The 57,671-nt window shown below is 52.9% G+C and carries 47 protein-coding genes; 17 read left to right on the top strand and 30 right to left on the bottom strand.

The genetic code is table 11. The annotated features are described in order from the left end of the window. Window positions 1–55: 55 nt before the first annotated feature. Entirely contained in the window at window positions 56–1,906 is a 1,851-nt protein-coding gene (locus GJ1_RS07190; RefSeq protein ID WP_066230472.1) for a bifunctional homocysteine S-methyltransferase/methylenetetrahydrofolate reductase, read from the top strand. Then, on the top strand, window positions 1,899–5,309 hold the full coding sequence (gene metH / locus GJ1_RS07185; RefSeq protein ID WP_066230467.1) for a methionine synthase: 3,411 nt from the start codon (window positions 1,899–1,901) through the stop codon (window positions 5,307–5,309). Before GJ1_RS07190 ends, metH begins: the two co-directional genes overlap by 8 nt. Before the next feature lie 345 nt (window positions 5,310–5,654). Here the strand turns inward: metH and GJ1_RS19430 are convergent, their stop codons facing one another. Next, a complete protein-coding gene (locus tag GJ1_RS19430) occupies window positions 5,655–5,960 on the bottom strand; it encodes a CPBP family glutamic-type intramembrane protease (RefSeq protein ID WP_373278035.1) in 306 nt (101 codons plus the stop codon). 182 nt (window positions 5,961–6,142) lie between these two features. Further along, window positions 6,143–7,252, bottom strand: a complete 1,110-nt coding sequence (locus GJ1_RS19475) for an IS256 family transposase (protein WP_444542603.1) — start codon at window positions 7,250–7,252, stop codon at window positions 6,143–6,145. Window positions 7,253–7,473: 221 nt separating this feature from the next. Here GJ1_RS19475 and GJ1_RS07175 point away from each other — a divergent pair, with 221 nt between their 5' ends. Beyond that, window positions 7,474–8,337 (top strand): SDR family oxidoreductase, encoded by an 864-nt coding sequence (locus tag GJ1_RS07175; RefSeq protein WP_066230464.1) that lies wholly within the window; start codon window positions 7,474–7,476, stop codon window positions 8,335–8,337. A gap of 192 nt (window positions 8,338–8,529) precedes the next feature. Here the strand turns inward: GJ1_RS07175 and GJ1_RS07170 are convergent, their stop codons facing one another. The 9 genes from GJ1_RS07170 to GJ1_RS07130 all read right to left on the bottom strand — a co-directional run bounded on the left by GJ1_RS07170 (window position 8,530) and on the right by GJ1_RS07130 (window position 20,269). Then, window positions 8,530–9,840: a dihydrolipoamide acetyltransferase family protein gene (locus tag GJ1_RS07170; RefSeq protein ID WP_066230461.1), complete on the bottom strand. Its 1,311-nt coding sequence runs from the start codon at window positions 9,838–9,840 to the stop codon at window positions 8,530–8,532. Between the two features lie 29 nt (window positions 9,841–9,869). Then, on the bottom strand, window positions 9,870–10,889 hold the full coding sequence (locus GJ1_RS07165) for an alpha-ketoacid dehydrogenase subunit beta (protein WP_066230459.1): 1,020 nt from the start codon (window positions 10,887–10,889) through the stop codon (window positions 9,870–9,872). 27 nt (window positions 10,890–10,916) lie between these two features. Beyond that, window positions 10,917–11,903: a thiamine pyrophosphate-dependent dehydrogenase E1 component subunit alpha gene (locus tag GJ1_RS07160; protein ID WP_066230457.1), complete on the bottom strand. Its 987-nt coding sequence runs from the start codon at window positions 11,901–11,903 to the stop codon at window positions 10,917–10,919. A gap of 204 nt (window positions 11,904–12,107) precedes the next feature. Continuing rightward, window positions 12,108–14,039 (bottom strand): sigma-54-dependent Fis family transcriptional regulator, encoded by a 1,932-nt coding sequence (locus tag GJ1_RS07155; RefSeq protein ID WP_066230489.1) that lies wholly within the window; start codon window positions 14,037–14,039, stop codon window positions 12,108–12,110. Between the two features lie 115 nt (window positions 14,040–14,154). Then, entirely contained in the window at window positions 14,155–15,195 is a 1,041-nt protein-coding gene (locus tag GJ1_RS07150) for a LacI family DNA-binding transcriptional regulator (protein ID WP_157068364.1), read from the bottom strand. Continuing rightward, complete coding sequence (locus GJ1_RS07145) at window positions 15,196–16,731, bottom strand: alpha-amylase family glycosyl hydrolase (protein WP_066230451.1); 1,536 nt, start codon at window positions 16,729–16,731, stop codon at window positions 15,196–15,198. Between the two features lie 72 nt (window positions 16,732–16,803). Next, window positions 16,804–17,646, bottom strand: a complete 843-nt coding sequence (locus GJ1_RS07140) for a sugar ABC transporter permease (RefSeq protein WP_066230446.1) — start codon at window positions 17,644–17,646, stop codon at window positions 16,804–16,806. After that, on the bottom strand, window positions 17,646–18,926 hold the full coding sequence (locus GJ1_RS07135) for a carbohydrate ABC transporter permease (protein ID WP_066230443.1): 1,281 nt from the start codon (window positions 18,924–18,926) through the stop codon (window positions 17,646–17,648). Before GJ1_RS07135 ends, GJ1_RS07140 begins: the two co-directional genes overlap by 1 nt. 68 nt (window positions 18,927–18,994) lie before the next feature. Continuing rightward, on the bottom strand, window positions 18,995–20,269 hold the full coding sequence (locus GJ1_RS07130) for a sugar ABC transporter substrate-binding protein (RefSeq protein ID WP_066230440.1): 1,275 nt from the start codon (window positions 20,267–20,269) through the stop codon (window positions 18,995–18,997). Window positions 20,270–20,516: 247 nt separating this feature from the next. Between GJ1_RS07130 and GJ1_RS07125 the strand changes: the two genes are divergently transcribed. Next, entirely contained in the window at window positions 20,517–22,283 is a 1,767-nt protein-coding gene (locus GJ1_RS07125) for a cyclomaltodextrinase (RefSeq protein ID WP_066230437.1), read from the top strand. Between the two features lie 116 nt (window positions 22,284–22,399). Here GJ1_RS07125 and GJ1_RS07120 read toward each other — a convergent pair whose 3' ends face one another. Continuing rightward, on the bottom strand, window positions 22,400–23,260 hold the full coding sequence (locus tag GJ1_RS07120) for a helix-turn-helix transcriptional regulator (protein ID WP_066230434.1): 861 nt from the start codon (window positions 23,258–23,260) through the stop codon (window positions 22,400–22,402). Window positions 23,261–23,388: 128 nt separating this feature from the next. On the opposite strand from GJ1_RS07120, the gene GJ1_RS07115 reads away from it, so the two are divergent. Next, window positions 23,389–24,735, top strand: coding sequence for an MATE family efflux transporter (locus GJ1_RS07115; protein WP_066230432.1), 1,347 nt, complete (start codon window positions 23,389–23,391; stop codon window positions 24,733–24,735). Window positions 24,736–24,776: 41 nt separating this feature from the next. Here GJ1_RS07115 and asnB read toward each other — a convergent pair whose 3' ends face one another. After that, a complete protein-coding gene (gene asnB / locus GJ1_RS07110; RefSeq protein ID WP_066230430.1) occupies window positions 24,777–26,624 on the bottom strand; it encodes an asparagine synthase (glutamine-hydrolyzing) in 1,848 nt (615 codons plus the stop codon). Window positions 26,625–26,844: 220 nt separating this feature from the next. Between asnB and GJ1_RS07105 the strand changes: the two genes are divergently transcribed. Beyond that, a complete protein-coding gene (locus GJ1_RS07105; protein WP_066230426.1) occupies window positions 26,845–27,390 on the top strand; it encodes a DUF2777 domain-containing protein in 546 nt (181 codons plus the stop codon). A 124-nt stretch (window positions 27,391–27,514) separates the two neighbouring features. Here the strand turns inward: GJ1_RS07105 and GJ1_RS07100 are convergent, their stop codons facing one another. From GJ1_RS07100 to GJ1_RS07090, 3 genes are all read right to left on the bottom strand, one after another. Continuing rightward, window positions 27,515–30,355, bottom strand: a complete 2,841-nt coding sequence (locus GJ1_RS07100; RefSeq protein WP_066230423.1) for an EAL domain-containing protein — start codon at window positions 30,353–30,355, stop codon at window positions 27,515–27,517. Window positions 30,356–30,480: 125 nt separating this feature from the next. After that, complete coding sequence (locus GJ1_RS07095; protein ID WP_066230413.1) at window positions 30,481–30,834, bottom strand: YisL family protein; 354 nt, start codon at window positions 30,832–30,834, stop codon at window positions 30,481–30,483. A gap of 139 nt (window positions 30,835–30,973) precedes the next feature. Next, a complete protein-coding gene (locus tag GJ1_RS07090; RefSeq protein ID WP_066230410.1) occupies window positions 30,974–31,876 on the bottom strand; it encodes a fumarylacetoacetate hydrolase family protein in 903 nt (300 codons plus the stop codon). 311 nt (window positions 31,877–32,187) lie between these two features. Between GJ1_RS07090 and GJ1_RS07080 the strand changes: the two genes are divergently transcribed. Then, window positions 32,188–32,358 carry an aspartyl-phosphate phosphatase Spo0E family protein gene (locus GJ1_RS07080; RefSeq protein ID WP_066230405.1) on the top strand — a complete coding sequence of 57 codons (171 nt, stop codon included), beginning with the start codon at window positions 32,188–32,190 and terminating at the stop codon, window positions 32,356–32,358. A 13-nt stretch (window positions 32,359–32,371) separates the two neighbouring features. On the opposite strand, the gene GJ1_RS07075 is transcribed toward GJ1_RS07080, so the two are convergent. From GJ1_RS07075 to GJ1_RS07065, 3 genes are all read right to left on the bottom strand, one after another. Continuing rightward, on the bottom strand, window positions 32,372–33,538 hold the full coding sequence (locus GJ1_RS07075; RefSeq protein WP_066230402.1) for a DUF418 domain-containing protein: 1,167 nt from the start codon (window positions 33,536–33,538) through the stop codon (window positions 32,372–32,374). 145 nt (window positions 33,539–33,683) lie between these two features. Continuing rightward, window positions 33,684–35,279: a fatty acid--CoA ligase gene (locus GJ1_RS07070; RefSeq protein ID WP_066230399.1), complete on the bottom strand. Its 1,596-nt coding sequence runs from the start codon at window positions 35,277–35,279 to the stop codon at window positions 33,684–33,686. 198 nt (window positions 35,280–35,477) lie between these two features. Continuing rightward, window positions 35,478–35,702: a spore germination protein gene (locus GJ1_RS07065; protein WP_066230487.1), complete on the bottom strand. Its 225-nt coding sequence runs from the start codon at window positions 35,700–35,702 to the stop codon at window positions 35,478–35,480. Between the two features lie 148 nt (window positions 35,703–35,850). Between GJ1_RS07065 and GJ1_RS17735 the strand changes: the two genes are divergently transcribed. From GJ1_RS17735 to GJ1_RS07035, 7 genes are all read left to right on the top strand, one after another. Beyond that, window positions 35,851–36,075, top strand: coding sequence for a spore germination protein (locus GJ1_RS17735; protein WP_083509967.1), 225 nt, complete (start codon window positions 35,851–35,853; stop codon window positions 36,073–36,075). 207 nt (window positions 36,076–36,282) lie between these two features. Then, window positions 36,283–36,504 (top strand): spore germination protein, encoded by a 222-nt coding sequence (locus GJ1_RS07060; RefSeq protein ID WP_066230396.1) that lies wholly within the window; start codon window positions 36,283–36,285, stop codon window positions 36,502–36,504. Window positions 36,505–36,519: 15 nt separating this feature from the next. Continuing rightward, the gene (locus GJ1_RS07055) at window positions 36,520–36,744 is read left to right on the top strand and encodes a spore germination protein GerPB (protein ID WP_066230392.1); all 225 of its coding nucleotides are present in this window, start codon (window positions 36,520–36,522) and stop codon (window positions 36,742–36,744) included. 83 nt (window positions 36,745–36,827) lie between these two features. After that, window positions 36,828–37,430 carry a spore germination protein GerPC gene (locus GJ1_RS07050; RefSeq protein ID WP_066230389.1) on the top strand — a complete coding sequence of 201 codons (603 nt, stop codon included), beginning with the start codon at window positions 36,828–36,830 and terminating at the stop codon, window positions 37,428–37,430. After that, on the top strand, window positions 37,427–37,618 hold the full coding sequence (locus GJ1_RS07045) for a spore germination protein GerPD (protein ID WP_066230386.1): 192 nt from the start codon (window positions 37,427–37,429) through the stop codon (window positions 37,616–37,618). The genes GJ1_RS07050 and GJ1_RS07045 overlap by 4 nt, the downstream gene beginning before the upstream one ends. After that, the gene (locus GJ1_RS07040; protein WP_066230383.1) at window positions 37,615–38,013 is read left to right on the top strand and encodes a spore germination protein GerPE; all 399 of its coding nucleotides are present in this window, start codon (window positions 37,615–37,617) and stop codon (window positions 38,011–38,013) included. The genes GJ1_RS07045 and GJ1_RS07040 overlap by 4 nt, the downstream gene beginning before the upstream one ends. Then, the gene (locus GJ1_RS07035) at window positions 38,013–38,234 is read left to right on the top strand and encodes a spore germination protein (protein ID WP_066230380.1); all 222 of its coding nucleotides are present in this window, start codon (window positions 38,013–38,015) and stop codon (window positions 38,232–38,234) included. The genes GJ1_RS07040 and GJ1_RS07035 overlap by 1 nt, the downstream gene beginning before the upstream one ends. A gap of 164 nt (window positions 38,235–38,398) precedes the next feature. Here GJ1_RS07035 and GJ1_RS07030 read toward each other — a convergent pair whose 3' ends face one another. The 9 genes from GJ1_RS07030 to aceA all read right to left on the bottom strand — a co-directional run bounded on the left by GJ1_RS07030 (window position 38,399) and on the right by aceA (window position 54,443). Next, window positions 38,399–41,743: an AAA family ATPase gene (locus tag GJ1_RS07030; protein ID WP_066230375.1), complete on the bottom strand. Its 3,345-nt coding sequence runs from the start codon at window positions 41,741–41,743 to the stop codon at window positions 38,399–38,401. Then, complete coding sequence (locus tag GJ1_RS07025) at window positions 41,740–42,918, bottom strand: exonuclease SbcCD subunit D (RefSeq protein ID WP_066230373.1); 1,179 nt, start codon at window positions 42,916–42,918, stop codon at window positions 41,740–41,742. The genes GJ1_RS07030 and GJ1_RS07025 overlap by 4 nt, the downstream gene beginning before the upstream one ends. A gap of 17 nt (window positions 42,919–42,935) precedes the next feature. Then, window positions 42,936–46,664, bottom strand: coding sequence for a helicase-exonuclease AddAB subunit AddA (gene addA, locus GJ1_RS07020; protein WP_066230485.1), 3,729 nt, complete (start codon window positions 46,662–46,664; stop codon window positions 42,936–42,938). Next, on the bottom strand, window positions 46,664–50,167 hold the full coding sequence (addB, locus tag GJ1_RS07015; protein ID WP_281176920.1) for a helicase-exonuclease AddAB subunit AddB: 3,504 nt from the start codon (window positions 50,165–50,167) through the stop codon (window positions 46,664–46,666). The genes addA and addB overlap by 1 nt, the downstream gene beginning before the upstream one ends. A gap of 276 nt (window positions 50,168–50,443) precedes the next feature. Continuing rightward, window positions 50,444–50,989, bottom strand: a complete 546-nt coding sequence (gene lepB / locus GJ1_RS07010) for a signal peptidase I (RefSeq protein ID WP_066230368.1) — start codon at window positions 50,987–50,989, stop codon at window positions 50,444–50,446. Continuing rightward, complete coding sequence (locus tag GJ1_RS07005) at window positions 50,986–51,609, bottom strand: TVP38/TMEM64 family protein (protein ID WP_066230363.1); 624 nt, start codon at window positions 51,607–51,609, stop codon at window positions 50,986–50,988. The genes lepB and GJ1_RS07005 overlap by 4 nt, the downstream gene beginning before the upstream one ends. Window positions 51,610–51,846: 237 nt before the next feature. Continuing rightward, window positions 51,847–52,380: a competence protein ComK gene (locus GJ1_RS07000; RefSeq protein ID WP_066230360.1), complete on the bottom strand. Its 534-nt coding sequence runs from the start codon at window positions 52,378–52,380 to the stop codon at window positions 51,847–51,849. Window positions 52,381–52,859: 479 nt separating this feature from the next. Beyond that, window positions 52,860–53,054: a hypothetical protein gene (locus GJ1_RS06995; RefSeq protein ID WP_066230357.1), complete on the bottom strand. Its 195-nt coding sequence runs from the start codon at window positions 53,052–53,054 to the stop codon at window positions 52,860–52,862. A 102-nt stretch (window positions 53,055–53,156) separates the two neighbouring features. Continuing rightward, a complete protein-coding gene (gene aceA, locus GJ1_RS06990; protein ID WP_066230354.1) occupies window positions 53,157–54,443 on the bottom strand; it encodes an isocitrate lyase in 1,287 nt (428 codons plus the stop codon). 195 nt (window positions 54,444–54,638) lie between these two features. On the opposite strand from aceA, the gene GJ1_RS06985 reads away from it, so the two are divergent. The 3 genes from GJ1_RS06985 (at window position 54,639) to GJ1_RS06980 (ending at window position 56,410) form a co-directional block, all read left to right on the top strand. Beyond that, the gene (locus GJ1_RS06985; protein WP_066230351.1) at window positions 54,639–55,229 is read left to right on the top strand and encodes an SCO family protein; all 591 of its coding nucleotides are present in this window, start codon (window positions 54,639–54,641) and stop codon (window positions 55,227–55,229) included. Between the two features lie 112 nt (window positions 55,230–55,341). Further along, window positions 55,342–55,596: a hypothetical protein gene (locus GJ1_RS19030; protein WP_245629358.1), complete on the top strand. Its 255-nt coding sequence runs from the start codon at window positions 55,342–55,344 to the stop codon at window positions 55,594–55,596. After that, window positions 55,493–56,410 (top strand): RNA-guided endonuclease InsQ/TnpB family protein, encoded by a 918-nt coding sequence (locus tag GJ1_RS06980; RefSeq protein WP_245629357.1) that lies wholly within the window; start codon window positions 55,493–55,495, stop codon window positions 56,408–56,410. Before GJ1_RS19030 ends, GJ1_RS06980 begins: the two co-directional genes overlap by 104 nt. Window positions 56,411–56,587: 177 nt before the next feature. On the opposite strand, the gene GJ1_RS06975 is transcribed toward GJ1_RS06980, so the two are convergent. Beyond that, window positions 56,588–56,893, bottom strand: coding sequence for an AzlD domain-containing protein (locus GJ1_RS06975; protein ID WP_066230348.1), 306 nt, complete (start codon window positions 56,891–56,893; stop codon window positions 56,588–56,590). Continuing rightward, on the bottom strand, window positions 56,886–57,602 hold the full coding sequence (locus GJ1_RS06970) for an AzlC family ABC transporter permease (protein ID WP_066230482.1): 717 nt from the start codon (window positions 57,600–57,602) through the stop codon (window positions 56,886–56,888). The genes GJ1_RS06975 and GJ1_RS06970 overlap by 8 nt, the downstream gene beginning before the upstream one ends. Window positions 57,603–57,671 lie beyond the last annotated feature (69 nt).

Genomic DNA, 57,671 nt, shown 5'->3' with positions numbered 1-57,671 from the left:
GTCTTCTTCTTAGAAGGCTTTTTTCTTTTACTACGGAGAAACGGGGGAATGGAACGTGGGATTGCTGGATGAGTTGAAAGAACGCATTCTCATCGCTGACGGAGCGATGGGGACGCTTCTATATTCGCACGGCATTGACCGTTGTTTTGAAGAATTGAATCTATCCAATCCAGATGAAATCGTTCATATTCACGAGGCGTATATCGCCGCGGGCGCCGATGTCATTCAGACGAATACATACGGCGCCAACTATGTGAAACTCGCCCGCTACGGCCTTGAAGATGAGGTGCCCGCGATCAACCGCGCCGCTGTTAGGCTGGCGAAACAAGCGGCGAACGGACGGGCATACGTGCTCGGGACGATCGGAGGGCTGCGCACGTTAAACAAAAGCGTCGTCACGCTCGAAGAAGTGAAGCGGACGTTTCGCGAGCAGCTGTTTGTCCTGCTGGCTGAAGGGGTCGACGGCGTGCTGCTCGAGACGTATTACGATTTGGAAGAGTTGGAGACAGTGCTTGCCATCGCCCGCAAAGAGACCGACTTGCCGATTATCGCTCACGTCTCGCTTCATGAAGTCGGCGTCTTGCAAGATGGCACGCCGCTCGCGGACGCCCTTGCCCGCCTAGAGGCGCTCGGGGCCGATGTCGTCGGACTGAACTGTCGTCTCGGTCCGTATCATATGCTTCGGTCGCTCGAGGAAGTGCCGCTGCCAAAGCAGGCGTTTTTGTCGGCGTATCCGAACGCCAGCCTTCCGGATTACCGCGACGGCCGGCTTGTCTATGAGACGAACGCTGAATATTTCGAGGAAACGGCCAAAGCGTTCCGCGACCAAGGGGTGCGCTTGATCGGCGGGTGCTGCGGCACGACGCCGAAACATATTGAAGCGATGGCAAAAGCGCTCTCCGACCGAACGCCGGTGACGGAAAAAACGGTGAAACGGCGCGCCATCTCTGTATCTGTTTCCGCTGACATCCCGTCAGCGGCCACGCCGCTTCCCGAGCTCGCCCGCACGCGCCGCTCGGTCATTGTGGAGCTGGATCCGCCGAAAAAATTGGGGATTGACAAGTTTCTTGCCGGGGCGAAAGCGCTCCATGACGCCGGCATCGATGCGCTGACGTTGGCCGACAACTCGCTCGCCACGCCGCGCATCAGCAACGCCGCTGTCGCCACGATCATCAAGGAGCGGCTCGGCGTCCGCCCGCTTGTGCATATTACATGCCGCGATCGCAATTTGATCGGCTTGCAGTCGCATTTGATGGGCTTGCATACGCTCGGCATCACCGACGTGCTCGCCATTACCGGCGATCCGTCGAAAATCGGCGACTTCCCAGGGGCGACGTCGGTGTATGATTTATCATCGTTCGATTTGATCCGCTTGATCCGCCAGTTTAACGAAGGGCTGTCGTACTCGGGCAAACCGCTTGGGCAAAAAACGAACTTCTCGATCGGCGCTGCGTTCAACCCGAACGTCCGCCATTTGGACAAAGCGGTCGAGCGGATGGAGAAAAAAATTCAGTGCGGCGCTCACTACTTCTTGACCCAACCAGTTTACTCGGAAGAAAAAATCGTACAAATGTACGAGGCGACGAAACACCTTGACACGCCGATTTACATCGGCATTATGCCGCTTGTGAGCGCGCGCAACGCCGAGTTTTTGCATCATGAAGTGCCGGGGATCACCCTTTCCGATGAGATTCGCGCCCGCATGGCCGCCTGCGGCGGCGACCCGGTGCAAGCAGCGCGCGAAGGGATCGCCATCGCCAAATCGCTCATTGACGCTGCGTTCGATTTGTTTAACGGCATTTATTTGATCACGCCGTTTTTGCGCTATGACATGACGGTCGAGCTTGTCCGCTACATTCACGAAAAAGAAGCGGCCGCGAAAGAAAGGAAGGTTGTTCATGGCTAAGGTCACCTTAGAACAGCAGCTGCAGAAAAAAATTCTTGTCATCGACGGCGCCATGGGCACGATGATCCAAAGCGCGAATTTATCGGCCGCCGACTTTGGCGGCGAGGCGTATGAAGGGTGCAACGAATATTTGACATTGACCGCGCCGCATGTCATCCGCGGCATCCATGAAGCGTATTTGGGAGCGGGCGCCGATATCATCGAAACGAACACGTTCGGGGCGACACGCATCGTGCTGGATGAATACGGCCTGGGTCATTTAGCGCTTGAGTTGAACATCGAAGCGGCCAAGCTCGCCAAGCAAGCAGCGGAATCGTTTTCGACGCCGGACTGGCCGCGCTTTGTCGCCGGTTCGATGGGCCCGACGACGAAAACGTTGTCGGTTACAGGCGGGGCGACGTTTGATGAGCTTGTCGCCGCCTACGAAGAACAGGCGCGTGGGCTGTTGTTGGGCGGCGTCGACCTTCTTCTGCTCGAGACGTGCCAAGATACACTCAATGTCAAAGCCGGTTTTCTCGGCATTTCGAAGGCGTTTGAGGCGGTCGGCCGCCGCGTGCCGCTCATGATTTCCGGCACGATCGAACCGATGGGCACGACGCTTGCCGGGCAGGCGATCGATGCGTTTTTCATCTCGGTGCGCCATATGAAGCCGATCGCCGTCGGCTTAAACTGCGCGACCGGCCCGGAGTTTATGACCGACCATTTGCGCACGCTCGCCTCGCTTGCGGATACGGCGGTCAGCTGTTACCCGAACGCCGGTCTGCCGGATGAGGAAGGCCGCTACCATGAAACGCCGGACATGCTGGCGGAGAAAATCCGCCGCTTTGCCGAAAAGGGATGGATCAACATCGTCGGCGGGTGCTGCGGCACGACGCCCGACCATATTCGCGCCATTGCCGAAGCGGTGCGTGATCTTCCACCGCGGGCAATCCCGTCTTCGTTTGATGTGCACGCCGTCTCGGGCATCGATGCGCTCATTTATGATGAAACGATGCGCCCGCTCTTTGTCGGCGAGCGGACAAACGTCATCGGTTCGCGCAAATTCAAGCGCCTCATCGCCGAAGGCAAGTACGAAGAAGCGGCGGAAATCGCCCGCGCCCAAGTGAAAAACGGCGCCCATGTCATCGACATTTGCTTGGCCGACCCGGACCGCGACGAACTCTATGACATGGAACAGTTCGTCCGCGAAGTCGTGAAAAAAGTGAAAGTGCCGCTCGTCATCGACTCGACCGACGAGCGCGTCATTGAACGCGCCCTCACCTACTCGCAAGGGAAAGCGATCATCAATTCGATCAACTTAGAAGACGGTGAGGAGCGGTTTGCGAAAGTCGTTCCTCTCTTGCACAAATACGGCGCCGCCGTCGTCGTCGGCACGATCGATGAACAAGGGATGGCCGTCACCGCGGAGCGGAAACTTGAGATCGCCTTGCGTTCGTATGACTTGCTGGTGAACCGCTACGGCGTCCCAGCGCGCGACATCATTTTCGACCCGCTCGTCTTCCCGGTCGGCACTGGCGATGAGCAATACATCGGCGCGGCGAAAGAAACGATCGAAGGCATCCGCCTCATTAAAGAGCAGCTGCCCGAGTGCTTGACGATGCTCGGCATCAGCAACGTCTCGTTCGGCTTGCCGCCGGCCGGACGCGAGGTGCTCAACTCCGTCTTTTTATACTATTGCACGCAAGCCGGGCTCGATTACGCCATCGTCAACACCGAGAAACTGGAGCGTTTTGCCTCGATTCCGGAAGAGGAAGTGCGAATGGCTGAGGCGCTTCTTTTTGACACAAACGACGAAACATTAAACGCCTTTATCGAATTTTACCGAAGCAAAATCACCGCCGCCAAACCGGCGCAGACGAACTTGAGCTTGGAAGAGCGGCTCGCCCGCTACGTCATTGAAGGGTCGAAAGACGGGCTCATTCCCGATTTGGAGAAGGCGCTTGAGATCTACTCCGATCCGCTGTCCATCATCAACGGCCCGCTTATGGCCGGAATGGATGAAGTCGGGCGGCTGTTCAACAACAACCAGCTCATCGTCGCCGAAGTGCTGCAAAGCGCGGAAGTGATGAAAGCGGCCGTCGCCTTTTTAGAGCCGTATATGGAAAAGAAAGAAGGAAGCACAAAAGGAAAAGTCATTCTCGCCACCGTCAAAGGCGATGTCCATGACATCGGCAAAAACTTGGTCGACATTATTTTAAGCAACAACGGCTACGAGGTGATCGACCTCGGCATTAAAGTCGCCCCGCAACAACTCATTGAAGCGGTGCGCGAACATCAACCGGACATCATCGGGCTGTCGGGCTTGCTCGTCAAATCGGCCCAGCAGATGGTCGTCACCGCCCAAGATTTGCGCCAAGCGGGCATCTCAACCCCGATTTTAGTCGGCGGCGCCGCCTTGACGCGCAAGTTTACGGAAAACAAAATTGCGCCCGAGTACGACGGCATCGTCCTGTATGCGAAAGACGCCATGGACGGGCTTGCGCTCGCCAACCAAATCCAGCAAGGAGAGATTGACTACAAGAAAAAAGAAGCGGCAGAAACCGACCCGACGGGAACCACTGCTGTCACCATAGCGGCCAAATCGAACGTCTCGACCGATGTGCCGGTCTACGTCCCGGCGGACCTCGACCGCCACGTGCTGCGAAATGTGCCGCTTGACCACATTCTGCCGTACGTCAACTGGCAAATGGTGCTCGGACACCACCTCGGCTTGAAAGGAAAGGTGAAACGGCTGCTTGAGGAGAAAGACGAAAAAGCGTTGGCGTTAAAAGCGGTCGTCGACGAACTCCTCGCCGAAGCGAAAGAGCATCACTGGATTCAGCCCGCCGGCGTCTACCGCTTCTTCCCGGCGCAAAGCGACGGCAACCGGGTATACATTTACGATCCGTCCGACCGGCAAACAGCGCTTGAAACGTTTGACTTTCCGCGTCAGCCAAGGCCGCCGTACCTTTGCCTTGCCGATTACTTGAAATCAAAAGAAAGCGGCGAAATGGATTACGTTGGCTTGTTCGCCGTCACCGCCGGGCATGGCGTCCGCGAACTCGCCCAGCGGTGGAAAGACGAAGGCGAATTTTTGAAAAGCCACGCCATCCAAGCATTGGCGCTTGAAATCGCCGAAGGGTTCGCCGAACGAATCCATCAAATTATGCGCGACCGCTGGGGCTTCCCGGACGATCCGGACTTCACGATGGAAGAGCGCTTCGCCGCCAAATACCAAGGCCAGCGCTACTCGTTCGGCTACCCAGCCTGTCCGAACTTGGAAGATCAAGAGAAACTGTTCCGCCTGCTTCATCCAGAAGACATCGGCATCCGCCTCACCGATGGCTATATGATGGAGCCGGAAGCATCCGTCTCCGCTATTGTCTTTGCTCACCCGGAAGCGCGGTATTTCAATGTGTTATAAGCAGGAAACGAGCTGGCCGAATAGGCCGGCTCGTTTGTCGTTTTTCGTTGAATGCTCCACCCGAACGATATACCTCACATTTCGCACCCTCTCGACAAAAATCGGGAGGATTTTTTCATGTTCCTGTCGAATGAATCCTTGAAATACACGGAAAGCAAGGGAGTTGCCACATGATGAGCGTTCAAATCCGTGCCATTTATGAAAGTTCCTATTTGAACTCATATTTCGCGACCTTTGCATAATATACAAAAAACAACCCGAAAATTCGCATAAAAATAATTTTTTATACAAAAAATTGTAAAATAACTAATTTTTATTCGATAAAATCGGGCTTGTTTTGAATTTTTATTCAGGATGCGAAATGTGAGATTTAAGCAATATTTCCTTATTATTTTCGGAACCATTTTTTGTAATCCACGACCAAAACATTAATGCTATTAAAGCATAAAATTGTACCAAATTGGCAATATTTTCAGTATACGGAATTATTTCTTTTGGATAAAAGAGTGGGTCATGATAATCAATCAAACCATGAATAAAAATAGACACATATAGGTTACTTGTTCTAAGATAAGCAAGTACAAAAAATATACCAAGTATAAAAGTTTGAATCAAATAAGGTACCGTCAAGAATTTTGTGTAATGAAAGATAGATAGGGTATCTCTGAATGGATTTGGAATAGATAAGAGTCGGTTTCCTCCGCACAGGAGACAGAATATTCTGTCTCCTGTGCGGAAAGGGAGAATCCCCTTACTTTGTTATTTACAGTATTTGGTTAATTGTAACGTTCTTCAAACATTCGCTGGAGGGCTTCCTGCGCTTCGGCAAATCCTCACAACTTTCGCTCTGCCCATTTCTCATTAAAATCTTGAATGGTCAAATACACGATTTTTTCCGCGGCTTCTAAACTATTCAAACTGTTCATCGGCTTTAGACGTTTCCGAATCTCCTTGATTGTTCGTTCAATCGCATTCGTCGTGTAAATCACACTTCGAATACTGTTCGGATCGTCCATAAATGTGAGGAGAACATCCAACTCATTGGCCCAAGATTGGACTTCTCTCGGATGCTTGCTTGACCATTTCGATTCAAATTGTTGAAACATCTCCAATGCCGTTTTTTTATTCGGAGATCGATAAATGAGTTTCAAATCTTCCGCCATTTCGAATTGGTCTTTTTTCCGAACACGATTTAGGGTGCTGCGGACTTTGTGAACGATGCAACGCTGTACGTCCGCTTTCGGATAAACCGCCCGAAAGGCTTCCTCCAGCCCCGGAAGACCATCAAATACGCCCAGAAGCACTTCCTTGACGCCTCTTTGGTAAAGGTTCTGAAGGATTTCCCGCCATCCATAGGCGCTTTCTTGCCCTCCTACAAAGAAATCAAGAATTTCGCGATACCCTTCTTCGTTCACCCCTAACACCCATAAATGGCTTCTTTCTCTGCCGTATCGCGGCGAAGTTTCACGTACAAACCGTCTAAATATAAGACCGAATAACGCTTGTGTAGTGGACGGCTGCGCCATTTTTCGATATCTTCCTTTACGACGTCGGTAATACGGCTGATCGTCGCAGGAGAATAGGCTTTTCCTAGAATTCGTTCGATAAACTTGCCAATTTCCCGGGTGCTCATGCCGCTTTGATACATCCGAATGATAGCTTCCTCCAGCCATCCCGTGTGGCGTTGATAAGGAGCAAACAACTGCGTTTGAAATTCCCCGTTTCGGTCTCTTTGGGACCAAAAGCCCCTCAATCCGGCCATATTGCGTATCTAGATTTCGTTGATAGCAGCCGTTTCTCATATTGGATGTGTCTGCCTGTTCGATTTCGAGGAAATTTTTGATTTCTTCCCGCATAATCAGCTCTAATTTTTCTTTCACAAACTGACGAATGGCATTTTCCAGTTGATTTGCCCAGTCCATATTCGATATACTTTTAGACATAGGTAGGGTTCTCCTTTCTCTGGAATGTTTTTCGTTCAATCAGAGAATACCCTACCTTTTTCTTTTTGGGTAGAATAAATATTTTTTGTGTTCCCTATTTGGATTATGATTCCTGATCCTCATCACTCATTTTTATCATGAATCCCGATCCGACACATAATTCCCCTCCCTCGTCCCATACTAACAATGACAATGACAATGACAGCCAAGGAGGAGACATGATGGTTACAAAACAACAAGCAACGCTGCCGCCGCAGCACCAGACGCGCCAGCCGGGCCTGCAAACGGAAATGAACCCGCAGCCGGTCACCATCAAAGACACCTATAAAGGAAGCGGCAAGCTCGAAAACAGAGCCGCCATCATCAGCGGCGGCGACAGCGGCATCGGCCGGGCGGTCGCGGTCCATTTCGCCAAAGAAGGCGCCGATGTCGCGATTGTCTATCTCAACGAACACGAAGATGCCGAGGAAACGAAACGGCTCGTCGAGCAGGAAGGAAGACGATGTTTGACCATTGCGGGAGACATTGGGGACGAAGCGTTTTGTAAAGAGGCGGTGAAGCAGACGATGGAAGTGTTTGGCAAGCTCGACATCGTCGTCAACAACGCCGCCGAGCAGCACCCACAGCCGAATTTTCTCAACATTACCGCCGCGCAGCTGGAAAAAACGTTCCGCACGAACGTGTTCGGCTGCTTTTTCCTAACGAAAGCGGCGCTCCCGCACTTAAAAAACGGAAGCTCCATCATTAACACCGCCTCAATCACCGCTTATGAGGGAAATGAACAGTTGATCGACTACTCGGCGACAAAAGGCGCGATCGTGGCGTTCACCCGCTCGCTCGCCAAAGCGCTCGTCGGCCAAGGCATCCGCGTCAACGGCGTCGCCCCAGGCCCGATTTGGACGCCGCTCATCCCGTCGACGTTCCCAAGCGAGCAAGTCGCCGCATTTGGCGCCAACACGCCGATGAAACGGCCCGGCCAGCCGAGCGAAGTCGCTCCGTGCTACGTCTTTTTGGCGAGCGACGAATCGTCCTACATGACCGGGCAAATGCTTCATGTAAATGGCGGCAAGTTCATCAGCGTTTGACCACAGCGGCTGCCCGTTTCGATGCGGCCGCCGTTGCCAAGCCTTTTTGACAAAATCGCGTTACCTTTTCTTACAAAAATGTAGAATGATTGTTAAAAAATCGATATGATAAAGCTACGATGTTCCTCTACTTCTTTGCAAGGTGCCCCTCTTCTCTCAGTCCGTCCCACTACTGGGGCGGGCGGTTTTTTGTCACATAGCGAGCAGCCAATCCGGTTCAGACAAGTACGTTTGACATTCATTTAAGGCGTGTTGAGCCATCACGCCATCGATAAGACGGTGATCGTAAGTAAGGGACAGCGGCATCACAAAAGCAATCTCAATCGAATCATCGACGACCACCGGTTTTTTCTCAACTTTCCCGATTCCTAAAAGGCAAGACTGCGGATAATGAATAATCGGCGTGAACCACGAACCATTGGCCGAGCCGATATTCGAAATTGTGCATGTCCCCCCACTCATCTCCGCCGCTTGAATCGTTCCGGCTCTCGCCTTCGCCGTCAATGCTTCAATTTCTTTCGCAATTTGGAACAACGATTTTTGATCCGCATCACGAATCACCGGAACGAGCAATCCCCGGTCAGTATCAACCGCAATCCCAATGTGAATGGATTCGTGAATGACGATTTCTTCTCGTTCCTCATCAAGCGAGGCATTGAGCATCGGATACTTTTTCAACACCGCCGCCAGCGCTTTGACGGTATAAGCCAAATACGTCAATTTAATCCCTTGCTGCTCGGCTAATGGTTTGATCCGTTGGCGATGTTGAACAAGGCGAGTCGCATTTGCTTCGCCAAAATGGGTGACTTGCGGAATGGTCCGCGTTGACCGCGCCATCGCTTGGGCGATGACTTTACGGATGCCTGTCAGCGGCACTCGGCGCGCTGTTTCCTTGTTCTCCTGCTTTTCTAACATCTCCACACTGACAGCAACCTCATCTGTTGCTTTTTGCTGCCGAACCGACAACGCTGCTTCAATATCGCTTTTCAATATTCTTCCGTTCTTTCCGCTTGGAGTGATTTCCTCTAAAGACACGTTCTGCTCGCGGGCAAACTTTCGCACTGACGGGGCAGCCACAATGTGTTTTTGCGGCCCCCCTTGTTTTCCCGCGCTCGCCGCACGGCGAATATCGTCTTCCGTGATTTTGCCGTTCGCCCCCGTTGGTGTGACTGTACGCCAATCGACACCAAGCTCCTTGGCCAGTTTTTTTACGCGTGGGGTGATCTTGATCTCTGGCTGCGGATCTCCGCCGTCCGGAACAAACGTTTCGACGGCAATGACGGCCAGCACTTCACCGACCTTGGCCGTATCCCCTCGTTTCTTTTTGATCTCTTTTACTGTTCCCGACTCGGGAGCGTGAATTTCTGAAACGGCCTTTTCGGTTTGCACTTCCACTAGCGTGGCTCCTTTTTCCACCGCATCTCCTTCGGAAACGTGCCAAAACGTAATGAAACTCTCATCATGGGAATCAGATAGTTTGGGCAATGTCACTTCGACAACCATAAGCTGCCTCCCTTGGAACGAACTTTTCCTTATTCATTGACGAGTTGGATCGCCTCTTGGAAAATTTTATCGGCATTCGGCAATACAAATTGTTCAAGCGGACGGCTGTAAGGAATCGGCACATCCGGAACAGCAATCCGTTTCACCGGCGCCTCCAAATCGTACAAACAATGTTCAGCCGCAATCGCCGCGATTTCCGCCGTCATCCCGTACGACAGATAGTCTTCATCAACGACAAGCAAACGGTGTGTCTTTTTGACCGATTGAATAATCGTCTCTTTGTCCAACGGGACAAGAGAGCGCAAATCGATCACTTCCGCTTGAATGCCTTGTTGATCAAGTCTTTTGGCCGCTTCGAGCGCCTGATGCACCGTCATTTGAATGCCGACAATGGTGATATCCGTTCCCTCGCGCACGATGTTGGCTTTTCCGAGCGGCACAGTATACGCCTCTTCCGGTACATGCCCGATCGAAGCGTCAAGCTGATCCATCCAGCCGAGCCCTTGCAATGTTTTATGGAACATAAAGACAACCGGATTATCGTCGCGAATAGCGGAAATCATCATTCCTTTTAAATCATATGGCGTCGACGGAGCGACGACTTTCATCCCGGGAAGATGGGCAAAGGTGGCGTACAACGTTTGCGAGTGCTGGGCGGCATCGCTGTAACCGCCTCCCACCGCCGTCATCAATACCATTGGCAGTTTCACCCTGCCGCCGGACATGTACGGAATTTTCGCCATATGGTTGTAAATTTGGTCCATACAAACCCCAAAAAAGTCGACAAACATCAGCTCCACGATCGGCCGCATTCCTTCCGCAGCGGCGCCGATGGCAGCACCGATGAACGCGGTTTCAGAAATCGGGGTGTCGATCACCCGTTCCGGTCCGAACTTTTGGAACAATCCCTCTGTCGCTCCAAAAATCCCGCCGTATACTCCGACATCTTCTCCCATCACAAAGACGTTCGGATCTCTCTCCATCTCAAGGCGAATCGCTTCAGCCAGCGCCTTATTTCCCGTTAACAGCCGCTGTTTTGTTTGTTGCATATCGCAAAACTCCTTTCTCCTATGAAATTAGACAAACACATCTTCCAATGCCTCTTCCGGCTTCGGATAATCGCTTTCTCTCGCAAACGCGTACGCCTGATCGACCTCAGCTGTCGCTTTGTTTTCCAACTGTGCAATTGTCTCCTCTGTTACCCCCCATTCATTCAACAAATAGTTGCGAAGGCGAATAATGGGGTCTTTTTGGCGAAGCAACGTCACTTCATTTTTATCCCGGTATACTTCCGGATCGCCTTGGAAATGTCCTAAATAACGGTATGTTTCAATCTCAATAATCGACGGCCCTTGTCCAGTTCGTGCACGTTCAACCGCTTCTTTCGATACGTTGTACATATCAATTGGGTCGTTGTCTTTGACATAGTATCCTTTAATGCCATAGGCGGCTGCCCGTACATCATTGGAAGAAACGGCTGTGGACGCTGCTTTCGGCACGGAAATTCCATATTGATTGTTTTCAATAACAACAATTAATGGCAGTTTCCATAATGCCGCCATATTTAACGATTCATGAAACGCCCCTTGATTGGCGGCTCCTTCGCCGATAAACGCAACCGCCACCCAGTCCTTCCCCTTTTTCTTGGCCGCCAGCGCCGCGCCAAGGGCATGAGGAATCCCAGCCCCAACGATCCCGCCGCAGGAAAATTTGACGTCAGGATCAAACAAATGCATATGGCCGCCCTTTCCTTTTCCCAGTCCAGTGGCTTTTCCGAAAATCTCTGCGGTCATCCGGTTCAAATCAACCCCTTTGGCAATCGCATGGTGATGCGGACGGTGAGGGGCAGTCACCGTATCTTCCTTTTTCAAATGAACACACATCCCAGCCGCAGCTGGCTCCTGCCCAGTGGCCAAATGCATTTCCCCTGGCACCGGCCCTGCGCCGATATTAAACACAGGAGATTTCCCTTCGGCATACGCCTCCGCCATTTTGTCTTCGTAGCAGCGAATTTTGTACATCGTTTCGTACATCCAAAGAAGATGGTCCTTAGGAATGGCCAACTTCCTCTCCCCCTTTACTTGATTGGTATCGCTTTCATATTTTATATATCGCAAAAATCGTTCCAACGCTTGTTTCCTTTTCTACACCCCCCAAGTTATTTGTCCAAAGCCATCTTTTGTTTTGATCCACCCTAAACAAAAACAGCGACAAAGTGTTTCATTTTGTTTCACTTTGTCGCTACACTTTGATACAAAATGGGACAGTCAATAGCGAATATTCCATTTGTCCATTTGCCGGTAAAATGTGCTTCTCGATATGCCTAAGTAACGAGCCGCTTTGGAAATGTTGCCGTTGCACTGCTTTAACGCCTCGATGATGGATTGCTTTTTTATCTCATTCCGGGAGATGTCTACATCCTCTTTGATTTGGAGCGAGCGAGGGGGCTGAAAGATTTCTTCCGGCAAATCCGCCGCTGTCAACATGGGTTTGGTGCACTGATTCAGCACCCGCTCGATCATATTTTGCAACTCGCGAATATTTCCTGGCCAATCGTATTGCATAAGCGCCTCTAAGAAATCAGACCGTATCTCAGGAAACGGTTTATTTCGTTTGTAAGCCAGTTTTTCAATAAAATGACGGACGAGAAGCGGAATATCTTCTTTTCTTTCCCGAAGCGGCGGGAGAACAATCGGCATGACGTTCAATCGGAAAAACAGGTCCTCGCGAAAGCTGCCTTTTTGCACTTCCTGGCGAAGGTCTTTGTTGGTCGCTGCGATGATTCTTACATCAACAGGGATCACTTTGTGCCCGCCAATTCTCATCACTTCCTTTTCCTGAATGACGCGCAAAAGCAGCACTTGCATTTCCAAGGACATTTCGCCAATCTCATCCAAAAAAAGCGTTCCCCCATTGGCGAGTTCAAACTTTCCGGCGCTTCCCCCTTTTTTCGCTCCTGTGAATGCCCCGTCCACATATCCGAACAACTCACTGCCAAGAAGATCACGCGGTATGCCCCCACAGTTAATGGCAATAAACGGCTTGTTTTTCCGCTTGCTCTCATTATGAATCGCCTGAGCCACCATCTCTTTTCCTGTTCCGCTTTCCCCTAATATTAACACGTTGGAATCTGTCGCTGCGGCGAGCCTCGCTTCGTTCATTTTCTCAATGAAACACGGGTGTTGCCCGATCATATCGGCAAACGTGATTTTCGCTTGGTTTCCCGATAGGTGGTTGACAAACTGGCGTACCTTTTCAATTTCTTTTACAATGATCATCGATCCGATTCGTTCCTTTTTCTCGTAAATGGGAATCTTGTCCACTAATACATGATGCACTGTATTGGAAGGCTTGACGCTTAGATGCAGTTCTTGATTTTGCAAATGAAGCGGATGGTTTGAACAGATAGAAGAATCGCTGAAAATATTGTCGATCTTTTTCTCTTCTAGTTGCAGTTGCGGTATACGGAACAACTTTTTTAACTGGTTGTTCGCCTTTACGATCTTCCCATCGCGATCGATGATCAAAATGCCTTCTTTCATATTGTTCGTTGTCGCTTCCAAAAACCGTTGCATCATCACGTTTTTTTCAGCATTTTCATGCAGTTTTAGTTGGTACTCAATCGCTTTTACAGCCGATACAACCATTCCTAGTGTATGAGAGTGCACTTTTTCATAGGGTCCTGACATATTCAATACACCAATGATTCGACCGTCGGGATCATGGATGGGGGCAGCGGAACACGTCCACGACTGGCATATTTTCGTGTAATGTTCCTCGGCAAACACTTGAACAGGACGGTCAATGGCGATCGAAGTGCCGATGGCGTTGGTCCCCATCACTTGTTCACTCCAGTCCGCCCCCGCGATAAACCCGATTTCTTCCGCCCTTGCTAAGGGATCGCGATCGCCAATCGACAAAAGCAACTGTCCGTTTTCATTGCACAGGATCACCAAAAATCCAGATCCTTTGACAATCGAATACAACCCTTCCATCAACGGCAATGACCAATCGATCAAGGAGCGGTACTTTTCATTGTCGATTTCTTTAATCCACCCGTACGGTCGAAACGGATCAACCATCGCTTTTTTCGACCGAAGCCAAGAATCTCGAATCATGGGGGGCAGATCGGGATCGAGCTCGTTATGAAATACGAACTTTTCCCACATGGATTTCACCTGTTCGCGGGTCACGATCATCTTGTGTTCACCTCCGTGTTTGCTTTTTGTTTTCTTTTTTCTCCCCGACTTGTTGATTTCCTTTTTCAAATCAAAAAAAAGCAGCCGCGATGGCTGCTTTTTGTGAATGGCCCGTTTATCGTTTAGCACACGACCCACGCTCAACGAGTCGGTGCGGGATGATGATGCGTTTGATCGGTTCGTTTGGGTTTGTGATTTTTTCAATTAAACTTTTCGCCGCTTCATAGCCGAGCTGGAAAATACCGATGTCGACCGAGGTAAGCGGCGGGCGCGACATCTCCGCAAGCAGCGTGTTGTTGAAGCTGACAATCGACACGTCTTCCGGGACGCGAAGGCCGATTTCATCGAGCGTTTTGAGCATCCCGAGCGCCATGAGATCATCGGCGACAACGAGCCCAGTCGGCGGCTCAGGCAAAGAAAGAAGCTCCTTCATCGCCTCTTGGCCGCCTTCTTGCAGAAATTCTTCATAGACGACATATTCCGAGCGGTACGGCAGCCCGGCTTCATGCAACGAAGCAGCGTAACCGTTTTGGCGGTCGACGGTCACCAAATATTGCGGATTGCCGCCGACAAAAGCGATCCGTTCATGGCCGCGGGCGATCAAGTAGTTCGTCGCATCTTTTCCCGCCTGCACGTTGTCGTTGTCGACATGGGTCACTTGTTCTGCCTTTTGGTGCGGCTTGCCGATGACGACAAACGGAAAGTCATGCTTTTGCAAGTATTTCATGAGCTTATCGTTTTGCCGTGAATAAAGCAAAATGACCCCGTCGACGCGCCGTCCTTGCAGCATCTCCACGACCCGTTCGTAAATGTCACTTTCTTTTTCTCCTGTCGACATTTGCAAGGCGTACCGCTTTTCATGGGCCGCTTTGCTGATGCCGCGGATGACTTCAGGGAAAAACGGGTTTTGCAACGCTTGGTCGGCCGAGCTCGGCATGACGATGCCGATGACTTGCGTCGCCTGGCTCGCGAGGCTGCGGGCGATAAAGTTCGGATGATAGCCAAGCTCTTTCATCGCCTCGCGCACCCGCTGCTTCGTCTTCTCACTGATGCGCGGGCTGTCGGCGATCACCCGCGAGACGGTCGACGGCGCGACATTGGCCCTTTTCGCCACATCTTTAATCGTAACGGTCATAAGCTCCCTCCTTTCCTTCATTTATTCATGAATCCGTTTCGCCCGTTTTTTCACTAAGTACAAAAATAGGAGAAAGAGCGCGTAGACGGCGACAATCGCCGCGATAAAGGGGATGTTGATCCCGGTTTTTTCCCGCAGCTTGTACACTTCCGCCGTTTCGCGATCGAGCACAAGGTCGTAGCCGTCGTCATCGCCGCGCACTAAATCGTCCAATAAAAAGCCGCGCAGCTCTTTGTTTTTCGGCAACTGGTCATTGGTGAGATGGACATGCTGCGTTTCACTCGTGTTGTTAATGGCGATGACCGTTGTTTCATCTTCATATTGCCGTTTAAACACCGCCATGCCGTCTTTTTCATATAGCAACGTAAAATCGCCGCGCCGCAATGACGGCAGCTGTTGGCGAAGCGGGCCGATTTTCTTCAAATAATCGATGATGACCGGGTCGGCGCGGAAATCCATCAGACGGCGGTTGTCCGGATCTTGGCCGCCGTTCATGGCGATTTCCGTCCCGTAATACATGATCGGAATGCCCGGGGCGGTGAACAAATACGTCATAGCCAGTTTAATGCGTGAAATCGGGTTGTTGCGGTTGTCAATCGACAGCTTCGTAAAGCGGACGGTGTCATGGTTGTCCAAAAACGACCCGAGCAAATACGGTCGGTCGTAAAACGTTTTGTTGTATTCCCAGACGTCATACAGCGGGCGCAACGACGCATCGCGCCTAGCAAGCGACTGCTTCACCGCGCCATACAGCGGGTAATCGACAAAGCCGTCGATGCCGTACTTTCCATATTCAGCGATATAACGCGGATCATCGCTCCATACCTCACCGAGAAGGAAAAAGTCTTTTTTCACCGATTTGACTTCTCTCGCAAACTCCTGCCAAAACGATTTCGGCACGTGGCGCACCGTATCGAGCCGGTAGCCGTCAATGTCGGTCTCTTTGATCCACCATTTGGCAGCATCAATTAAATACTTTTTGACTTCTGGATTTTCTTGCGCCAAATCCGGGAGTCCGTACACCCAGCCGTTTTCAAGCTGCGTTGGGTCGTTCCAGTCGAAAATCTCTTTTTTCGGGTGGAACCAGTCTTTTTTCGCCGGGTCATGCAGCCACGGATGGTTGTAGCCGACATGGTTGGCGACAAAGTCCAAAATGACTTTCATATCGCGCTTATGCGCTTCTTTGACGAGTGTTTTCAAATCGCCCAGCGTGCCAAAGTGCGGATCGACTTGATAAAAATCTTCGATCCAATAACCATGGTAGCCGCCCGGCATGTTTTTAAAAATCGGCGTCAGCCAAATGGCGGTAAACCCCATCTCCTTGATGTAGTCGAGCTTCGCCGTCACTCCTTTTAAATCGCCGCCGAAATACCCTTTCGGATCGTTGACATTGACGTCCTTGTCGTTGGTCGGATCCATATTGTTAAACCGGTCGACCATAATGAAATAAATCGCTTCATCTTGCCACGTCCGTTCTTCTTTCCCCTCCGCCGCAGCCGGCGAAGCATAAAAAAGAAGGAACGGAAGGATGAGCAGCGCGCAAAGCCGGTTCCCCATTTCCTTCCCCTCCTTTGCCGTCTGTTTGTCCGTATGGAAACGGGTCAGCCCACTATTATATGATAGCGGTTCTTACCCTTTTGTGCCACCAGCAGTTAAGCCGGAAATTAAATACCGCTGCAAGAACAAAAAGACGATGGCGATCGGCGCGGCGATCAAAATCGAGCCGGCGGCAAATCGGGTGAAGTTGTTCGCAAACCGGTCGCTGATGAAGTTAAACAGCCCAACCGCCAGCGTAAATTTATCCGGATCGCGCAAGACGATCGACGGCAGCAAAAAATCGGTGAACGGCGCCATAAAGTTGAACAAGGCGACAACAGCCAAAATCGGCTTGGCTAAGGGCAGCATAATACGGAAAAAGACGCCGAAGTGCCCGGCCCCATCTATGCGCGCCGCCTCGTCCAGCTCGCGCGGAATCGTGTCAAAGTAGCCTTTGACAAGCCACGCGTTAAACGGAATTTGTCCGCCGACATAAATGAGGATGAGCCCCCAAAGCGAATCAAGCAGATGAAGCATGTTTAACAAAATATAGATCGCCACCATCGCCATGAGCGACGGAAACATTTGCAGGACTAAAAATAAATACAACCCTGTTTTTCTCCCGACAAACTTGTAGCGCGAAAACGCATAGGCGATGAGCGCCGTGAACAAGACCGACAGCACCGCGTTGGCTGCAGCGACAAACAAGCTGTTTTTATACCAAAGCAAATAGTCGCTCTGCGGGCTTGTAAACAGCCATTTATAATGCTCGAACGTCCACTTCTCGGGGATGAGCGATGCCGAATACAGGCTTGTTCCCGGATTGAGCGACATGCTGATTGTCCAAAGGAGCGGATAGGCGATGACGACAAACATGAAGGCGATAAACAAATAAATAAGCGCCACTTCCACACGCGATTTCCATTTGCGGTTCATCAAATGTTCCCCTCCTCTTTAAAGGAACGGGTGCGCCGGAACTGGTAGATGGCAAACCCGCTGACGATCAAGCCGATGATGAGCGAGATCGCCGCCGCCATATTGTAGTTGTTCGTCGTGAACGTCAAATCGTACACCCATGAAATTAAAATATCCGTCCCGCCGGCGTTTTGCCCGCGCACGGCCGGACCGCCGTCGTTAAACAAATAGATGATATTGAAGTTGTTGAAGTTGCCGGCATATTGCATGATCAACAGCGGTGCCGTCGCATACAGCACGTGCGGCAAGGTGATCGAGCGAAACTTTTGCCAGCGCGTCGCTCCGTCGATGTCGGCCGCTTCGTACCAATCGCGGGAAATGCTTTGCAAAACGCCAGTAAACAAGGCAAATACAAACGGGAAGCCAAGCCACGTCTGAATCAAAATGAGCGCCACTTTCGTCCAAAACGGGTCGGTCATCCACGGGATCGACAATCCAAACAAGCTTAACACTTCGCGGTTGATGGCACCGAATTTGTCGTTAAACATCGCCGCAAACACCAAAATTGTGACAAACGCGGGCACGGCCCACGGCAAAATCAACACCGTGCGGATGAACCGCTTAAACTTAATGCGCGGATCGTTGACAAGCAAAGCCAAAAACAGCCCAAGAGCGATTTGCATCGTCGTTGCAACAACTGTCCAAACGATCGTCCACGCGAGAACGCTGAAAAACGTGCTTTTCCAAATCGGAATCGACACTAAGTTCTTGAAATTTTCAAACCCGACCCAATTCAACAAATGCCGCGGCGGCGAGTGGTACAAGTTGTAGTCAGTGAACGCAAGCGACACCATAAACAGCAGCGGCAGCACAACGATAAACAACAGCATCACAAGGCCGGGAGTGACAAAGATGTACGGAAACCCCTTATCCCAAGCGTTGCGGCACGACTCCAAAAGCGATGGAAACGGCTCGCCGCGTTGCCGCCGTCGGGCGTCGTTGCGCGCATCGATGATGTTGGCGATATGCAAAGCGGCGGCAAAAGCGATGATGATGACGGAAACCAATCCTTGAATCAAGAGAAAAATCGAATGGTCGAGCATCGGGATTTCTCCCAGCGTCACAAGCCCCCAGAGCCCGATGTTTAAAAAATTGTAAAAGGTGATCAAAAAAGACGCTTCAATGACGATAAACAAAAGCCCTTTGATGTACCGGCGGTTGTACAATTGTCCAAGGCCGGCAAACAACAGCGACAGCGCCATCGCCACCGCCGGTCGATGGCGGACGTTTGCTTCCGGCATGCTAACTCCCCCTCTCGATAGATGACAATGGTGGATAGGGCTCGCCCTATCCACCGCGATCTCAATCGTTATTTCCCGGCGCCGCTGGCGGCAATTTTATCCTGAATCGTTTTGACCGCCTCGCTCAGCACCGCTTTCGGATTGTCGCCTTTGGCGATAAATTGCAGGGCGTTGCCCATCGGCTCCCACACTTGCGACATTTCCGGCACGTTCGGCATCGGCTCGCCGTATTGAATTTGTTCCGCAAAACCAGAAATCAGCGGATCATTTTTAATTTTGTCATTCGTCAACGCTTTTTCGTTCGCCGGCATTTCACCCGCTACTTCATAGTAATGGAGCGAATTTTCCTCGTTCGTCACAAATTTCATGAAATCGGTGGCCCATTCTTTGTTTTGCGAATACGCTGACAGCATCCACGCCTTCACGCCGACAAACGATTTCGGATGCTCGCCGTTGTCTAAGACCGGGAGCGGCGCGGTGGCCAGCTTGTCTCCCAACGCTTCCTTATACGACGCGATATTCCACGGACCGGTGATGGCGACGGCCACGTTTCCTTTCGTAAACAGTCCGTTCATAATATCGCCCGTGATTTCTTTCGGAATATAGCCGTTTTTAAACCACGATTGAACGAGTTCCGCCCCTTTGACCGCTCCATCGTTTGCCAAGCCGATATCGCTTGTATCATATTTGCCGTTTTCATTTTTAAACACATAGCCGCCGTAGCCAGCAAAGAACGGATAAACGAAATAGAAGTTCGCCGCTTCCATTAAAAAGCCGTATTGATCTTTCGCTGCATTCGTTTTTTCCTTGGCGATGTTCATCAAGTCATCCATCGTTTTCGGCGCTTCCGGCACTAAATTTTTATTGTAGAACACGCCGTACGTTTCGACGACCATCGGGACGCCGTACGTTTGACCGTCATAAGTTACTGCATTGACTGCTGTCGGGCTGTATTCGCCTTTCACATCGCCAAGGTCGACCGGGTCGGCCAATCCTTGCAGCACGATGTCGCCGATGCGGTCATGCGGCTGATAGAACACGTCCGGCCCTTTGCCAGCCGGGCCGTCAAGCGCCAGTTTCTTCGTCTGGTCGAGCATGCTGACGGTCACCATTTCGATTTTGATTCCGGTTTTTTCGGTGTACTTTTGAAAAATATCCTTCAGCGCTTGTTTTTGTTTTTCATCATCGTTCACCCACACGACGAGTTTCTCTGGTTTTTTGTCCTGTTCCGCCGTCTTTTGGTCGTTTCCTTTCGGCTGCTGGACATCGCGCTTGGGACCGCAGGCAGCCAGCACGCCAATCAACAACACGGCCATGAGAAATAAAGATAACGCTTTTCTCATAATCCCCCTCCTGTCATCATTACGGAATCTTAGCGGTACAATCATAAGGCAAACGTTTGCACAAATAAATTTTAATCCTTCCTATGAAAACGATTGCACCACTCATCTCCATTATAACGCCTATTTTTCATTTTACAAGCCTTTTTTTCTATTAAAATTTGACTTTTCTTTTCTCTTAACGTACTTTTTATTATAGCGAAGCATTAATGCAAACGATTGCTTCAGATAACAAAGGAGGAAAAAGCGAATGAGGAAAGAAGCCATCCACCACCGCTCAACCGACCATTTCGCTTATGCTTATGACAGCGAGACGCTCCATCTCCGGCTTCAAACAAAGAAAAATGATGTCGATCACGTCGAGCTGCTTTTTGGCGACCCGTACGAATGGCACGATGGCGCCTGGCAGTTTCAAACGATGCCGATGCGGAAAACAGGAAGCGACGGGCTGTTTGACTATTGGCTCGCCGAAGTCAAGCCGCCATATCGACGGCTGCGCTATGGGTTTGTGCTTCGAGCTGGGGACGAGAAACTGGTCTATACGGAAAAAGGATTTTACCATGAAGCTCCGAGCGACGACACCGCTTACTACTTTTGCTTCCCCTTTCTTCATCGGGTCGACCTATTCCAAGCGCCGGACTGGGTAAAAGACACAGTATGGTATCAAATTTTCCCCGAGCGGTTCGCCAACGGCAACCCGGCCATCAGTCCGAAAGGGGCGCGGCCGTGGGGAAGCGAGGACCCGACGCCGACGAGCTTTTTTGGCGGCGACTTGCAAGGAATCATCGATCACCTTGACTATTTGGCTGATCTCGGCATCACCGGCATTTACTTGACGCCGATTTTCCGCGCGCCGTCGAATCATAAATACGACACCGCTGATTATTTTGAAATCGACCCCCACTTTGGGGATAAAGAGACGTTGAAAACACTTGTTCAACGCTGCCATGAAAAAGGGATTCGCGTGATGCTCGATGCCGTGTTCAACCATTGCGGTTTTGAATTCGCCCCGTTTCAAGATGTATTGAAAAACGGCGAGGCCTCGAAATATAAGGACTGGTTTCATATTCGCGAGTTTCCGTTGCAAACCGAGCCGCGCCCGAATTACGACACGTTTGCGTTCGTGCCGCAAATGCCAAAGCTCAACACCTCCCACCCTGAGGTGAAGAACTATTTGCTTGATGTGGCGACATATTGGATTCGCGAGTTTGATATTGACGGATGGCGGCTTGATGTTGCCAATGAAATTGACCACGAGTTTTGGCGAGAATTCCGCCAGGCGGTGAAAGCGCTGAAGCCGGATGTGTACATCTTGGGCGAGATTTGGCATGACGCCATGCCATGGCTGCGCGGCGACCAGTTTGACGCCGTCATGAACTATCCGTTGGCGGACGCGGCGCTCCGCTTTTTCGCCAAAGAAAACATGAGCGCCCGCGAGTTTGCCGATCGATTGATGCATGTGCTTCATTCCTATCCAAAACAGGTCAACGAAGCGGCGTTTAACTTGCTTGGCAGCCACGATACACCAAGGCTGCTCACTGTTTGCGGCGGCGACGTCCGCAAAGCGAAATTGTTGTTTTTGTTCCAGCTCACTTTCACTGGTTCGCCGTGTATTTACTACGGCGATGAAATCGGCATGACGGGCGGAAACGATCCGGAATGCCGAAAATGCATGGTGTGGGATCCAGAGAAACAAAACAAAGAACTGTATGAACATGTCAAGCAACTGATCGCGCTTCGCAAGCGGCACCGGGCGCTTCGGCGCGGCGATGTCGCTTTTCTCGCCGCTGATGATGAGGCCAACCATCTCATTTACGAAAAAACTGACGGTGACGAAACGGTCATGGTCATCATCAACCGGAGCAACGAAGCAGCAGAAATCCCCATGCCGATCGATGCGCGGGGAAAATGGCTGGTCAACCTTCTGACAGGGGAGCGGTTCGCCGCAGAGGCGGAAACACTTTGCGTCTCCTTGCCGCCGTACGGGTTTGTGCTTTACGCGGTCGAAAGCTGGTAAGGCGACTGAGCGGGCGGTTACGGACAAACATATCGGCTGCCGGTGCAGCGGACAAGCTGCACCGGTTTGATCTTTTGCTGACCGTCCCCATCCTATACCAACGGCATAGAAGAAGGTCAATTACGCCGCGCCATGCGCCGATATTCGGTCGGCGTGATCCCTTCCATCTTTTTAAACAGGCGCGAAAAGTAGGCGCCATCGTCAATGCCGACCCGCTTGGCGACCGCCTCGATCGTCTCGTTCGTCTCCGCCAACCATTGCTTTGCCTTTGACAGCCGATAATGCGCCAAGTAGCGGCTAAATCCCATGCCGATCGTTTTTTGCATGCAACGGGTGATGTAGTCCGGGTGAAACCGGAGCTCCCGTGCGAGCATGTCCAGCGTAATGGGCTCGCTAAAATGTTTTTCAATATACGCAACGGCGGCGGCGCTGACCTGTTCCGATGCGCTCGGGACGGAAAGTTCCTGTTTTTGCAAGTGCCAAAGGAATTCGATGAACAAAAGCAGCTGCCGGAGCGGCTGATCGATATCCCGCCTAATGTTGTGTTCCGCAATTTGGCTAAGCAGCTGCTCAGCCCGCTCGCGCTGCTTTACTTCACCATATTGGCGAATGGAGAGCCGGTATTGGATCGGCTCGGTGTATGTCGCCTCCTTTTCTATCACTGTCTGCCGGCTGACGCTGCCATCGGAAACGACCGCAAAATCCGGCAACAGAAAATGAAGCCAAACCAGCTCTGTCTGTTCCGCGCATGGACGGTGCCCGTAATGTTCCCTCCCCGGGATCAACAACAAATAGTGTCCACTGCCAACCGCAAACTCGCGCCCGTTTTCCGTCATATACAAGCAGCCTCGTTTCACATAAAGCAAATCAAAGACGGAAAATGTTCGTCGGAAATGCTTCTTTCCTTCCGGAAACACACTTTCCGCCCCTTTGATGAACACTGGCAGCGGCGGCATAGAAAATGTGACAGAGTCCATCAGCCTCTCCTCTCTTCTTGTCGGAAATGTGCAAGCAAAATCGCTTCTTTCTCTTTCCATCATGCGGCAATCCAGCTAAACTGATTATATCGCTCAAGTCGGAATAAGAAAAAGGAGTTGTCTCAATTATGCGTCAGGAGGCCAACACGCGGTCGCTGTTTTCGTTGACCTGGCCGATTTTCATTGAAACGCTGCTCTATATGGTGATGGGCAACGCCGATACACTGATGCTCAGCCAGTATTCAGATCACGCGGTTGCCGCCGTCGGAGTGGCGAATCAAATCATCGCTTTAACGATCGTGCTGTTTAACTTCGTCGCTTTGGCGACGGCGGTGCTTGTCGCCCAATATTTAGGCGCCCAGCGGGAGCAAGAGGCCATCGAGGTGTCGCTCGTTTCCCTTGCGGCCAATTTGCTGTTCGGGCTGTTGCTCAGCGCCATTCTCGCCGCGTTTAGCCGGCCGATTTTGTGGATGATGGGGCTGCCGGCCGAGCTGTTTGATGAAGGGAGCAGCTATTTGGCGATTGTTGGCGGGTTTTTGTTCATCCAAGCGCTGATGATGACAGTCGGCGCCATCTTAAAAAGCTACGGCTTTACACGCGATACGATGTATGTCACGATCGGAATGAACGTACTGAATATTATCGGCAACTATTTCCTTATTTTCGGGTCGTTTGGCCTTTCTCCCCTTGGGGCGGAAGGGGCGGCCATTTCAACGGCAGCGAGCCGGTTGGTCGGTTTTGCTGTGTTAGTTGCTTTATTGTGCAAACGAACGGGCATTTCACTTGCCGTGTTTCGCGCGCTACCGTTTTACCATTTGCGCTCACTGCTGAAAATCGGTGTTCCGGCAGCCGGGGAACATCTTTCGTACAATACGGCGCAAATGGCCATTACGTATTTCATTACATGGCTCGGAGCCGAGGCATTAACCGTCCGCGTATATACACAAAACATTATGATGTTTATCTTCTTATTCGGCCTCGCCATCGGCCAAGGAACGCAAATTCTCATCGGCCACTTCGTCGGGGCCGGGCGGTACGAGGAAGCCTACGCCCGCTGCTTGAAAAGTTTGTACAGCGCCATCGCCATCTCGGTGCTGGCGGCGGCCGTTGCCTATTGGTTCGCTGAACCGTTGCTGTCGCTCTTTACCGATGACCGTTCCATGATCGAGCTTGGCCGCAAATTGTTGTTGTTGACCATGATCTTAGAGCCCGGCCGCTCATTCAATATCGTCATCATCAGCTCGCTTCGTGCCGCTGGTGATGTTCAATTTCCCGTCTATATGGGCATTTTGTCGATGTGGGGCGTCGGCGTGACCGTTGCTTACGTATTCGGCATCGCCCTCGGGTTTGGCCTCGTCGGCATTTGGCTGTCGTTCATCGCCGACGAATGGCTGCGCGGGCTGTTGATGCTTTGGCGGTGGCGGTCGCGCGTCTGGATGAAAAAAACGATGGTGCCGCAAGCAAAAATGGCGTAACACCGTCCAAATTAAATAAGAGCTGCGCACAGGCGCAGCTCTTATTCTTTAATGCGAATGCCATAATGATCAAACCAAACGTGCACTTGACCAAGGTAAGCGAGCAGCTGCGGACCGGTCATGAGCTGCCCAAACCACGGCACTTGGAACGACTTCCCTTCTGTTTCAATGAGCGCCGTCAATTTTTCCCGGTCGAAAAACTCATGCAAAATCGAATTGCGGTCATGGAGCAGCTGCTCAAGCCATTGCTTGACAAGTTTCGTATATAGAGGATGGTGCGTTTTCGGATATGGGCTTTTTTTCCGGTGAAGCACCTCTTCGGGAAGCAATCCCTCAAGCGCTTTTCGCAAAAGTCCTTTTTCTCTGCCGCCGTGCATTTTCATATTCCACGGAATGTTCCAAACGTATTCGACAATGCGATGATCAGCGAACGGCACGCGCACTTCCAAGCTCGCTCCCATGCTCATCCGGTCTTTCCGGTCAAGCAGCGTCGTCATAAACCAAATCATATTTAAGTAAAATAGCTCGCGCCGCTTCGCCTCCTCAGCGCTTTCCCCTTCGAGGCGCGGCACTTCGGCGAGAGTTTGTTCATAACGCATTTGCACGTAGTCGTCCAAACGAAGCTTTTGTCGCCATTCTTCCTTTAACAAGCCGATGCGTGCATCGATCGAACGCATCCAAGGAAATCCTTTCCGCGACAAATCGTCCGGCCGGTGGAACCATGGATAGCCGCCGAAAATTTCATCGGCGCACTCCCCTGATAAGCTGACGACAAACTGTTCGCGAATTTGTTTGCAAAACCAAAGAAGCGAAGAATCGACGTCCGCCATACCCGGAACATCGCGGACGATGACGGCTTCATGCAAATGGCGGAACAGTTCTTCTTGGGTGATCACGCAGCGGTGATGAACCGTTTGAAACTTGTTCGACACCTGCTCGATAAACGGCGCATCCGTATTCGGCTGAAAATCATTTACTTTGAAATACTGATCATTTCCTTCATAATCGATCGAGTACGTGTGCAACGGCCCTTTTCCATCCGCAGCGAAGGCATTGGCGGCAATCGCCGTAATGGCGCTCGAATCGACCCCGCCGGATAGAAACGTGCAAACCGGTACATCGGAAATAAGCTGACGCGTCACCGCATCCGTCAATAGAAAGCGCAGTTTTTCGACCGTTTCCTCGAACGAATCGCGATGGACATCGCTTTCGACATTCCAATACCGCCAAATGCGAAGCCCGCTGCGGGAGAACGTGAGCGCGTGCGCCGGGCGCAGCTCCCGGATGCCGTCAAACACGCCATGGCCCGGCGTGCGCGACGGTCCAAGGCCGAACACTTCAGCCAATCCTTCATAATTGACTTCGGCTTTTACATCCGGGTGAGCCAAAATGGCCTTCACTTCCGAACCAAACAGTAACCCCCCACCGTCTTCCCGGTAAAACAGCGGCTTCACCCCGAGTCGGTCGCGCGCCATAAACAACAGCTCGCGCTTCTCATCCCAAACAGCAAAAGCAAAAATGCCGTTAAGCCAATCAACGCATTGTTCCCTCCACTCCATGTACGCGGCAAGCAACACTTCTGTATCAGAGTGGCCGTCAAATCGATAACCTTTGCGCAACAGTTCCTTGCGAATATCTTCTGTATTATACAGTTCGCCGTTGTAAACGATCGTATAACGGCATCCATTTTTTTGCCGAACCATCGGTTGTTTGCCGCCGTCCGGATCCACAACGACGAGCCGCTTATGACCGAAAGCGACGTGTGTATCCAGCCATGTATTGGTATCATCCGGTCCACGTTTGGCGAGCGTCTCGGTCATGCTGTCAATGACCGTCCGCTCGCGGCGCAAATCGCGCCCGAAATGGACCCAGCCAGTGATGCCACACATACGAACCAATCCTTTCTTTCATCGAAAATGGCAAATGAATCTGTTCCGTTCCACCGTTCTTTTTCCTTGCGGCCGCTCCCGGTGATCGCCTTCTCCGCATCGGCATGATTCCATTCTATGCACCCCCAAACATTTCGATGAATTGTCCGATGCCGCTCTCCACACGAATAAATCAGCAAAAAAATGGAAAAACAGAGGAGTACAAGGAGGATGAGGGACATTGAACATCGGAGAACGATTGCAATACATCACAGAACAACCGCGGGCGTATGTGTATGGAACAGTGGAGTTCGTCAACGACGAATGGATCTTTTTCGACGAGGAAGAGGAAGCTTCTTTAGTGGAAGAAATTGCAGAACAAGGAATCGAATGGTTTCACGGCGGACATTGGTTGTCCGGGCAATGGCAAGAACAAGGCGCCATCGCGACCGATCTTGGCATCTTTTCTCTTCAGAACGGCGATCGCATCCGTTTCCGCAAGCGGCTGACGTATGCTTATCAACAATGGCTTGCCGCGCTTCCTGATTCAACCTTTTTCCAATTTATTCAATGGCTGAACAGCCTCGGGTTCTCGCTGTATGACTGCTTGTATTGCTATAACGGCTTGTTGTTTGCGAAATCGTTCGGCGTGAATTTCATGATTTATGACAATACGAAACAAATCGCCAGCGTCCATCACTATTACGAACGCGGACAGACGCCAAGCGATCGTTTTGAAATTACGCTAAACAGCGGGGAACGGGCTATTTGCGCCCAAATTGGCTGAACCGAACCACTGGTAAAATCAACGGTGAGAAGCCAACGTTTTTCCTCGCCGGTCACCCCCCGCCCAACTCCATTTTTTTTCAAAAGAACGCCAGCCCCCACGTCAATCGGCGTCGGGCGGGGGATCATTTTTGCTTCTCCGTCACATACATCGTTACTTCTTCAGCCAAAAGCGGCGGACAAATCACATATCCTTGGGCATACGTGCATTGCAAATCGCGAAGCCGGTCGAGCTGTTCCGGTGTTTCAACTCCTTCGGCAATCGTCTCAAGTCCCAATCCGCGCCCCATCGTGATCATCGCTCTGACAATCGCCTCATCGGAAGCGTTCGCATGCAATTGCTCGATAAACGCCCGGTCAATTTTCAAAATCGTCGCCGGCAGCCGCTTTAAATAATGAAACGAAGAATATCCGCTGCCGAAATCATCAACAGCGATGCCGACGCCAAGCTTCCTGAGTTCATCCATGGTCCGCAGCGTGCTGGACAAATGGCGAAGCATCGAATGCTCGGTCAGTTCGAGATGCAGACACGACGGCGACAGACGCGACTGCCGAAGCGCTTGCTTGACATCATCCACAAACCGCTCATGCTGGAACTGAACAGCGGATACATTGACAAAAATCGCAAGCTGGTCGTTCCCTGTCATCTCCTGCCATCGCTTCGTCTGCTTGCAGGCCGTTTTCAGCACCCATCGCCCAATCTCATGAATCAGCCCGGTCTCTTCCGCCAAAGGGATGAATTCATCCGGCCGCACAAGCCCAAGCGTCGGGTGGCGCCAACGGATTAACGCTTCCATTGCTTTTACCGCACGAGTATGTACATCCACAATCGGCTGATAGCAAAGAAATAATTCGTTCTCTTCGATTGCTCTGCGCAGATGGCCACCCATTTCCAGCCGATGCATCGCTTCTTCGTTCATTTGCGCACAGTAGCGCTCCACGCGGTTGCCGCCGCCTTTTTTCGCCATATTGACCGCCATATCGGCGTGCCGAAGCAGCGCGTGTTCGTCCTCTCCGTCGTCGGGGAACACGGCTAACCCGATGCTTGCTGTAACAAAAAATTCCTTTTCTCCGTACATGAGCGGCTTCGCCACCTCGCGCACGATGGAGAGCGACATTTCCGCCGCCTCCGCCTCTGCTTTCAACGGGAAGAGCAGGCAAAACTTGTCCCCATGAAACCGGCCGAGCTCCGCGCCAACCGGCAAGACGCGGCGAATGCGCTCGACAAGCTGGCGCAAAATGTCATCCCCGGCGTAATGGCCGACGCTGTCATTAATCCACTTAAATCGGTCCAAATCGATCAAAGCGACCGTCATCTTTCGTCGCTTCTGCTTGGCTTTTTCCAGCTGTTCGGAAAGCAATTCCATCCACTTTGTCCGATTGGGCAAGTTCGTATCGGGGTCGTAGTATGCTAAATAAGAGATTTTCTCCTCCGCCTTTTTTTGCTCCGTAATGTTGCGTCCGATTCCGTAAATGCCGACCTTTTTGCCATCCACAATAATCGGAATATTTTTCATCTGAAAAAGAAGCCGTTCTCCCAATTTTGTCGGAATTTCCAAGTTGTACGTTTGAATATTCCCCCGCAGCGCCCGGTAAAAGTAGCGGGTGGCGCGGGAGACGTCGTTCGGATGAATGTACTTGAGCGAATTCGTATACAAAATCTCCTCCTTTTTGTAACCGAGCACTTGTTCAAAGGCAGGATTGACGCTTGTCAAACGACCGTGCAAGTCCGTCGAATAGACAATATCGGTGTTATGTTCAAACAACGACTTATATCGTTGCTCGGACATCTGCAGGCGAACATGCAGGCGCTCCATATCGCGTGAGGACGTGGACATGAGCTGGGCCAGCGTCATGATTCCTTCCGGCGGCGCCGGCAATGGCGACGACAAACCGTTCTCCGCCGATGCCGCTGTTTCCGTCAGCGAAACAGCGGCAAACGCAGCCGGCCGCATCGCCGTATACGCGTCTTTCACCAATACTTCGACAGCCGGAAAGAACGCAGCCTGCCCAAAAGCAGACACAACGCCGTCAAACAGCAGGCGCGTATACCCACTGAGCGCCGCGCTGTAGTAAAAGAGCATCCCCTCAGCCGGCTGCTTGGCCGCATGCATGGCGGCGTCGCGCGCACTCCAGTAAAGGGACGGGGCATGAACATAGGCAAATCGCACCTTTTCTCCGTTATGGACATGGCCTCTTACTGCAACTGAGCCGTCCTGGTTGACAGCGACAATCGGCAGGCAGACAGCGCGTCCGTTTCGTTCGACAAGAAACGGGAATTCCACTCCGGAAAGCGGCAGGCGTTCGATAAATTCTTTGCCTAAATACCGTTCCAAATAAAGCGACGCCTTTTGTCCATTGAGCTCGTCAATTTGCTGATCGCGGCTTTTCGTGATCGAAAATGCCAAGCCGACCGGCTCCCATAAAAACGGTGCGACACAGTGGCCGCGAAGCGCTGTTCCGCTGAAAGAGACAGCGATTCCCCCGCGCTCAAGCTGACCGTCGGACGAAAATAACACGCTGCCCTCAGGAAGAGCGCAGCCTATGATGGCCATTCGTTCGTTGGCAAGCGGCAAGTGACGGAGCAAGGATGGCAAAGCCGAACGGCGATTCGTAAACAACAAAAGCAACGCCGTATCGTGATGAATGACCGCCTCCGCGATCAGCGCCGCCAATCCGTCCGGGCGGTCAAACTCCTCGGCCGGCAACGCTAATGCCGAAACAGCGGACGACATCATCGACGCGATGCCAACGGCAAGATTCGTCTCTCCAACCATTGGCAGCGGCCCTGCCATCCCGACCATATGGACGCGCGGCCAACGACGGGCTAACGCGGCGACCGCATGGCGCACGGTTTCCTCATCTTTGCCTGCAATTTGGGCAAACAGCGGCTCATCCAAGGAAGAACTATGCTCTCTGAGCAGATGATCCAGCTCCTCAGCTCGGCGGCAGCAAAGCCAACGCATAAACGATCATGCCCCCTCCGCTGACCAACTGGGCCAGAAAATTCAAAAAATGATATTTCTTTTACCATATCATATTTTCGTTTTCAACAAAAGCGGCAACCAATAAGAAAGGCTGCCGCTTCACTTTAGAACAGGTCAAAACCAAGCGGCAGCAGCAAGCCAAGAAACAACGTCACCACAAGCGCAATGACCCATTGCGTCCATCCTGCCGCCGCGCTTTTCCCTTTTTTTTCAGCTGCTAAAACCATTTCCATCGCTCCGATCACCCACAGCCCGGCAAGCGCCTTGAGCCAATAAAGCGTAGATATCGAAGCAATGCTATGCAGCAAAAACACCCCCGTCGCGATCGTGAGAATGTAAAACAGCCGCAACACCATCTGCACGATCTTGGCTTTGCCCGCCCCCTGCCGCTGCATCAACACTGCAATGAAAAACAAAACAATCGTGATAAACCAGCTCGTAATATGGGCATGCGTCAACGTCTATCCCCTCCAACATTTGCTTGTTTATCCTCATCATAGCACGGGCGGCAGGAGATTGACAAACATCGTGGAAGCGAAAGAACGGCGCCCTTCTCTTCAGAGGACGCCTTTTCGAACATTAGAGAGTTCCCGGCGTTTACTCCCCCACTTTATTGCGCAGCGTGCCGATGCCTTCCACCGTCACCTCAATGACATCGCCCGTTTGCAAAAAGCGAGGCGGGTTCATCCCTTTGCCGACCCCGGCCGGCGTTCCTGTGGCGATGATGTCGCCGGGTTCAAGCGTAATGCCTTTGGAGATCGTCTCGATGATCGATTCAATCGAAAAAATCAATTGCTTCGTGCTCGCTTGCTGGCGCACTTCGCCGTTGACCCGCGTCTCGATGCGCAAATTGTTTGGATTCGGCACAAACCGGCTTGGCACAATCCATGGCCCCATCGGGCAAAACGTATCCAAGCTTTTGCCGAGAAAATATTGTTGGTGCCGCTCCTGCAAATCTCTTGCGGTCACATCGTTGATGATCGTGTATCCAAATACGTAATCTAGCGCATCCTCACGGCGGATCCCCCTCCCTTGTTTGCCGATGACGACCGCCAGCTCTCCTTCATAGTCCATCTCATCGGTGACATCGGCATGGCGCAAAATCGTTTCCTCATGACCGATGACCGTTGTCGGCGCTTTCGTGAATACGATCAAATGCTCCGGCACATCGGCGCCGCCAAGCTCAAGCGCATGATCGACATAGTTTTTGCCGATGCAAAAAATGTTTTTCGCCGGCCGCGGAATCGGGGCCAAAAGGCGGACATCGCCAAGGCGATGAACGTACTCCGGCGCCGGATGGGCTAGAGCCCAGTCAACTACTTCTTGCGCCCGGGTGAAAAACGCCTCCCCTTGGGCAATCACCTCAAGCATAGTCGCAGGCATCGTCTCTGTCCCATTCATCGCCCGTTCGGCGCGGCGCAAATGAACAGCTTGCTCCTCTCCTTGCGGCACGGCTCCGACAAACGTTTCTCCATCGAAAAGTGCGGTGATCAGTTTCATCGTCTCTCCCCTTTCCACGTTATGCAGCGGACGCTTCGAGGACTTTTCTCCCCCGTCCGCCTTCGCCATTTTGGCATGTTGAGGATGATATTCGCCGTCAATGCGAAAAAGTCCTGTTTTTGTAGAATTTTGTCTAAATTAGGAAGTTTATCGCTTATTTTCCCGAATCGCTTCCTTTTTTCGTCGTGATATGTATAATAATGTTTAGTTTCCGCTAAGGCGTCGATTGCGACTTTCGTCATGCCACAAACATCCCATATCGGCTGCGGCATGGCTCAACCAACATTCGAAACGAATTGATGGTGAAGGAAATGGTTCTGTTGCAAATTGAAGAAAAACGGCAACAAATGATCGAATTGGCGCTCACCTATGGGTTTACGGCCAAAGAGACGATCGAATGCAGCCAAGAGCTGGACCAATTGATCAACCAATACTTGCAGCAAACGAAGATGTTTGAGTCGCCTCCTCCGTCCGTTCAGTAAGCGGCGGTTTTTTTTATTGCCCCTGCCGGCGGCGAAACGGCGGCCGTGCTCCGTACGTCCCCCATCTCCACAACCATTCGATCGGCCCGTAACAAAAACGCGCAAGCCAGCGGCGGCTCAACCACACTTCGACAGCATACAATGCGAGCGCCAGCAGCACTTCCTGCCATACGCTTGTGCGCCCGTACCATCCAAGCCCGTAACCGTAAAACAATGATGTGCAAACGAGCGATTGAGCGAGATAATGGGAAAGCGACATTTTCCCGGCATCCTGCCACCACCGCCAGACAGGTTTCCAATTGGATTTCCCACAGACAAACACCGCAGCCGCCGCGTAGAACACTGCCAATGCGGCACCGCCAAAGCTGTCTTGGATGTACATTGTCAAGTCGTTGGCCCCAGCCCAATACGGGATTGTTTTTAGCGCTAAACCAAGGCATATCGCCCACCTTATCAGGCGGCGCAGCTTGGCGGGCGAGTGACGGTCGGGTTCAAGCCAACGTTTGCAAGAGGCATAGCCGCCGAGTAAACAAAAGGGCAATACGGTCAACACCGTAAACAGCAGCCCGCCATCGCTGTTGACATAGGCCCAGTCATGCCAACGTTGCCAAAACACATCGCCAAACGTTCCGCTTTGATAATGACGAACCGCTGCGGCCGCCTCAGCCTCGTGGCCGCCAACTGTTTCCGTTCCTCCTGTCCACATGCTGAGGGCCATTAGCAGCGCCATGAGGCCGTGAAAAAGAAAAAAGACAGCAACAGCCGCCGTCCACCACCAGCGCGGCGGGGCGGCGAAAAAGAAAAGCATGATGAATCCGGCGACCGCATAGGGGATTAAAATATCGCCAAACCAAAGGCCAAACGCATGGACAGCGCCAATCCCAATCAAAAAAAGGAAGCGGCGCAAAAGAATCGGAATCGGCCGCTTTCCGCGGCTGCTGAGCCGGCGGAACATGGTCATCGCCCCGAACCCGAATAAAAACGCAAACAACGGATAGGCGCTCGCTTCAAACAACACGTCGACGACCGCGGCCAAAACTCGGTCAAAAGCACCGCCCCTGACGCTTTCGTCGTATAACGCTGGCGAGGAAAAATAACGCATGTTGACAAGCAAAATGCCGAACAAAGCGAACCCACGCAACACATCCGCCGCGGCGATTCGCTCCGACGATTCAACCATCGCATTCTCCCTTCTTTCCATCGCCTCGCCGCCTGCGAAGCCGGGGACACCTTGCCGGGAAATCGCTTGACCAGCTCGCCTGTCACCTTATCGTTTCATTCGACTTGCTCTCCTCTGCTCGTCCCGAGGACACATGCCTGTGCCATCAGTTGACATAGCGGCCCGATTTTCCAACTGCATCCCAATATTGGCGGCGCAAATGCACCTTTTGGATTTTTCCGGAGGCTGTTTTTGGCAGCTCATCAACAAACGTGACGCCCGTAATGGCTTTGAAATGAGCCAGTTTTTCCCGTGAAAAGGCGATCAGCTCTTCCTCTGTCACGTTGTGCCCCGGACGAACGACGACGAACGCATGCGGCGTTTCGCCCCATTTTTCGTGCGGCGCGGCAATGACGGCTGCCTCGAGCACGGCCGGATGATCATAAAGAGCCCCTTCGACTTCAATCGACGAAATATTTTCTCCTCCGCTAATAATAATATCCTTTTTCCGGTCGACGATATCAATATGCCCGTATTCATCGACGGTCGCCATATCGCCGGTATACAGCCAGCCGTCGCGGATCGTTGCGGCGGTCGCTTCTTCGTTTTTCCAATATCCTTTCATGACGCCATGGCTGCGAACGATCACTTCGCCGATCGCCCGGCCATTGTGGGGCACTTCGTCGCCGTTTTCATCGACCACTTTCACTTCGCAGCCGATCATTGGATAGCCGGCTTTGGCTTTGATCCGCTGCTTTTGTTCCAGCGTCAGCCCGTCAAGCTGCGGGCGAATGAGCGAAATCGTGCTGAGCGGAGACGATTCGGTCATGCCGTACACTTGAATAAACTCCCAGCCGAGCTTCTCCTCGACGCGCGCGACAAACGCCGGCGGCGGTGCAGAACCGGCAATGACGACCCGTACGCCTTCCGGGACACTCGGTTGATATTGCTCATAATATTGCAGCAACATATTGAGCACGGTCGGGGCCATATGCATGACCGTCACTTGGTGAGTTTGGACAAGGTCAAAAATGGCTTTCGGGTCCACTTTACGCAGACCGATTTGTGTTGCCCCGTTGGCGGTGTAATAAAACGGAGCGCCCCAACCGTTGACGTGGAACATCGGCAGCACATGCAAATACGTATCGCGGTCAGACACACGCAAATGATGCATCGTCACAAGCGCATGCAAGTAGTTGTTCCGATGCGTCAGCATGACCCCTTTTGGATTGCCTGTCGTCCCGCTCGTATATAGCAAACTGCACACATCGTTCTCATCGATCATCGGGCGCGGAACCGGCGTAGCCGGCTGGGCAGCGAGCCATTCGTCGTAAGCGGTTTCATCCATTGCCGCGTCCGTTTTATGGTGGACAATGATCTCCTCGACTGTTTCAAGCTTGTTTTTGACCGGCGCAATCAGCCCGTACAGCTCCTGATCCACAAACAACACTTTGCTTTCGCTATGATTCAAAATGAAAACGTAATCGTCCGGTTTCAGCCGCGTATTCAGCGGCACCATCACCCCTCCTACTTCAAACACACCGTAAAACCCTTCGAGCATCTCGAGCGTGTTGGGCGCCAAGTACGCCACGCGGTCGCCTTTGCGAACGCCAAGCCCCCGCAGTCCGTTGGCGAGCCTCGACACCCGTTCGCCAAGCTCACGATACGTCACCGTGCGCCCCGAACAAACCATGGCTGTCTTATCCCCATAGAGAGCCACGGCGCGATCTAAAAAGTGATTGAGCACGAGCGGCGCATTCATTCTTCCATCCCCCTGTTTCATGTTTTGGAAAATTCACAATTGTATTATATAACAAAGATGACATAAAGAAAAAGAGGGCTGTCCCAAAAGGTCATAAAATGACTTTTGCGGCCAGCCCTCTTTCTCGGTTAGGCACTCTATGGCGCCAAAAAACCCGTTTTCTTTTTTGCTCAAAAAACGAATGCTAGGCGACAACCGCTAGTTGTTTCCTTTCACTCCGGCGTCGAAGACGTCGGGGTCAACCGTATTCGTAACACTGCAAAACGTATTCGTTTGCAAAAAATCGCCGGTATTGCCGCCGCCGGCACCTGAGTTTGTCTTCGATGTGCTTTTCGGAGCGATTTGCAGCACATCGCCCATGTTGATGGTGCCGTTGCCGCCGACACTCGTAACTTTAATTCCACCAATGACAATCGCTGGCATCCCCATTCCCTTCCTTTCTGCCCGTTCCCTTTCTTTATCATATGCCATCAATGTGATCTTCACTTGGACTCCCGCCCTGCATTGAACCGTTTTTTTCTTGCTTTCATACAATAACGGTAACGACACGGCGAAAAAAGGGGGAAGTCTCATGCCTTCATTTATCAGCGGTCCGATTAAAATCACCCATGTCAGCGGAGACGGCACGGTTAATTTCGGCGACGTCTTACAAATCGCGCCCAAAAGCACATCGAAATCCCATACCGGCTCCGGGGGAAGCAATAACGGCGATTTTCTGCAGACCAATACCTTCGTCAGCTTTACAAACACCGGCGACCCGGACATTTCCGACTCAAATAATGCAGCAAACAATTAAAGAAGGCTGATGATTTAACGGGAAGTGCGGTGCAACTCATGAGGGTTCTCAATTTAAGAAACCTCATAAAAGCCGCTCATTACTTTTACTGGCGAGCCATCGATTAGGGGAAAGGGGTTGTTTTTCACCGGCTCTCAAGGGAACGTTTTTTGGCTTGCGCCCATACACTAGTATCAACGAAGGAAGCAAGGAAAGGAGCATGCCCTCATGCCGGCATTTGTCGGAGTCGTCAAACTAAACAGCATCGGAAGCAGCGGCGTGTTCCATATTGGCGATGTATTTGCGATTTCCCCGCAAAGCGTGACGAAAACGTTCGCTGGCGCCGGTTCGTTTAACACCGGCGACGGGCTTCATATCTATAACTATTACAGCAATACGAATACGAATGACGCCGATGTCGCCGATGAAAATGTCGTCGGAAACATTTGAAGGAGGAGAAGGAGGATGCATGTTTACATCAGCCAAAGCATCTGCATCCACCAGTTGCGGATCGGCTCAGTCACCAATTCATCCGTTTTGCAAATCGGCAGCGCCGGAAGCATTCAAGCGCTGGCGACACTTGCCAACACCGGCGGATTCACCGGCCCGGCCCCGCAAGCGACCGTGCCGCTCGGCGCATCAGCGCAGCCATCCGCTCCTCTCGTTCCTCTCCATTCAGCCACCCGCTAAATTCAGTGGAAAAAAGTGATGAGAGCGAAAGGCCGTCCATATATTGAAGTAAGAGGGCTCTTTGGAGAGGATGATGGTGCACGATGAGTGCTTACGAATATTTCGTCCAACTGCACCGCTATTTATTATGGCAAACGAAAAAAATACGGGCGCTGGAACGCCGTCTCCGCGCACTCGAAGCCCATCTTCGGGAAGTGGAAGCCCAGCCGCGCACATCGATCGAACGAATTGAATATAAATTCGACCAGCTCAAAGTGGAGACGCTCGAAGGAACGCTCAACATCGGAATCTCCCCATCAGGGGTCGGCGGCACGATTGAAGACTTTGCCGTCGAACCGGTGAAAACCGTGATTTCAAAGCCGGAACCGGCGCTCATGCGCCCGATTCAAGAAAAAGTGGCCGCCTATCTCAACGGAGAAGCGCCGGAAACGTTAAAACGCCTTGAGCAGCAATATGGCCGCCGCCTTGACAATACGTACCGCCAGTTCATTTTGCAAGACATCGCCCGGCAAACGGACGAGCGCATCCGCTTCTACTTGCAAGAGAAGGCCAACCATGGCTACATTCCGTCCGGTGACCGCGATGAGGCGGTCGAAAATGAAATTTTTCAAAAAGTGAAAGCCGATATCGAACAATCGCTCGATGCGTTTTTGAAACATTTGCCTTCAGGGGAGGGACAGATGTGAATTATACAGTCATCAATCGTCATCTGCATGTCGGCGACATCCGCCTCGTAGCCGTCGCCAGCGCTTCGCTGTTTTTAATCGGCGATGCCGATGAGATCCACTTGTCATCAGCGTTTGACACACCACCCGAATCGCTCATCATCGGCCCGTTCGTCCCCCTTGTGCCGGCCCGAGGGGAAGCGCCGTGAAACGAACGTCAGTTGTTCAAGCGCTCCATGCCGAAACGCTCATTATTAGCTCTGTGCTGCAAATCGGCGACTCAGAGCGAATTTCCGCCCGCACGCGCGCCTTGGCCGTTCAGCGGCAATATGAGCTGTTTTTTGGTCCAGAAGGAGAACAAATATTCCCTATTTTTACGAAACCGATCCCGCGCTGGACTTCTCCACCGCCGGTAGCCGCACGCCAAACGCTCCATGAGTCCCCGGTCATTTCGGTTCAGTCTGTGCGCGTGCTCGCGATTTCTTCGTCCGCCATCGTCCATATCGGCTCGACCTCAACAGCGGAGGCAGAGGCAAGAATTAAACATATCCGCCAGCTGGCCGGCCCTGCGCCAAGCGCGCCAACAAGGGGGAGGGATTCATAATGCCTTCGTTTGTCGGCCCAATTAAAATCAACAGCGTCGGCAGCGGCGCTGTCGTCCAAATGGGCGACTGTCTGTACATCGCGCCGAAAGTCGCTACGAAAACACAAGCCGGATCCGGCGGATTCAACACCGGCGATTTTGTGATGACGAACAACGCCATCAGCTTTACGAACGCGTTTGATCCGGATGTGTTCGACCAAAACGTGGCCGCCAACAACTGAACGTTGCACAAAGCAAATAGTCATCCATCGCCCTCTATTTTTCAAAAGCACCATATATCGTTTTTTGAGCTTGGTGAATGCATCTATACAGCCATAAGAAGAGGTGTCCCGACCCTTTGGGGACACCTTTTTTTCCTTGTCGAAATCCCATTAGACAAACTGCTTTACATCGTTTCCAGCCGGACGCGCGTGCCCCGGCCGGACGGTTCAGCCGGTTCAACGATGAGCCGTCGCGGCAGACGGTTGCGAATTTCTTGCACATGACTGATGACACCGACCGCCAGCCGCTCGGTATGCAGCTTTTCCAAGGCGGAAATGACCGTCTCAAGCAGCTCGGCGTCGAGCGTGCCAAACCCTTCGTCCAAGAAGAAAAAGCGAAGCGGATACTCGCCGCGCAGCTGAATTTGCGCCGATAACGCCAGCGCCAACGACAGCGACGTCAAAAACGTCTCCCCACCCGAGAGCGTCGATACTGGTCGTCTGACGCCGCCATTGGCATCATCGCGGATGAGAAACCCGCCTTGCGAATCCAATTCGAGCGAATACCGGTGCCGTGTCAGCCGCTGCAGCCGTTCGGCAGCCATGGCGGTTACTTGCTCGAGCTGCTCTTCAGCCATAAATTCGACAAAGCTGTTGCCGCGAAGCAGCGCCTGCAGCTGTTTATACCGCTCGATGCTCCGGCTGAGCTCCGCCTGCTTCTCCTCGAGTTCGACAAACCGGCTATGTTTTTTTCTCAACTCTTCTACCTTCGCTTGAGCCGCCCCGAGCTGCTGCGTCATCGCCTCCACTTGCTCCTTCAACTCAGCGTATACCCGCTGCATCGTCTCCCATTGTTCGGCGCTCACCGCCATCCCCCCAATGGCGATAGCCAGCTGGGCACGGCGATGTTCCGCTTGCTCGATTTGGCGCCAATAGCGGCGGATCGCCTCATCCCATTCATCGCACTGCGCTTTTTCCACCTTCGCTTGCTTGACTTGTTCAGCATCAGCAAACATGGTGTCCGAAAGCGCACCGCGCCAGCGGGCAAGCGCCTCCTCTTCGCGGCGGACGCCTTCTTCCCACGCCCGCTTGGCTGCTTTGGATTCGCTTTCAAGCATTTGATATTCCCGCTGGGCGCGCCGCCAAGCCTCATACGCCTGCTGCTCGCCGTTTTGCAGCTGGCGCCATTCCGCCTCCACCTTCTGAAGCTGCACAGCCGCTGGGCCTGAGCCCGCCTTCTCGCCCCGCTGCCGCTCATATTCGTTCCATTGCTGCTGCTTGGCGCTAATCAGCGAGTCAAGGCGCACCCGCTCCGTCTCAAGCCGGCGCCGCTCTTCGGCCGCTTCCTCTTTCGCCCGCTGTTTTTCCTCTAAAAACGGCACGCTGTCCTCCAGCCGCTTTTGCACGTCGCGCCACACTTTTTCCCGCTCACACAGCTGTTCATACACCGCATCGATCATCTCAAGCGAAAGGGAAGGATACGTCTGCCGCCACTGCTGTTCAAGCTGACTTCGCTCTTCCTCCAGCCGTTGTTTTTCAGTTTGCAACGCTTCGATGTCAGCCGCTGCCCATTGGCACGCTTTCTCCGCTTCGCGCCGTGCTGACTCGGCTTCGTTCCATTGGACAAGCGCCCGGTACACTGCTTCTTTCAATTCGATGACATCTTGCGCCAGCGCCCGCACTTCCACCGTAAGGTCGACGGTCTCCTCCACCGAGCCGCTTTCGGCCAACACGGGCGGCACTTCAGAACCTACCGCCAGCTCGGCGAGTTGCTCGAGCTGCGCCTTGAACGAAACGACCGTTTGCCAGTCTTGTTCATACCGCTGCCGCTCCGCTTCAAGCTCCGACAGCCGGCTTGGCTGGACATCGTGCATTGCAACGGCCGGGTGCGGATGCTCGCGCGACCCGCACACCGGACACGGCTCGCCGGGGCGGAGCCGTTCGGCCAAAACAACGGCGAGTTCCGCCGTCCGCGCTTCCTCGGCTCGCTGCCGCTCCGCCTCCATGGCTTTCTGCAAAGTATACAACTGCTTTTCAGCGTCCTGCTGCCGCCTGCAGACGAAACGATACGTCCGTTCCACACGCCGGAACAGCTCGTGAAGCCGGGAACTGACAGCAGCTGCTCGGCGTTCCCTCTCCAACTTTTCCTCTTTCGCCCGGCGCCAAACAGCCTCCTTTTGCCGAAGCTGGGCATCGACGCGAGCGATGGCCGACGCCGCCTGCTCAATATTCTGCTTCTGCCTGTACGCCCGCTCTGACTCATCTTTTCCAGCCAGCGCCTCTTCATGCCGTTTCAGCTCTTCTTTTAGCTCCTGCTGCCGCTTCGCGCCGCGCTCATACCAGGCCGACGCCTCTTCAAACCGGCGCGCGGCTGCCTTCTCCTTGGCGATGAGGCGCTCCCGTTCTTCATTGAGGGCCGCGAGCTCCTGCCTGAGCGCTTCCATTTGCCGCTCGAGCTGCTCCGCCTGCCGCAGCCGTTCCATCTGGGCAAGCAATTCCGGTTCGCGCTGCGCCTTTTCTTGGCGAGCCCGTTCATAACGGCGCACCGCTTCTTCATAACTCGATTGGGCTTCCTCTAACCGACGCGCCAGTTCTTCATGCCGACGAAACGCCTCTGCTCGCAAGCGGCATGCCTGCTCGTACTGCTCCCAATACGGCCAGATGCGCTCCGCTTGCTCAGCGCGCTCTTTTTTCACTTCCAGCTCGCGGATAGCAGGCTCATGCCGGCGCAGCGCGGCGAGCTCTTGTTCGACCGCTTCTTTTTCTTGTTGCCACGCCCATAGTTGTTTTGTTCGTTCCACATCTGCTTCGACTTCTTCCAGCTCTTTTTTCCTCTTGGCAAACAGCCCCGCGAGCTCCCGTGCATCCGCCTCTGCCTGCTCAAGCGCCGCTTTTGAAGCGTCTCCGAGCCCTGCTTTTTCCGCTTCGATTTTTTCCCATTCTTGCTCCGCCGCCGCGAGCCGGTCTTTCAGCTTTTTGTTCAACTGATCGCCATACCGCTCAAGATGGAAGAGGCGCTGCAACATTTGTCGCCGCTCCGACCCTTTGAGCGATAAAAATTCGGCAAATTTTCCTTGCGGCAAGACGACCGCCCGAGTGAAATCTTCCATCGTCAAGCCAAGCAATTGCCCGATCGCCTTGTCCACATCTGACAGTTTATCAGCGAGCACGATCGGCTCGGACCGGTGCTCAATCAAACGGCAAAGGGCGCTCCGCGTCCGCCACTCGTCCACCTTTTTCAAGCTGCGTTCGACTGTATATCGTTTCACTCCTGCCGCGTTTTCCAACTCAAACGTAAACGAGACGAACAGCTCTTGCTCCGCGTGGTTGATGATCGCTTGAGTCCGGTTGGCCGCCCGCTCGACACTGCCGAACAAGGCGAGCGTCATGGCGTCTAAGATCGTTGATTTGCCGCTTCCGGTCGGTCCGAAAATGCCGAACACGCCGCCGTCGCACAGCGCGGTGAAATCGATCGTCTGTTTTTCTCGAAAGCTATGAAGACCGGCAATCGTCAGCGAAATCGGCTTCATTCCTCTCCCCCTTCCTTCTCTTCTTCCGCCGCCAGCTCCAAAAAAAGTCGGACGAGCTCTTCATCCGGCGTTTGCCCGCCCGTCTGCCGTTCGTAAAAGCGGTGAAACATTTCTTCGAGTGAAAGCGGCTCGCGGCTCATTTTCCCCGCCTCTTCCACCCGATTTGGAAACACCGGACGAATGTGGACAAATCCGGAATGAAGCTTGCGCAGCCGATCAATTTCTTCCATTGTCAACGGCTCGGTCACATGGATCTCCAAATCGATCCAGCTCGATCGGTCTCTTCCTTCCTCACACCAGCGATATACTTGAGCGAGCCCCTCTGTTGCCTTCCAACGAACGAGCGGCTTGCCCGAAGCAAGCGGGATTTCCGCCACCTTGGCCGCCCCACCCGGATGCACGTCAACAACCGTGACCGATTTCGCATGACCGGCTTCGGAAAAGCTGTACGCCAAAGGCGATCCGGAGTAGCGCGCCGCCGTCTCCGCCCGCTTGACGTCTTGCGGCCGATGTAAATGGCCAAGCGCCACATATTGCGCCGTTTTCGGCAAGCTCTCGGCCGCCACCGTATAGGCGCCGCCGACTTCAATCGGCCGCTCCGAGTCGGACGTATGTCCGCCGGCGACGTAAAGATGGCTCATCGCGACATTGACCGTCTCCACTGTGAATGAGGCTGCCATCGCCGCTAACAAAGCGCGGATGCGGTCATCGTACCGATCGCGCAGCGTGGTTTCCTCACAGTCGGACGACAACAGCTCAGCAAGGCGCGATTCGGACGGATAGGCCAATGGAGCAAGCATCATCGTTTCCCCGCATGACGGGACGTCAATCCGGCAAACGGACGCCTGCGGGCGGCCGAAAAGAAAAATGTTGTGCTCATACATCAATGTCCGGGCGGCGCTGATCCGGTCGGGGTGGTCGTGGTTGCCGCTGATGACCGCCACCGGGCGCCGCCCTTTGTCGGACAGGCGAGCGAGGCTTTCATAGAACAATCGTTCCGCAGCCGCCGGCGGGTTGACGGAGTCGAACACATCGCCGGCCACAAGGATGACGTCGATTTGTTCTTTCTTGACAATCTCCACAAGCTCATCAACAAACGCCTCCTGCTCGGCCATTCGACTCCGCCCCTCGAGCGTTCGCCCGAAATGCCAATCCGCGGTATGCAAAATGCGCATTCTCTCTCCCCCTTGCATCACTCAACAGCTACAACAAATCCGCCGTCAAACGAATACAAATAGCATTCCGCCACCGGCGCGCGCCAAATTTGCTCGATGGCCCGCCGATACAAGCGCATTTGCGTTCCGTAGCGGCTGAGCAGAAAACGCGCCGCTTCTTCCTTTTGTCCGGCAAAACGGCGGGTTACTTCATCGGTTTTATAGTCGATCATCACATAGCCGCGCTCGTCGGCAAACACGCAATCGATCACCCCTTGCACAAGGACGCGCCGGCCCTTCTCCATCCCTTCGCCGCCGTAGAGTTCATCTGCCGGAAGCCCCAAGCCGAACGGCACTTCACGGTGCACTTCGCGGGCGGCGCAAAGTCGGCGGCCAAGGTCGGAAGCGAAAAAGGCGGCGATCGCCGCTATGTCGACCGCTTCGGCTTGTTCTGCCGACAGCAGCTCTTTTTCAACAAGGCGGGCGATTTGACTGCGGATCGACGATTCATCAAGCGGCGCTTGCAAATCGAGATGGCGCATGACGATATGGAGCGCCGTCCCTTTTTCAGCCGGCGTCAACGTTTTCTCCTGCATGAAGCGCGGCCGGGAAAACACCGGCGCCGTCCCTTGGCGCGGCCGCCATTCGTCCGCTTGCTCACCAAAAAGCGCGCGATGTTCTTTGAGTTCTGACACCGATTGCTTGGCGCGCACGGTCGTTTCTTTCTCATGCGAATACCGCCATAGCAAGCGGCGGCTTGCCTCCTCCTGCCACCCTCCTTCCACGGGAACGGGGCGGCCTTGTTCGAGGGCAAGGAGCACGCCGCCATCCGCCTCCCCCCCGGTGACCTCTTCGCTGCGCAAATCGGCGGCCGGCACGATGGCGATGCGCCACACAGACGGATGGGAGGCGATCTCTTCAGGCGGCTTCGTTCTCGCAAGCGCCCCCCCATCGCGATGACGGATGAGCGCCCGGCCGATCCAATCCAAGTAGGAACGGGCTGATGCCCGTACATCGTCTGGGAGAAGCCAGCTGTGTTCCGAAACGGCGCTTTTCCATTTTTCGATCTCCTTGTCCGCATCGTTGACCGACGCGAGCAAATACAACTTCTCTTTTGCCCGTGTCAGCGCAACATACAAAATGCGCATCTCCTCAGCGAGCAGCTCAAGCCGCTTTTTCGTTTGGATGGCCAGCAGCGGCAACGTCGGATAGCTGATGCGCAGCCGCGGGTGGACAAAACGGGCGGCAAAGCCGAGCTCTTTATCAAGCAAATACGGATGGTGCAAATCGCGCGTATGAAACGAACGCGCAAGCCCGGCGAGGAAAACGATCGGAAATTCCAATCCTTTACTGCTGTGAATCGTCATGATGCGCACGACGTCTTCCTGCTCGCCGAGCGGCCGAGCCGCCCCTAAATCGTCGCCGCGCTCTTGCAGCCGCTCGATAAAGCGGAGAAAACGGAACAATCCGCGAAACGACGTCGACTCATACTGCCGTGCGCGGTCGTACAAGGCGCGCAAATTCGCCTGCCGCTGCCTGCCGCCTGGCAGTGCGCCGACAAAATCGTAAAATTGCGTATCGCGGTACAGCTGCCAAATAAGGTCAGCTAATGAGCGGCGGCGCGCCATCGTGCGCCAGCCCTCGAACCGCTCTAAAAAAGCCGCCGCTTTTCTTTGAGCGTTGGCCTCTTCTTCCGTTTCCGCCGGCTTTTGCTGAAACGAACGGAGCGCTTCGTAAAACGTGCCTTTTGGATCGGCAAGCCGGACCATAGCGAGTTCGTTCTCGTCAAAGCGAAAGAGCGGCGACCGGAGCACCGCGGCGAGCGGAATGTCTTGGTGCGGGTTGTCGATTACTTTTAACAGCGAGAGCATGACGGAAATTTCCGTCGCCTGAAAGTAGCCGGACGATAAATCCGCGGCCGCCGGGATGCCTTGGGCTTGCAGCTGCTCGATCATCTGCGGCGCATTCGTCATTGAGCGGACAAGGATGACGATGTCACGGTACATGGCGCGCCTCGGCTGCCCGCTCGAACGATCGTATACATAAAACGGAGCGGAAACGATCTCTTTGATTTTTTTCGCCATCAGCCGCGCCTCGAGTTCCGCCGCTTCCCATTCCGATGCTTCCTCTTCGTCCTCTTCCGCCGCGCGCTGCCGGTTGATGATCATGACTTCCGGCGCCGCATCCGCCCCTTCCGGGTAATCGGCGCCGTATTTCAACTGCGCCGCTTCGTCGTAAGCCATTTCTCCGACGGTTTCCCCCATGAGTTGTGCAAACAGAAAATTCGTCCCATCGAGCACTTCGCGGCGGCTGCGGAAGTTGCTCGCGAGGTCGATTTTCATCCCCCCTGCTTCCCCATCGGCGGTGAATCGTTTGTATTTGTCCAAAAACAGCATCGGCTCGGCAAGGCGGAACCGGTAAATCGACTGTTTCACGTCGCCGACCATAAACAAATTGCCTGTTCGTTCGCTCCCCTTTTTCACCAGTTGCAAAATCGCTTCTTGAACGAGGTTCGTATCTTGATACTCGTCAACAAGCACTTCATCAAACTGCGCCTGGTATTCCAAGGCGGCGGAGGAAGGCTGCCATTCGCCCGTTTCCGGATCGCGCCGCCGCAAAATATGCAAACAATAATGTTCCAAGTCAGAAAAATCAACGATGCCTTTTTCCCGTTTCGCCGCTTGGAACATGACGGCAAAACGGCGGACAAGGTTAGCGATCGTTTCAACGATCGGCTTCATTTCCCGCATATGGCGGAGCCAAACGGATGGATCGAGCGAAAACACATTGTCGCGCAGCGCTTCCATTTTCTTTTTCGCCTGATCGCGCAGCGACTTTGTTTCATCGATCAGCCGCCCGTCATAATCCTTGCCGCGGCAGGCCGGCAGCCGCCCAAACGACAGCGCCTTTAGCGCGCGATGCAGCTCAGCCCACGGCCCGGAAAGTTGCGCCTCTAACTTGGCGATCATCTCCAGATCTTCGCGCAGCCGCTCGGCATACGGCCGCGGCCCGCTCGGTTCTTCGGCGAGCTCAAGCGCCCTTCGGATCAGCCGTTTGGCCGCCGCCAGCTCCATCGCCGCGTGTTGAGCGATATAGCGGGCCGGGGGCAGCGTCTCTATATCCGTCCGTTCATCGACGTCATACATCGAGGCCAAACCGGCCAACCATTCGTCCGGCTCAGGATGGGAGCGGGAAAATTCATAAAGAGCGAAAATCATCTCTTGCAGCTCGGCGTCGCTCCGGTCGCCTGTATAGGCGTCCACGACGGTGAAAAACCGCTCGTTGTCCGGCTTTCCGTATTCTTCTTCAAGCAGCTCTTCCAAAACGTCCTCTTTCAACAGCTCGATTTCCGTTTCATCAGCGATGCGAAACGACGGATCCAAATCGAGCAAATAGTAATATTTGCGAACGACATCCAAACAAAAAGAATGAAGCGTCGAGATTGCAGCGCGGGGGAGCAGGCTGAGCTGGCGCCGCAGATGGAGCGAATGCGGCCGCTTGGCCAGCTCCCGCTCGAGCGCCTCGCCGATTCTCGCTTTCATCTCTGCCGCCGCCGCGTTGGTAAATGTGACGACAAGCAGCCGGTCGATATCGACCGCTCCTTCTTCCGCCGTCACTTTTTGGATGATCCGTTCGACGAGAACGGCCGTTTTTCCCGATCCGGCCGCCGCGGCGACGAGAATGTCCCGGCCGCCGGCGGCGATCGCCTTCCATTGTTCATCCGTCCATCGACTCCCAACCGGCTTCGGACGAATCGTGGCGTTCATCATTCTTCCTTCCCTTCCGCTAGTTTTTCCATGACCGCTTCCTTCGTCTGCGGGGTGAGCTTCCGGTATTCGTTGCCGGAGAGGGCCTCGTCAAATTGGCAGACCGGTTTGAAGGCGCAAAACTCGCACGCCGTTTTGTCTTTCAGCTTGTACGGGGCGATCGACACGACGCCGGCGGCGATTTGCCCGCCGATGTCGATAAACAAGCGTCGGACATGCTCGCGGAGCGCGGCAAAGTCGGATGGACTCGCCACCGACGAACGCGAATGGATCGACCCGCTTTTCGTCAACTGGGCCGGCACAATGAGTGACCATTGCCCATCTTCCGTTTGGCTGTCCATCAGCCGGATCGCCTCGACATCAGCGAGCAACAGCCCGCGCATCCGAAACGGTTCAAGCAACTTTTTCGCCAATTCCACCTCATCATCCACCCATTGCTTCGCCTGAACGATCGGATTGTGGATGTGGAAATAAAGCACCCCGGCTGGCAAGGCCGGCTGGCCGACGAGCTGTTCGGCGTACGTCAGCACGATGTCCAAGTAGGTGAACATTTGCAGCGCTAGGCCGTAATATACTTCCGTCAAATCGAGCGTTTTCGCGCTCGATTTGTAATCGATGATGCGAAGAAGCACCCCTTGGCTGCTTTCCGCCTTGTCGACGCGGTCGATCCGTCCGACGAGCTCCATCACTGTGCCATCGCGAAGCCGAAACCGAAGCGGCGGCAAGTCGCCGCCCGGGCCAAACGAGAGCTCGAGCCCGATCGGCACGAAGCCGCTCGCCCGCGCATGCTCGCTCAACACGTGCGTCGTGCGGGCGACGACGTGTTTTAGTTTTCGCTTCATATATTCGTAGCGAGGGGAGCTTGAGAGAACTTGCTGCTGGATGAGCGGGGCGATCCGTTCGATCGCTTCGGCCGACAGCCGCTCGCAGTCCGGTCTGGACAGTTCGCGCCAGTCAAGATGCTGTTCGCGCAGCCGGTCGGCGATTTGCTTGATGGCCGCATGAAACAGCTGTCCGACATCCGGCGCCTCAAGGCGGAAGACGTTCCGTTCTTTCAGCCGCAACCCATGCGATGCGAAATGGGCGTACGGGCATTTTTGAAACTGCTCCATGCGCGAGACGCTCGCCTGAATTTTTTTGCCGTACAGCCGCTGGCTCCATTGTTTTTTGAGCGGCGCCGCCCCGTTTGTATAAAAGAGCGCGGAGACAGCATGCCGCACCTGCTCCTTCCAATCCGGATGGCCGATGAACGTGTTGTACACATCCCACCAAAGCGGATCGATGCCGTAGTTGCGCTTCCACGCTCGGAGCTGGCTGATCAAATACGTTTGCGTCGCCCGCGGCGCGGTCACGAACGCCTCCGCTTTTTCTGCCGGGGCGTCGAACGGGTCGTTGCCGCACAGATGCACCGGCGCATGCGGAAACAGTTCAGCCAGCTGCTTGATGAGCGGCGACGGCATCAGCGCCTTCCCTTCGCCATCAGCAAGCGGATGCGTGACGTACAGCCGACGGCTTGGGCAAACGAGCGCCAAGTAAACAAAAAATGGATCATAAAACAGCTGCTCCCGTCCCCCCGGGGCGAGCGCCACCCCCAGCTCGCGCAGCTGCTCGCGCTCCATTTCCGCCATCAGCCCGTCTTCCTTCACTTTTGCTGGAATAACGCCATCGTTGGCGCCGATCACAAACGCATATTGCACCCCGACTAAACGCGAGCGGTCAAGCTGGGCGACGATCACTTGGTCCATCGCCGGCGGCACAAGGGAGAATTCCAATCGATCGAGCCCGGCCTCGATAATCTTGACAAACTCAGCGAGCGGCATCGATTCTGTCCCGAGCATTTCAACATATTGGTCAAGCAAATCGACGACAGCGTTCCACGCCTGTTCATGCTGACGCGCTTCCACAAGGCGGCCGTCCGCTTCCGCCTGCGCGCTCATTTTCTCTAGTTTTTTCGGAATCTCCAATTCTTCCAAAAAAAGATATAATGCCGTGCAAAGCCCACGCCCATCCTTAGCCCGGCGCAGACGGCGCTCCAACCGGCGGAGCGGGGCGGCCAACGCCTCGCGCCATTCATTGAGCTTGTCCTCAAACTGCCGCTCTTCGTCCGTCTGCGGTACGTTCAAACCGTCAAGCGCCTGATAGCGCCGATACGTCCAACGCTCATGATTTGTCCACCGATCCCCTTTGATTCCGTAAGCAAGCACATAATTTTCCAGCTTGTCGGCCGCCTCGCGCCACATGACCAAGTCTCCGTCGGCCGGAAAAAGCAAATCCGTTTTCACCGCCCGAAACACCGCTTCATATCGCCAGCGCGTCACTACCGTCTCCAAAGCGGCGCGCACGAGTTCAATGAGCGGGTGGTGGTGCATCGGCTCTTTTTCATCCATAAAATATGGGATCCCAAAATCAAAAAACACCGTTTTCACCAGATTGCGGTACTCCTCCGTTTGGCGGATGATGAGCGCAATGTCGCGATAGCGCGCCCCTTCATCTCGGACAAGGCGAACGATCTCCCGGGCGACTGCTTCAATCTCTGCGCGGCGGTTGGCCGCTTCATAAAGATGGATGGCATCGGTCGTCGCCTCGTATGGCGACAGGGGGCGGCGGTGAAATTGCGCCTCAAGATGAACGAGCGCTCCGTCTTCATGGCGGCGGTTGGACGAGAGCACCATCGGCTCTTCGATCGCAATATCATTGCTTAGCGCCAGCTCGCGCAGCTGGCGGTACGTTTGCGCCGGCAAATAAAAGAGTTGAAGTTCGTCCGGCATTCCGTCATCATACGGGCGGTCGATCGTCAAACAAACGGTGACGCGCCGGCAATGGCGAAGAAGCTGTTCGATGATCATATACTCTTGCGGCGCGAAATGATGGAAGCCATCAATGTAAATGTCGGCATCCCGCAAATAACTTGAGTGCGGAATATGCTCGGCAAGCAGGCGCAAATAATCTTCTGAATCAAGATAGTGGCCGGAAAGGCTTTTCTCAAGCTCCTCATACACAAGCGCGACATCGCTCAACTTGTCAGCGAGCAGACGGCGGCCCGGATGGCTTGGCCCATCCTCGAGCGCCTCGGCATGGCGGCGGAGCTCGCCCGGCGTCAGGCAATACCGTTTGCACTCGGCGATCATTTCGTTCAGCTGCTCGATAAAGCCATGTTTGTCCGCTGCGCGGCCAAACAGTTTCAGTTCTTGTTTGCGTTGCTCAATAATTTTGCGGATCATCATCTGTACGCCAACATCATGAACGTGATAGCGGTTCATGCCGCCCGTTTCCTGCAGCACGCGCCAAGCGAGGCGGGTGAAGCTGAACACTTGGGCGCGGATTATCCCATCCATTTCCTTCGTATGTATTAACGCGTATTCGCATTGAAACGTCATTTGCTCCGGAACGAGATAGACGATCGTCCTTCCTTTTGGATCTTCTTGCAGCTGACGGCGAATTTCTTCGAGACAAACGGTCGTTTTCCCGCTTCCCGACCGTCCGAGCAAAAACCGCAACGACATCGCATCCACCACCATTCGTTTCCTTTGTTTGTTTTATTTTAGCACATATGTTCGCTTTTTGGAAGAAAAAACGGCCTTCCCGCTGCCGCTCGACCGTTCTTCCAGCCAAAAGCTTCAGCGGGTGATGATCTTCATGCGCGACCCCACCTGTCATTCCGAAGGACGGGAATGGACATAGAGAATGCCGTTCATTAGGCAAAAACAGCCTCTCGCGAAATTCAAGAGAAGAAGACGTTGAAGAAACCGTTGCTTCCCCTGTTTCGAAGCACGCCGTCTTCAAAACCAGAAAGCAAACTGCTCAAACGGCCAATAGCGAAGGTCGACTTTGCCAACTACTTGACTGATCTTGACAAAGCCGAAATGGCGGCTGTCCCAGCTGCTAAGCCGGTTGTCGCCAAGAACGAAAATGCAGCCAGGGGGCACGCGCGTTTTCCCGGTCACCTCTTCAAGCGTAAAATCACCGGTCAGCTTGCCCAGCTTTTGCTTATACGGACGCAAATACGGCTCGTCGCATTTTTTTCCGTTGATATACAAGACATCGTTTTTATACTCAATCCGATCGCCAGGCAAACCGATGACCCGCTTGACGTAATCTTCCTTTTTGTTGGCGTGAAAAACGATGATGTCAAACCGGTGAATCGAACCGATGTCGTAAGAAAGTTTATTGACGATCAACAAGTTGCCGCTCTCGAGCGTCGGCATCATCGATTTTCCTTCCACCATGTAATTGCTGAACACAAACAGCCGAAGCACAACTACTACGCAAACCGCAGCAATCCACGGCCACCGGCGGCCTCGTTTTTCTCCTTTTTGTTTCGTCACTCCCCGCCCTCCTCGCCGCCTTGTTTTTCTGTCAACGAAAATCGCGCTTCCACCCGTTTTCCAGCGTACCAAAGCAACAGGACGACTGCTGCGATCATCGCCGTGCGCAGCGGCTGACGGATGAGCGCCTTCAAGTCATAGCCGATAAAACTGATCGTAAACACCATGATCATCTTTCCAAGCAGCACCGCCAACACAAACTGCTGGCGGCTGATGCGCGACAGCCCAGCAACAATATTGACGAGCGCCGACGGGGTGAACGGAAAGCAATACAGCAAAAACAGCGGGCCAAATCCATGCCGCTCAATCCAATGCATAAACTGCCGCACTTTCGAGTGGCGGCGGACAAAGTGAAAAAAACGCTTCTGCCCTACTTTCCGCGTCAGCCAAAAGACGATGAGCGAGCCAAGCGAAGCGCCCAGCCAAGAGATTAGAAATCCTTTCCATAATCCGAACGCCGCCGCATTCGCCATCACGAAGACGAACATGGGCAAAATGGGAAAAAACGACTCAAGCAGCGTCGCGGCGATGCCGGGAAGCACACCGAAAGAGCGGTATTGTTCGAGCAAAGAAAGGATGCTGTCGAGCGTGAACCATTGTTTGATTGTTTCCATATCCATGTATATTTCCCCATTCAAATGCCGTTTATATTTTTATTTTACACGTCCGGGCGCCTAATTTGAACTCATCTTTAGAAAATCCATTTTTATCAATTGGTTCGGCTAGAGGTCCGGTGAAAAACAATGATTTCCTTGAGCATTGCCTGTTTTTCGTTCAGACAAAGACCGATTTCATAAGGTTTCTCAAATTCAGAAATCCCCCTGTTCAACCGAATTTCCTATTAAATCACCGGTCTTCTAGATCTGTTTTTCTTGTTGCATGCGAAATATGTATTGGAGTTTGCGCTCTCTCGCTTCCATCCGTTCGGATAGTTTCGTCCGCAATTGAGCTGTTCGGTATAACTGATTGACAAACGATTTGTAGGAAACATCGAGGCAGACGTTTTTTCCGTTGCGGAAATAGACGACGGTCCGCTCATGTTTGGCGGGCTCATACCGATAGACGTGCATGTGAGAGAGCCAAACGCAGCGGGAATCGCGCGGAGAGGCGGTTGGAAATACGTAAATTTCATTGGCCGGTTCAATGGCAATCGGCGCTTTGTGAGTGATGCCGATGACAGCTTTTGTTCCCTCTTTTCTTCCTTGGAAACTGCTTCCGTAATAATCGCAACTATGCTTAATAATGTCGATCGGCGTTTGTTTGATGATATATTCACCATCCTCTTCAATGACTTTCGCATACACATCGCCGTTTACAAAGTACGGGAGAATCGCCATCGTATAGCGGCTTACGACAAAATGTTCCAGCACAATGAATTCATTGACTTTCATCTTTAATTGGCGCAGGAGGCCCCCACTTCAACGACTAACAGATGTAAGTGAGGGAGGAATGCGCCTTCCTCCTTTCTTTTTGTGTATGATATTAAGAGCATGGAGAAAACCATTGAATCAGGCACTCCATTGGCTGCTGCTCGATGTAGGGAGTTGGTTGCAGGAAGCGTTGCAACCATAAAATCGAGCATAACACAGTCTGTTGCGTGTGGAAGTCAAGGACTTCAAGCAGACATGCCAAGCCATTCGGCAACGATGCAGGCATGACCTGTATCGTTGGGCAGCTGTCAACCTGCCTGAAGCAACCCCACTGAAAGGAAGGAGGTTCGTAGCCGTTTGTACTTCTGGGGAGTTGACCCATTCATCTCCTCCCTCTAATCAACTCGATCACTACTCCTATCATACCACCGGAAGTCATATTTTTCTATATTTTGAAAAAAGTTAACGAAAAAAACCCATGACGATCGTCATGGGTGCTGCTAGGAGTTTTCAAACGTTTGGCCGATTTCTTTGGCTCCCAAATATTCATTCGCCTGTTCCAACGCGGTATGTTCGCCGACCGAGTCGCCAGCATACGTCTCTTCATTCATCGACCATTGCTCAACATGAAGATCCGTGCTGACGCGAAACTCGGCAGGCATCAGCTCCGGCAAATCGCCTTTGTTTTTTTTCATCCCATCGCCTCCCTACGCCTATAGGATGCGCCATCTTTTTCCTTTTATACACAAAAAAGCCCGGACAAGCCGGGCTTTTGTCTGCGTCTGCCGTTATTCGCACTAAGCCGTCGTAAACTGTTCTTCTTCGGTTGACCCTTTCAAGGCGACGGTTGACGACTGGCCGCCGGAGATGACTTGGGCGACTTCGTCGAAATAGCCGGTGCCGACTTCGCGCTGATGGCGCGTCGCCGTGTAGCCGTACTTCTCAGCGGCAAATTCGGCTTGCTGCAGCTCGGCGTACGCCGCCATGCCGCGTTCCTTGTAGCCGCGCGCCAGCTCGAACATGCTGTAGTTGAGCGCATGGAAACCAGCCAATGTGACAAATTGGAACTTGTATCCCATTTTGCCGAGCTCTTGCTGGAATTTGGCGATCGTTTCGTCATCCAATTTTTTCTTCCAGTTGAACGACGGCGAGCAGTTGTACGCCAGCAACTTGCCTGGGAACTTCTCATGAATGGCTTCGGCAAACCGGCGCGCCTCATCCAAGTTCGGCTCGCTCGTTTCGCACCAAATGAGATCAGCATACGGAGCATAGGCAAGCCCGCGGGCGATCGCCTGATCCAAGCCAGCTCTCGTGCGATAGAAACCTTCCGGCGTCCGTTCGCCAGTGATAAACTCTTGGTCACGCGGGTCGATGTCGCTTGTGATCAAGTCAGCGGCATTCGCATCGGTACGGGCGATGAGCACCGTCGGAACCCCCATGACGTCAGCGGCCAATCGCGCCGCAATCAAGTTGCGAATCGCCGTTTGCGTCGGCAAGAGCACCTTGCCGCCTAAATGGCCGCATTTTTTCTCCGATGACAACTGATCTTCAAAATGAACCCCCGCTGCTCCGGCTTCGATCATCGCTTTCATGAGCTCAAAGACGTTCAGCTGGCCGCCGAACCCTGCCTCGGCATCAGCCACGATCGGCACAAAGTAGTCCACGTCCCCGCTGCCTTCTAAGTATTGAATTTGATCCGCGCGCTGCAACGCCTGATTGATTCGCTTCACGACATGAGGAACACTGTTGGACGGATATAAGCTTTGGTCCGGATACATCTGTCCGGCAAGGTTAGCGTCGGCCGCCACTTGCCAGCCGCTCAAATAAATGGCTTTCAAGCCGGCTTTTACTTGCTGCACTGCCTGATTTCCGGTCAGCGCGCCAAGGGCGGCGACGTAATCTTCTGTATGAAGCAGCTTCCACAGTTTTTCCGCTCCGCGTCGAGCGAGCGTATGCTCGATATCCAGCGAGCCGCGCAGTTTAATGACATCCTCGGCGCTGTACGGGCGGACGATCCCTTTCCAGCGCTCCTCGTTTTTCCAGCTTTCCTCTAATTGTCGGACACGTTCAGCAAATGACGCCATTTTTCCTTCCCCCATCTCTCTATTGTTATATTACATATTTTTGTTTACGTTATTATTATATAACAGAAGGACGAAAATGCAAGACTTTTTTTTGAAACTTTTTTTAATTAGGAAAATAGTCGCATAATGTTCATAAACATAGCGATTTTTCCATTGACCTTTTTGGTATGATCTACTGTAGAGGAGTGATGAACGGTGAAAAAATGGTATATGTTAGCGGCCTTACTCATCATCATCGGCGTTGGCGCCGGCATCTTGTACTTTGCTGTCTACCAGCCATCGACGATGCGGCTTCCAAATGAGGTGACGATGAAAACAGCGTGGGGGAATCCGTATTCATTTGGCAACTTGCCGCCGAAAGTGCGGCTCATTGAATTTATGTATACGAGCTGCCCGGATATTTGTCCGAATACAACGATGCAAATGGCGAAACTGCGCGATCGGCTGAAAAAAGCCGGGGTATTTGGAAGCAAAGTGGAATTCATCACGATCACGATCGATCCGGCGCGCGATACGAACGAAAAGCTGCAAACATATGCCCATACGTTTGGAATCACCGGCGACGGGCAAGGGTGGGCGTTTTTGCGCGGCAGTGAAGCGGACACGAAAAAAACCGCGGAAGCTTTCCACTTTCAATACCGCGATCCGGGCAACGGCATGATCGTGCATACGACGCTCGCTTATTTGCTCGACCGCAACGGACGCGTCGTTGAGCAAATCGGCATGGGGGCATCTCGATTTCATGTCGATGAGGTATATGAGGCGATTATGGAGGAATTGTCATAACCAAACAGCGGGTTTGCATACCTGTCGCAAAAGGAAAAGAGGAAGCGATGTCCGCTTCCCTTATTTAACATAAATTAGCCATTCATCCCCCACCTCTACAGGTGGGGGATGAATGGCTTCTTTGTTTTTCCCTTCTCTTTTAGCAAAAGAACATCATTTGAAAACAGGAAAATGGATCACCAAAACAGAGCTGCAAAAAGCAACAAAAGGTCGTTTTCCCATCCACGGCCAAAGCATCCAAGCGGTCGTTCACAAGTATATTTTTGCTAGAAACGGAGCGAGAGAAGCACGAAAAAATCAAATATCCGTACAAAAAGAAATCGCATTTCAATACCAAATGGGCAAAAGATGGGTTTGTTTTGCATGAAGATGGAACGTTGGAACTGTCATTGGGAATTTGGAAACGGAAAAGACAATCCCCTTTGGTGGTGAAAATGGATAAAGAACAAATTCCAAACGGACAAGTAAAAGAAATCGAGTTGGTCTATGACCGTGGTTGGTGGCTTTGTTTATCGTATGAAGATGGAAAAGAACCAAAAGAGAATAAAAATCAAAACCGTGCCGCGATGGACCCAGGGGAAATTCACACCATCGCAGCCGTTTGTGAAAATGGGGAAAGCCTCATCATCACGGGAAGAAAAATAAGAAGCATCCATCGGTTGAGAAATAAAAAATTAAAAGAACTTCAAACGTTGATGTCCCGTTGTAAAAAAGGTTCAAAGCAATGGAAAAAGTACAATCGTGCGAAACAATATGTACTTTCGAAATCAGAAGCCCAACTGAAGGATGCGCTGCACAAAACCACGAGATCATTTGTTCGTTGGTGTTTGGAAAACCAAGTGAAAGAAGTGGTCATTGGAGATGTCGAAGGAGTACAACGGAACACGAAAAAGAAACGAAACAAAAAGACCAATCAGAAGTTGTCCAATTGGTCTTTTGGAAAACTCTTTGATTACCTCAAATATAAAATGGAGAAAAAAGATGAAAGTTACACATCGCAAACATGCCCTGTTTGCGGGAAGAAGAATAAATCTTCTTCTAGACATTATAGTTGTTCGTTTGGTTATCGTCAACACCGCGACATCCATGGGGCTTCTAATTTATTCGCCAAAGTATATTATGGAGAAATCCGGCCATTGGAATTTACGGTCAAACCGTTTACGTATCGACGGATTGCGTAAAGCAGGAAGTCGTAGATGGCGAGTTCCCGCCCTTCCGCGTCGAGGATGCGGATGTTGCCTGTGGTTCCCAACGGGACGAATGCCAGGTGTTGCCTGCAGATAGGCTGCCAACCAGCCTATCGTGCATCCACTCCGAAGGGGAAACAGGAAACTCCCACTTCTGTAAGTGGGAGAGGTTCATACAAAGAAAGAATACAGGCTGAGCGCCGCAACCGCCGCAAGCACGACGATCATGACGTTGGCCCCAAGCCAAGCTGTGATGACGGCCGCCGCAAAACCGATGACACCGAACCAAAGATCATCTTGGATGAAAAAAACGTCAGGAATAATGAGCGCCCCAAGCACCGCATACGGCACATTTTTCAGCACTCCTTGCCAAAACGGCGGCAGCTTGACACGGCCGAGCAGCACAAACGGCAACAGGCGCGGCAAATACGTAACGACCCCCATGCCGATGATCATCCATACGATCGTGCTATTCACCGCCGTTTCCCCCTTCCTTCGTCAGCCATTGAACGATGATGGCCGACAACAATGTAGCCAAAACGATCGACCAGCCTTTCGACAAGTGAAGGGCAAACGTGCCGATCGAGTTGAATAAAGCCGACAGCCCCGCCAGCCAGACGATTTTCCGCTGCTTTTTCAACGCTGGAACGAGCAGGCCGATAAACATGGCATACAAGGCAATTGACATACTTTCTTGCAAACTTTCCGGCAAACCGGACCCAGCGGCATAACCAATGCCCGAGTTGACGACCCAACTGCCATACGCCATGGCAATGAGCCCAAACATATACGGGGCGTTGATCGCCCCTTCTTTCATCGCCGCCACCGAAAACGTTTCATCGGTAATACCAAAGGCGTACAGCGCTTTTTTCCAAAGCACATCCGGCTCAGCCTTTTCGTTGAGAGACGCGGACATTAAAAAATGGCGAATGTTTAATATGAATGTCGTCAACACAATTTCAAACACTCCGGTGCCCGCCGAAAGCAAACTTAACGCGATATATTGCGAGGCGCCGGCAAAGACGACAATGCTCATGAGCACGGTCTCGGCAAGCGTCAGTCCGGTTGTTTTGGCGAGCAATCCAAACGCCAGCGCGATCGGCATATAGCCGATGGCGATCGCCACCCCCGCTTGCACCCCTTGGCGGAACGGCGCCATCTTGCCGGCTGCCCATGTCGTTTCCATCATTCATCCCCCCCGTTTTTACTAGACTGATAACTCTATTGTCCAAAAATCGCCGACGTTTCGCAACCG

The organism is Geobacillus jurassicus NBRC 107829 (genome assembly GCF_001544315.1).
GTDB classification, from domain to species: Bacteria; Bacillota; Bacilli; order Bacillales; family Anoxybacillaceae; genus Geobacillus; species Geobacillus jurassicus.
Note: the sequence above shows the minus strand (reverse complement) of the source record. Positions and strands in the feature narration are given on the sequence as shown.

Excerpts from the sequence above, each read along its gene's own strand:
- metH (WP_066230467.1), top strand. The coding sequence starts at position 1,899 with ATGGCTAAGGTCACCTTAGAACAGCAGCTGCAGAAAAAAATTCTTGTC.
- GJ1_RS19475 (WP_444542603.1), bottom strand. The coding sequence starts at position 7,252 with ATGTCTAAAAGTATATCGAATATGGACTGGGCAAATCAACTGGAAAAT.
- GJ1_RS07175 (WP_066230464.1), top strand. The coding sequence starts at position 7,474 with ATGGTTACAAAACAACAAGCAACGCTGCCGCCGCAGCACCAGACGCGC.
- GJ1_RS07170 (WP_066230461.1), bottom strand. The coding sequence starts at position 9,840 with ATGGTTGTCGAAGTGACATTGCCCAAACTATCTGATTCCCATGATGAG.
- GJ1_RS07165 (WP_066230459.1), bottom strand. The coding sequence starts at position 10,889 with ATGCAACAAACAAAACAGCGGCTGTTAACGGGAAATAAGGCGCTGGCT.
- GJ1_RS07155 (WP_066230489.1), bottom strand. The coding sequence starts at position 14,039 with ATGATCGTGACCCGCGAACAGGTGAAATCCATGTGGGAAAAGTTCGTA.
- GJ1_RS07150 (WP_157068364.1), bottom strand. The coding sequence starts at position 15,195 with ATGAAGGAAAGGAGGGAGCTTATGACCGTTACGATTAAAGATGTGGCG.
- GJ1_RS07145 (WP_066230451.1), bottom strand. The coding sequence starts at position 16,731 with ATGGGGAACCGGCTTTGCGCGCTGCTCATCCTTCCGTTCCTTCTTTTT.
- GJ1_RS07140 (WP_066230446.1), bottom strand. The coding sequence starts at position 17,646 with ATGAACCGCAAATGGAAATCGCGTGTGGAAGTGGCGCTTATTTATTTG.
- GJ1_RS07135 (WP_066230443.1), bottom strand. The coding sequence starts at position 18,926 with ATGCCGGAAGCAAACGTCCGCCATCGACCGGCGGTGGCGATGGCGCTG.
- GJ1_RS07130 (WP_066230440.1), bottom strand. The coding sequence starts at position 20,269 with ATGAGAAAAGCGTTATCTTTATTTCTCATGGCCGTGTTGTTGATTGGC.
- GJ1_RS07125 (WP_066230437.1), top strand. The coding sequence starts at position 20,517 with ATGAGGAAAGAAGCCATCCACCACCGCTCAACCGACCATTTCGCTTAT.
- GJ1_RS07120 (WP_066230434.1), bottom strand. The coding sequence starts at position 23,260 with ATGGACTCTGTCACATTTTCTATGCCGCCGCTGCCAGTGTTCATCAAA.
- GJ1_RS07115 (WP_066230432.1), top strand. The coding sequence starts at position 23,389 with ATGCGTCAGGAGGCCAACACGCGGTCGCTGTTTTCGTTGACCTGGCCG.
- asnB (WP_066230430.1), bottom strand. The coding sequence starts at position 26,624 with ATGTGTGGCATCACTGGCTGGGTCCATTTCGGGCGCGATTTGCGCCGC.
- GJ1_RS07100 (WP_066230423.1), bottom strand. The coding sequence starts at position 30,355 with ATGCGTTGGCTTTGCTGCCGCCGAGCTGAGGAGCTGGATCATCTGCTC.
- GJ1_RS07090 (WP_066230410.1), bottom strand. The coding sequence starts at position 31,876 with ATGAAACTGATCACCGCACTTTTCGATGGAGAAACGTTTGTCGGAGCC.
- GJ1_RS07080 (WP_066230405.1), top strand. The coding sequence starts at position 32,188 with ATGGTTCTGTTGCAAATTGAAGAAAAACGGCAACAAATGATCGAATTG.
- GJ1_RS07075 (WP_066230402.1), bottom strand. The coding sequence starts at position 33,538 with ATGGTTGAATCGTCGGAGCGAATCGCCGCGGCGGATGTGTTGCGTGGG.
- GJ1_RS07070 (WP_066230399.1), bottom strand. The coding sequence starts at position 35,279 with ATGAATGCGCCGCTCGTGCTCAATCACTTTTTAGATCGCGCCGTGGCT.
- GJ1_RS07065 (WP_066230487.1), bottom strand. The coding sequence starts at position 35,702 with ATGCCAGCGATTGTCATTGGTGGAATTAAAGTTACGAGTGTCGGCGGC.
- GJ1_RS17735 (WP_083509967.1), top strand. The coding sequence starts at position 35,851 with ATGCCTTCATTTATCAGCGGTCCGATTAAAATCACCCATGTCAGCGGA.
- GJ1_RS07060 (WP_066230396.1), top strand. The coding sequence starts at position 36,283 with ATGCCGGCATTTGTCGGAGTCGTCAAACTAAACAGCATCGGAAGCAGC.
- GJ1_RS07055 (WP_066230392.1), top strand. The coding sequence starts at position 36,520 with ATGCATGTTTACATCAGCCAAAGCATCTGCATCCACCAGTTGCGGATC.
- GJ1_RS07050 (WP_066230389.1), top strand. The coding sequence starts at position 36,828 with ATGAGTGCTTACGAATATTTCGTCCAACTGCACCGCTATTTATTATGG.
- GJ1_RS07035 (WP_066230380.1), top strand. The coding sequence starts at position 38,013 with ATGCCTTCGTTTGTCGGCCCAATTAAAATCAACAGCGTCGGCAGCGGC.
- GJ1_RS07030 (WP_066230375.1), bottom strand. The coding sequence starts at position 41,743 with ATGAAGCCGATTTCGCTGACGATTGCCGGTCTTCATAGCTTTCGAGAA.
- GJ1_RS07025 (WP_066230373.1), bottom strand. The coding sequence starts at position 42,918 with ATGCGCATTTTGCATACCGCGGATTGGCATTTCGGGCGAACGCTCGAG.
- addA (WP_066230485.1), bottom strand. The coding sequence starts at position 46,664 with ATGAACGCCACGATTCGTCCGAAGCCGGTTGGGAGTCGATGGACGGAT.
- addB (WP_281176920.1), bottom strand. The coding sequence starts at position 50,167 with ATGTCGTTGCGGTTTTTGCTCGGACGGTCGGGAAGCGGGAAAACGACC.
- GJ1_RS07005 (WP_066230363.1), bottom strand. The coding sequence starts at position 51,609 with ATGGATATGGAAACAATCAAACAATGGTTCACGCTCGACAGCATCCTT.
- GJ1_RS07000 (WP_066230360.1), bottom strand. The coding sequence starts at position 52,380 with ATGAAAGTCAATGAATTCATTGTGCTGGAACATTTTGTCGTAAGCCGC.
- GJ1_RS06995 (WP_066230357.1), bottom strand. The coding sequence starts at position 53,054 with ATGAAAAAAAACAAAGGCGATTTGCCGGAGCTGATGCCTGCCGAGTTT.
- aceA (WP_066230354.1), bottom strand. The coding sequence starts at position 54,443 with ATGGCGTCATTTGCTGAACGTGTCCGACAATTAGAGGAAAGCTGGAAA.
- GJ1_RS19030 (WP_245629358.1), top strand. The coding sequence starts at position 55,342 with ATGGCTTCTTTGTTTTTCCCTTCTCTTTTAGCAAAAGAACATCATTTG.
- GJ1_RS06970 (WP_066230482.1), bottom strand. The coding sequence starts at position 57,602 with ATGGAAACGACATGGGCAGCCGGCAAGATGGCGCCGTTCCGCCAAGGG.